This window comes from uncultured Fluviicola sp. (assembly GCF_902168135.1).
Classification (GTDB): Bacteria; Bacteroidota; Bacteroidia; order Flavobacteriales_D; family Crocinitomicaceae; genus Fluviicola.
The window spans coordinates 1-57,671 of record NZ_CABHOL010000028.1 but is presented as its reverse complement, the minus strand read 5'-3'; the positions used below and the strand labels follow the sequence as shown (position 1 = coordinate 57,671).

Sequence of the window (57,671 nt, the reverse complement as noted above, 5' to 3'; positions counted from 1 at the left end):
GTGAGTTATGGTTCTTACGGAGGAAAGGTAGTTGCAATAGATAATTTTGTCGGAACAAACGGAAAATACCGCGTCCTGGTTGCTCCCGATAAAAATGATCATCCCTGGCCAAAAGAATTGCGCATGGGAGTTGCAGTAAAAACGATGACTTTACTCGACAATGTTCCTATTTGGTATGAATTATGGCGAAAAATCAACGGATTCCCTCCGAATTACTACCTGCCTGCGGGTTCTGAAACCAAATCAAAAAAATGATGAAAGCACTCCTTTTATTAGCAGTCCTCAGTATGATTCCTCTATTGGGAAATACGCAGGATACCATCCGCCAGTTGACGCTTGATCAGTACCTGCAGCACATCCGGGAAAACCATCCGGTAGCTCTCGTAGCTTCCAACCAGGTTGATATGGCCGAACTTTTCGTTCGTCAGTCAAAAGGAAGTTTCGATCCTGTTTTGCTCGGAGGTATGGATCAGAAGTATTACAACGGCACCACTTATTACAGTACGCTTTCCACAGGAATTAAAATCCCTACCCGTGTGGGAATCGATTTCAAAGCGATGGGAGACTGGAACAGGGGTACTTATCTGAATCCGCAAAACCGGGTTCCCGAAAACGGCCTCACATACGTCGGATTTGAAGCACAGCTCGGGCGCGGCATGTTTACTGACGAACGCAGAACACAAATCAGGAGAGCACAGGTAGCCTTAAATCAAAGCTACACCGAACAGCAGTTAACTCTCAACGATTTGCTTTACGAAGCCGGACAAGCCTTTATTCAATGGCAGGAACAGGAAGCACAATACGAATTGGCACTGGAAGGATTGAGCTTTACAGAAACACGCTTCGATCAATTGATGATCAATGTTACGCTCGGCGATCGCCCCTATGTTGATACGGTAGAAGCTTCGGCTCAGCTTTTTCTCCGAAAAATGGAAGTGGAACAGCGGAGATTACAGCAGCAAAACGCACGCATTGCCGTAGAGAACTACCTTTGGGAGCAAGGCCGCATTCCCCTTCAACTGGACAGCACACTTGTGCCGGAAAAGCTCAGCGTGAAAGAACCCGGTGCATCACTGGCAGACTCATCGGCAACACACCCGGCGGTGCGTTATTATGATTGGAAATTATCCGACCTGGATTTCGAACGCCGTTTAAAAGCAGAACAATTGAAACCGCAATTCAGTGTGAATTACAATCTGCTGACACCCGCACCTGATATTATTTCAAGCAATTACAGCTGGACCAACTACAAATGGGGAGCGACTTTCTACATGCCGATCCTTTTGCGGAAGGAACGGAACAGTTTGTCCATTACCAAAACAAAGATTGAGAACACACGGATGGAACAGCAGTTAAAACAACGTGAATTGCGTACCAAACAACTCCAGGTCCGCAACGAATGGAATACCGCCGTTACACAGGCCCGGATGGCAGAAACGATCGCTAACCGCTACCGGCAGCTTGCAGATGCGGAGCGAACCCTTTTCCTCAATGGAGAAAGCTCTCTTTTCCTGGTGAATGCACGTGAAATTTCTTACCTGAGCGCACAGGGAAAATGGATTGAAACATTGTCTAAGACCAATAAATCCCGCTTATCGGAATTGTATGTTTCAGGTAAACTGGGTCTTTAAAAACATCACTTCAAGATTATTTAACTTCTGATTTTCCGGAAGCATTCTTTGGTTTAAGATACCAATAAAGACCCGATCTCACGGTAACACCTCCCCAACCAACCGAATAACCTTCGTAACCGGCTAAATTTGACTGAACTAAAAAATTCAGATCCAGATGAAAGTACATCATAGGTGTAAGTTTAAATTCCTGGTTGATGGAAACATGAGGCCCCAGCATAAACCGTACAGTCGGATAAACCGTTGAATTCATTTCATGCACAAACTCATCCGTAGAACGATGGTACCACGTTCTTTTGTATCTGAATGTTAAGAGAGAACCCAATGCAAATCCGGGCGCAATTATTAAACGGTATCTTTCATGATGAATAATGGGAATGTGCCATTTTAACCCGGCATTAAACACCTGTGACTTATACCGGGTGAAAGCATATGTTGAATCGGATGAATACCCTCCGGAATAACCATCCCTGGAATCCGAGGTGTAATTGTAATCTGTAAACTGCAGATAAACCTCTATACGCCTGTTCGCATTTCCTTTCTTTTTTATAATGGTACTCTGTCCCAATTCGTAAGAAATTCCTTTGCGGCGGTTCTCTCCTGCAAATGCAACTCCCATCCCGCCATATATCCCAAGCTGAACACGCGGGGTTTGCTGGCTTTTGAGAATAAAAGGGATACATACTATTATAGCCATCAGAGTTTTCATAAATTGATTTTAAGTGAAATTATTCTTTGTAAATAGCGAACAGCATTAAAAAACATAAGCAACGCCGGTTGTCAAATTTCCTCCGGAATAAATTTCTCCGTTAAAGAATTCGAATTCGAAACCGGTAAAAGCATTCAACCCCAGGTTAAGTACCCAATGTTCGGCAAATTTATATTCAATAGATATCGCTGCGTGTGCTCCAAAAAATGCAACTTCATAAATTCCTTTCTTTTTCCAGCCTTCTATAGTAGTAATTCCATTTTCAGTTATAGCTCTTTTTTCCATAAATGAATAAAAAGCACTGAATCTCGGGCCGACACCAACATACATAGATACACGTTCCCTATTCACAATCCTGAATTCTGGCCGGAAAAGGACATTTACTCCTTTTATTCTATTATCAATTATGCTATAGCCTTTCTCAATCGTTCGGGCCTTCCTTTTAAAAACATCATAACTATGCCCTACAGCATAAACCAAACGCAGCACGCCATTCCTGGTAGAATGTTTCACATTCAGTCCGGCCTCCAGACCAAACTTTGTTTTTATTTCTCCGGAACCAAGCGTAAAATCTCTTATCCCCGGATTCAAAAAAGCTCCGAATTGAGGACTCGAATCATATTGCGCCAAGCCGATAAAAGGGATAAAAAGCAAGGTTGTAATAAGTGTTTTCATTGTGTAGTTTTTAGCAAAACTACTTGTAACACCTCTATTGAGAAAACGGCAAAATCACACTCATTTTAAACCAGTTGCGAAAATCCGTACTGACAACAGAAATAGAAGGTAAATGATGAAGAAAAACAACAGGCTACTTAAAGACACGTAATAAATAGCTGGCAACCAATCCCGGGCTATGACTTAAGAAGACTATACAACAAGCGTTGCGCCTTCGCTGACCGCATGTCGCCAAAGCTTTAGCGGCGGCACAAGCTACTGCGTAAGCGTTAGTGTGAAAGTATATCAGATATATTGCATGCATGGGTTGCAGATACCCCACCTTTTGTGAAACATAGGCAACATGAAATCAACTGGATTCCTGTCTTAACTACAAATCAAAAATATGTTTTTCGGCGTGGTAAGAAGAACGCACCAACGGTCCGCTTTCCACGAAACGGAATCCCATTTTCAAACCCAACTCGCGGTATTTATCGAAGCGTTCCGGAGTTACGAATTCAACAATCGGTAAATGTTTGGGAGTTGGCTGCAGGTATTGTCCTAAAGTCAGGATATCCACCCCAACAGCTCTGAGGTCTTCCATGGTTTCGATCACTTCCTCGTCCGTTTCCCCCAAACCGAGCATTACTCCGGATTTGGTTCGCATCCCTCCTTTTTTCAGGCGGAACAATACTTCCAAACTGCGGTCGTATTTTGCCTGGATACGCACCTGTTTAGTCAGGCGGCGCACCGTTTCCAGGTTGTGTGAAACGATTTCCGGAGCTACATCAATAATTTGCTGTAAATTTTCCCATTTCCCCGCAAAATCAGGAATGAGTGTTTCCATGGTTGTTCCCGGACTTTGGTGGCGTACAGCTTTTACCGTCTGTACCCAAATCCCGGCACCACCGTCTTTCAAATCATCCCGATCCACAGAAGTAATGACTGCATGTTTGATCTGCATGGTTTTGATGGAGTGAGCCACTTTACCCGGTTCAAATTCATCTACCGCATCCGGCCGTCCGGTCTGAACCGCGCAGAAACCGCACGAGCGTGTACAGATATTTCCCAGGATCATGAACGTTGCTGTTCCTTCTCCCCAACACTCCCCCATATTCGGGCAAGAACCACTTTCACAAATGGTGTGCAGTTTATGTTCGTCTACCAAAGCTCGTACCTTCTTGTAATTCTCACCGATCGGCAATTTTACGCGCAGCCAATTCGGTTTTTTAATACGAACGTTGTTTTCTGTTGTTGTTATTTCTTCTGACATAGTCGTGCCTTTCCCCTATTCAAAAATTCAGCACCTTTGGCACTGAGAAAATTGGTTCTACAAAAGTACGAAGAAGCAAGCAAACGAAGTAGAAAAGATTCAAAAAGTTCGACTCGTTAAGAGTTCAATAGAACACATAAGAACAGATCAATTCGTTTTTGAGAAATCTGTATTCACCAGAATGATTAAAACCTCATCTTTCATTTGATATTTCTTCAAATACTTCCGAAGTTCTTTCAGCATCACTTTTGAGTAATAATTGGACCATATATTCCAGTAAACCACTATCGTGTATTTTTTCTGGCTTGCTTTTTCCAAAATTTCTTGTCTGTCGGACTCATTGATATTCCACAGATCCAAATTATCATTGAATTGTAACTCAAAATTAGTTGGTAAATGGTTAAATTTTTTATACGGTTTATCAGATAAAATATTCAGTCTTTTAAATTCGCCATAACATTGAACATAAGCATTGACGAGAACTCCAAGTGAATCATAAATTCTTAATTGGATAGTTGATTGCTCAGTACCATGCTCCAATTGCCATAAATTTACAGCGTGTTTTTTACTTGATAACGAATCAATCAATTCATCTTTTATAAAAAGGTTATAATCGTAAAAAGATATTTTGTTCCTTATGAGATAGTTATTGACTTCTAAGCTTGATTTGTCAACCGTACTTTTAGTTCCCATATAATGAACAAAACCACAAGAAGAGATTAAGACCATGGTAAAAATGCTTGCTATTAGTTTCATCAGGTTATCCAAAGTATTGTGATCATGAATGAAACAAGATACAAAAAGACCTCCAATCAGCTTCCTGGTTCAATTATTAAAATGCACATCAAATATTCAATTACATTTAATAAGACTAACTTTGTGATAGAATTAAATAAAATGCCAACAGCAACAGTAAAATATTTGGGAGGATTGCGTACGGAATGTACGCACCTTCAATCCGGGACAGTGATCCACACCGATGCACCGACAGACAATCATGGAAAAGGAGAAAAATTCTCCCCGACAGATCTGGTTGCAACAGCTTACGCTTCCTGCATGCTAAGTATCATTGGCATTTACTGCAATGAGCACGGATACCATTACGAACATGGTTCTGCAGAGGTTACCAAGATTATGGAGTCAAATCCAAGAAGAATCGGGAAACTGGTCATTGAGATCGACCTGAGAAACAACGGTTGGGACGAAACAACTATTGAAAAGGTAAAACGCGCTGCCCTGGCTTGTCCGGTTGCAAAATCAGTTAGTGAAGATATCGAACTTGAAATTACATTCCATGTATAATAAGAAAAACGACCGCGAAGAAAGAGGCGGAGGATTTAACCGCGACAAAAAGAATTTCGAACGTAAACCCAAGGAAGATCCATCGGATATTATTTATGGGATCCGCGTTGTTATTGAAGCGATCAAAAATGAAGTAGAAATCAACAAGATCCTGATCCAAAAAGGAATTGACAAAGATTTGTTCGAGGAATTGAGAACGGTATTAACCGGGAAAGAGTACCAACTGCAATTCGTTCCGGTTGAAAAACTCAACAAATTAACGGCAAACAATCACCAGGGAGTTATTGCTTTTACCTCTCCGGTTGAATACAAGAATATCGAAGATTTGTGCGACCAATGGCTTTCCGAAGGAAAAGAGCCGTGCATTTTGGTGTTAGACCGTATTACGGACGTTCGAAACTTCGGTGGAATTGCTCGTACAGCGGCATGCATGGGAGTTGATGCTATTTTGATCCCGTCCAAAGGAAGTGCACTCGTTTCTGCAGATGCCATCAAAACTTCTGCCGGAGCATTACATACTATCCCGGTGTGTAAAACCGACCTGTTGAAAAACAGCCTGTTTTATTTACAGCAAAGCGGTTTCCAGATTGTTTCCTGTACGGAGAAATCCAAAGTTTCTGTTGAGAATTATTCGTTCTTCGGTCCGACAGCAATTATCCTGGGATCGGAAGAAGATGGAATTTCACATGATTTGCTGAAAATGTCGGATGCACGTTTGTCCATTCCAATGGCCGGAGATATTTCTTCGTTGAACGTGGGAGTTGCTACCGGGATGATCCTTTACGAACGATTGAAACAGGTGAAAGCAGCCAAATAATTTTTAGTTTAGCCCTAATTTAAAACAACCTAAATGAATACAATCGAAAACCTAAAAGTTGAGAAAACAGTCTTTAAGAACCAACGAGACGAAAACGGAATTGTTACTAAAGTAGCGGAAACCAAGATGGTGGGCAGACCACCTGAAGTTGTGAGTCAGGGAGTGCGTTTCGGATATTTTCTGATTGATGTGGTATTCTTTTACATCATTACATTTATCGTCGGGATGCTTATCGGGATTATCGTGGTAGCTACCGGAAATGTAGAAGCCTTGAGGCCCGATTCAACTCTTATAGGAGTGCTTAATTACATTGGTTATCCGATTTTCTTCCTCTATTATGCTATTAGCGAAGGACTGGGAGGAGCTACTTTGGGAAAATTGATTTGTGGCTATACGGTTATCGATGAACACGCGAATAAAGTGAGTTTTTCGAAAGCATTGCTAAGGACTGTTTGCAGATATATTCCATTTGAATCCTTTTCCTGTTTTGGGGAAAGAGGCTGGCACGATACCTTATCCAAGACTTACGTGGTGAAACGATCTGAAAAAGCAGAACTGCAAAAATTGCTTGGATCTTTTTCCGAGAAGCAGGAAGATTTGCTGGATTGATATAAAAGAAGTTATACACGAGACTGAAGACTAGAGACTACAAAAGTCTTTCGTCTTCGGTCTTTCGTCTTTTATCATCTCTACAAATTCGTTCCCCCCGAAACTTCGATGCGTTGTCCGTTAATCCAACGAGACTCGTCCGTACAAAGGAATGCTACCACATCACCGATATCATCCGGCAAACCTGCTCTTCCAAGTGCCGTTGCATCAGCTACCATTTTGTTGTAATCGGCATTATCACGCACTGCACCACCGCCAAAGTCCGTTTCAATTGCTCCCGGCGCCACACAGTTTACCCGAATTTGACGCGATCCCAATTCTTTTGCCAGGTACCTGGACAATTGCTCTACAGCAGCTTTTAATGATCCGTAAACCGAATATCCGGGTGCTGTAAAACGAGCCAGACCGCTTGAGATATTTACGATCCCACCACCGTCATTTAAGAATGGAACGATTAATTGAGTCAGTAAAAATGGTGCTTTGAAGTGAATATTTGTCAATGAATCAATAACTGATACTTCTGTTGCTCCCAATGGTGTTGGCAAACCAATTCCGGCGTTGTTTACCAAAAAGTCTATTTTCTCCGCATTGAATTTGCTCTTGATGGTATTTTTCAATTCGGCGACAAACGCTTCGAATGTTTCGGATTTGCTAACATCCAGCGGCAAAGCGACTGCTTCTGCTCCTTTTGACTGAACTTCTGAAACAACCTTGTCTGCTTCGGTTTTGTTTGTGTGATAAGTAATAACAACATTGATCCCTTTTTCTGCCAATTTGTTTGCCATACTCCTTCCAAGTCCGCGGCTTCCTCCGGTAATGAGTGCTAATTTATTTGTTTTCATGTGTTTTAATTTGATGAAACAAAGGTATCGTTCGAATCAGGTGGTTTGTTTGCATGAAGCAATCCAAGAGTTGCAAAAAACAAATAATTATCAATTATGAATGGTTCAATTAACAAGAAGAACTGCAAACCTCCTTGAAATTGATAATTCCTGCATTGATGATTAATTCCGGAAGGAATTCGGGGTGATCTGCGTGTGTTTCCGGAAGAAATTAGAGAAATGCGCCACTTCTTCAAATCCCAAACAATAACCGATCTCGGAAACTGTCCAATTTGTCTGCTTCAATAAGATTTTTGCTTCCTGGGTAATGCGGTGGCCAATTACTTCGGTTGTTGTTTTTCCGGTGTTTTCTTTCAACACCTTATTGAGGTGATTCACATGAACCGAAAGTCGATCAGCAAAATCTTTGGCAGTTCTCAAGCCAATCCGCTGCTGGTTCGATTCGATAGGAAACTGTCTTTCCAATAGCTCCACAAATAAAGATGTCACCCTTTCCGAAGCCGTATGTTTCGGGTACAAAACTGAAGCCGGCTGCAATTTTTGCCCTAAATGGATCAATTCCATCACATAAGTCCGGATCAGATCGTACTTAAATGCATAATCTGAAGACTGTTCTGCCTTCATTTTTGAAAAAACGGTTCTGATGTACTGGTATTCGCTTTCGGACAATTCAAAAACAGGTACGCTTCCCGGACTGAAAATCGGCAGTTCATCCAACGCAAACCCGGTATTTGCTCTTGTAATGAAATCCGTACTGAAAACACAAAAAACCGCGTTATGGCCTTCGTCTTCGGAAGTATAATTATATGGAACTTTCGGAGTAGCAAAAAGGAGTGCATGTTTTTCAATTTCAATGACTTTATCGGCATATTCCGCCGTACTTCTTCCCGAAATCAAGCTGATCTTGTAATACAAGCGCCGGTTATAGGGCATTTTCCCTTTCTTACCATTGTTCTGCGCAAGTAGTTCACTGGTGTCAAACACATTGAACTGACCCAACTCCTTACTAATCCCTTCCGGAACTAAAGATGAACCATTGAGATTACAGATCGACTGGTAAAATTCTTCCAAACTTAGGAACTCCATGTGAGATGAATTGCAAAATTCAAATATACGGAGATTAATTATCAATGATGAATTTCAAAATTATCAAGGGATTTCAATTAGCTACAACAGGGGTTAACCTTCTTGATAATTTTTCCATTGATAATTCATTTTCCCAGCATCATCTGTCGGATATCTCTCACCGGAGCGCTTCCGTAACTCAGGAATTTTTCATGAAAGGTTTTCAGATCAAATGCCTTTCCTTGTTTTTTCTTCAATTCCTCTCTTAAACTGCAAATTTCAGTGAAACCGGTATAATAGCTGCATAGCTGCACCTGGCTTAAAGTTGCCCGTCTCCACTTCCCTTCGGCTTCTGCTTGCTGCTGATAAGCCTCATTGACCAGTAAATTCATAGCTTGTTCTTTGGTGAAGTGAAGGTTGTGAACAGAATAATCCAAAATGGTATTACAAGTCGTTCTTAAATTCCATTTGTAGTACATCAACCACATTTCCGGGCTATTGTTGCCGTATCCGTTTTCCAGCATCATTAACTCGGTATAAACCGCCCAACCTTCCACCATTGCTCCGTTCCCAAAAATCGATTTGATGATACTCGGTGAATTATTGCTATAAATCAATTGGGTATAATGCCCCGGAACAGCTTCGTGAATATTCAGGATTTGCAATACGTAATCGTTGTATTCGCGCAGGTAACTTTCCGATTGTTCAGTCGGCCAGCCGTTCATACTTCCTACGTTATAATAGGTATTCCCGTTCTTATCATAAGGTCCGGGAGCAGAAATAGAAGCTCCGGCAACTCCCGCCATATAATCCGGTTCCCGGCGAACTACCAGTGGTTTTTTCGGGTCCAGGTAGATTAATTTCTTGTCCTGCACAAATTTCTCCAGCTGCGGGATTTGTTTCTCGATGTCCTTTTGAAAATTTTCCGGCGTGGTGTGCTGCAAAGAAAGCTGATCAATCAACTGCTTCACCAACACATATTCGTCTTTTGGCATTGGCTTCTGCCCCATGTGCTTGCTCCAAATCTGACGCGAAATCTTCACCATTTTTTGATGCAGTTCTTTTTTGTGTGCCAAAGCACTTTGGTAGATTTCTTTTGCCGATTTATCCGACTGTATATCGAACTCGAATTTCTTAGCATACAATTCACTTCCTAAGCGGAAGCTTCTCGGATTCGGGTTAGGCATTTTTTCCAGCCAGTCGGCAAATCCATTGATAGCCTTTATAGCCGATTCACTCCTTTTCAGCAATTCTGCTTTTTCACCGGCTGTCAACTTGCTTTTTTCTAACGCTGCAGGCAGATCGTCAGTAAATACAGACAATCCTCCGCGGTTTTGCTCGATTGCCAATTGGGTATGCTCCTTCGTTGGATGCTTGATATTCTTTTTTGCGGCCTCATAATAAGCCGGAACATTTTTCAACCGAATGGAAAAGTTTTTCAAACGCTCATCCAGCGGAGCGTAATTATTTCCCAGCATTTCTGCAAAACCACCGCACACATTGTAATTCGACGGATTCCACTCCCCCGATCTCAGTTGTTCACGTTCCCAGTTGCTTCCTTCCAAATAGTTGCGCATTAACTTCAGGTCAATTTGGTTTGCCTCCGAAAGTTTATCCGATTGGAATTGACTCAGCTGCTCCAATTCCTTTTGCACAAATTGATGCTCTTTTTCTTCCCGCGCTTTATCCGGAATGACCAAAACAGAATCATACTTATGGAAACCCGTACTGCTTGCCCATCCGGGATTCATTTCCCACAACCGCAATACAAATGCTTTTTTGTACTTATCAAAATCAGCATCTGTTTGTACTTTTTCTTCCTGGCAGGCTGCCAAAACACAAAGAACTCCAAAGAAAAACCATTTTTTCATCCCAAAAATTTTTATATAAGAATACGGATTATTAAAACTTCTTCCGCCATATTTTATCGGAAGCATCCAGGTATTCGGAAATTGCAGCCGAACCGTACCATGGAATTAAATCGTAGGTCAGTAACCCTGAATTCACTGCCGGATCCGTTTTCAACAAGGCCTCAGCTTCTTCTTTAGTAGTAACATTGAAAATAAACAAGCCGCGGTAGGTGAGTGAATTCTTGCCGAAAGGACCTGCAACAATCAATTTTCCTTCTTCCACCAGACGCCCTATATTTCCCATGTGTCCGGTGAAACAACTATCAATGTACTTTTTATCTGTTGTTGCATTTGGCCCCGTCTTCAATGCAACAAACATATAGCTCTTCATTCCGTAATCGTCGCCTTTTAGTTTTTCAGCCAATGCTTTATCATAATTCGGATTATCTGTTGTATTCTTTTCTTTGGTAACAAGAACAGCAGGATTTGTCTTTTTCATTGTAAAGCTGAATCCTTTATCATTCTCTCCCAAAACCCGGACAAAAATCTCGGTGGAAGAAACCATTTTATAGCAGAGTTTTTTAGGAAAATCGTGTTCTTTATTCTCAAAAATGAATACAGAGTCCGAAGAAGTTAACTTGAATTCCACCGGTTTCCCTTCGTTCTGGCCAATAACAGTCGGTATGTAGAAAATACCGTCTTTTCTCTGAACCAAATCCAGGTATTCGCTGACTTTCGTTTCACCGTTCTTCACCTGGTAAGAATATCCCTTCAAAAGAGTTGCAGAAAGCCGGTCCCAATGCTCATAAGATCTTCCATCCTCCGAAAGCCAGGTTCCAACAAGGAAGTCCGGGAATTTGTTTTGTGCGGAAAGTGAACCCGAGACAACGAGTATCAATCCCAATAATCTGTTTTTCATAAGTACAAATCTGTTTTTCAAAAATAAGGAATTAAACGAGGAATCATTTGTCTGTTTTTTCCAGCAGAGGAGCAAATAGGTTTTAGTCGATGTCCGTCTTCGACAGACTCTTTTCTTTCTCACGCAGATCTCGCCGATTCCGCAGATTTTTTTTTTAGGGACAAAGACTTAGCGAGCTCGTTCAGACGATATCCAAAATAAAGAAAAACTACAGTTGACTAATTCACCGGATGATCTCTAATTTTTGATTTTATATTTGATTCATTTAATAATTATAAGATGTCTGCGATTCGAAACATTCGTTTTTCACTTCCCTGCAAAGAAAATATCAACGACATGGCTTCTTGTGGGCGTAACAAACACTGTAAGACTTGTGAGCGGATCATTATTGATTTTAGGAATAAATCCGCCGAAGAACTTGAACAGCTCAAAAAGAAAAACCAATCCATTTGCGGAATTTTCTCCGAGAAGCAAGTAATGAAAGGATACGAACGTTATTTCCAACTGGCCGCAGCAACCGCTTTGACTATCGGATTAAGTAGTTCATTTCAAAATCTATATGCACAGGAAGAAGAAGATCCGTTTAAACTTCCTGCTACAAAATCAAGTGGAGCGGTTTGTCCAACAGTACCCAAGCAAATGGACATCGTCGGAGTCATCATTGATGATTCTCCGGAATATCCCGGAGGATGGGCTGCTCTAAAGGATTTTCTGAAAGAGAACATCGTTTATCCTGCCGATAGTATTGAAGGCAAAGTATATGTTTCGTTCACAGTTGACACGGCTGGACATGTGACTGATGTAAGGATCAAAAAATCGTTAAGTCCGTTAGCAGATGCGGAAGTAATCCGTGTAGTAAAACTATTGGTATTCAAACCCGCGCTCCTGGAAGGAAAACCCATTCGTTCAAAATTCTCTCTTCCGGTTACTTTTAACCGCGAAAAGAAGAAATGACTTAAACCTCCGCCATTCCTTTACTCGCCATGCGATAAGTATGTGATGTGAAAATGTGTCTGCGGGCAAAACGCTCCGGTGTTGCACTTTGATTCAGTTTCTTGTAAACATTGTTTGGAACTCCGAAATACTCGAATACCTGTCCATTCAGGAAAGTCACTTTTAAGGTCAAGCCTTTGTAGTGATAATCAGCAATCATTGAAGTATTGATTGTTTCCGTGTATTCCTCCAGGTTTTGCTCCAAAGTTTCCGGGGCAATACTCACTAAGAAATGATAGGCATCAATGATCTCCAAACTTCTTTTCTCAGCTTCTGCTTTTTTCGGATCTTCTTCCTGGAATTTATCAGGATGCCACTCTTTTACCAATTTGCGGTAAGTTGTTTTCAATTGAGCCAGGCTCATTTCCTCTTCAATATTGAAGAGTTTTTTGTATGCTGCTATTCTTTTCATTTTTTTTAGACTTTAGGATTTCAGGATGTTAAGACTTTAAGACTGAAATCTTTTATTGGAACGAGATTAATATCCCTGCAGGTCCAGTTGGTCGGTTTCTTCAAACGGAATCTGTTTTCCCATTTTCTTTTGAATGATCTTAAAATGATGTTCGTCTGCCGGAGACACAAAAGTCAGGGCTTCACCGGTTGCTTCTGCCCTCCCCGTGCGGCCGATACGGTGCACAAAATCTTTGGGAGAACGCGGTAATTCGTAGTTAATAACGAAAGGTAAAAATTCAATGTCAATTCCGCGGGCAATCAAATCCGTGGCAACCATTACTTTTAAATGTCCGGCTTTGAAATTGCGCATCACACGCGTTCTTGCATCCTGGCTTTTCTTACTGTGAATAGCCTGGGCATCGATATTGTTTTTGCGTAATTTCTCAACGACCTGGTCTGCTTTGAAAGTAGAACTGGTGAAAATTAACACCTGTTTCATATTTCGCGAACGGATCAAATAACGTAATAATGGTCCTTTTCGATCATCAGAAACCCGAAAAGCAGTTTGCCGGATCAGGTCAATAGAATCTTCTTCCTGCTCTATCTTTAGTACAATCGGATCGTGTAAAACCAGCTGCGTGATCTCAGACACCTTATCATTTAAGGTCGCCGAAAACAATAAATTCTGACGTTTCTTCGGGATCCAGCCCAAAATGCGTTTCATTTCTTCCTGGAAATCAAGGTTCAGCAATTTATCAGCTTCATCCAGTACCAGGGATTTCAATGTACTTAACCGGATTGCATTGGATTCCGCAAGTTCGATCAATCGACCGGGAGTTGCAATTAAAACAGAAACACCCATCATCGCTTTCATTTGCGGATTGATGGAAACCCCGCCATAAACAGCTTTTACCTTTTGCGGTTCGGGAAATGCACGTGCAAATTCCTTGAACACTTCTTCTACCTGGATTGCCAATTCGCGGGTCGGGACTAAAATAAGTGACTGAATATGCCGATTCTTTGCTTTTTCTGATTTGGAAAGCTGGGTTAAAATCGGAAGTGCATAACTCGCAGTTTTACCGGAACCGGTTGGCGCAATTCCTAAAACATCCTTTCCTGTGAGAATTGCCGGGATGGCGATTTCCTGGATCGGAGTCGGCTTTTCGTAATTCGTTTCGCTTAAAGCTTTTATTAAAAATGGCGATAAGCCGAAAGAAGAAAATGACATCCTGATTTTATTTGAGGGTACAACGCTTGCGCTAACCTTGCTGCGCCTAAGCGGCTTTGCGAAGGTTAAGAGCTTCAGCGGAGGCGCAAAGATAGGAAAATTAGATGTTAAGATGCCAAGACATCAGGATATTAAGATTTTAAGACCTCCTGAATCGAGAAGAGTTGCTTTCTCACCAACCTTATCTGCTTAGTTTGCCACAATCGGCAAAAGATTCACCACTTCAGGAATCTCTGCCAATTCCCTGATTCTTGGAACATTTCGTTCTTTCTTGTATCTGTGTTCCGGATCAAAATGAATTGCTGTCCAACCGGCATTGAGCGCCCCAATGATATCTGCTTTAAAATCGTCTCCGATCATGATCGCATGTTCGGTTTTACAATTCGTGAGGCGCAGCGCTTCCTGGAAAATTTCCCGGTGTGGTTTTGTTACACCAATTTCTTCGGAGCAGAGCACCGTATTGAAAAATTGGCTGATTCCGCTTTTCTCCAGTTTAATGTGCTGTACTTCTTTGAAACCATTGGTAATAATGTGTAGAGAATAGTCTTGTGCTTTCAAGGTTTCCAGCATTTCAACTGCTCCCGGGAAAAGAGCTGTTTGCTTCGGGGAAAGATCGATGTAGCCTTCACTCATTTGCTTTGCCAGTTGCTCGTCATGAATCCCGTGATATTCCAGTGCTTTTTTGAAACGATTATCCCGGAGTTCTTCTTTGCTCAGTTTTCCGTTTCCGTATTGGTTCCACAAATCTGCATTGATCCGAATATACGTATGGTGAAAATGCATGAAATGCTCGATGGTATCACCCAGTTTCAAATCATCATACAAGTATTGCAGTGCAAAACGCGAATTGGTTTCAAAATCCCACAAGGTACGATCAAGGTCAAAGAATATCTGACGTATTTTCATTTAAAGAATGATTCAATAATGTATGCAATTCCCGTAGTTATCGCCCCGTTTATACAAATCCCGATCAGGATCAGCGGGAATGTCCGTTTTTCTTTACCGTAGAATTTTGCGGTTACAATCGATCCAACCGGAACGGATAAAAACAAGGGTGCATAGAATGCAATTCCGTAAATCCCCAGGCTGCGTTTCAATTTTACGATCAACTTATTGAAGCGGGTAAATTTCTTTTTTGCTTTCAGTGGAATCCCGGTCCTGATCGATTCCTGTAACGCCGCTTTCCGTTTTTTGTGCGCACGGATTAGAAAGAACTCGCTCGAAAAATAAAAAATAAATGCAGCCAAAAAAGCTCCTGCAATACAAGAAAGGTAGGTTTCAAAATAGCTTAAATGCATTCTTGGACCAGCAAAAGGAGCAAACATGAATTTAATCATCGATAAACCAAAGAGTGATATGTAAAAGTGCCAGTGCATTGTTTATCTCCTTAACATTTTACTCCATAAGCCAGATCTCCGGCATCACCCAATCCCGGAACGATGTAAGATTGTGCGGTTAATTCCTTATCAATTGCACCGACCCAAATACTGATAGTATCAGGAAGGTGTTTCTTTACAAACTCAATAGCCTCAGGTGCTGCAATTGCAGCCACAATGTGCACTTTTGAAGGTTTCCCCTGCTTCAACAATGCTTTATACACCATCACCATCGAACTACCTGTTGCCAGCATCGGATCGGAAATGATCAATGTTTTTCCGTCGATGGAAGGGGCAGCCAAATATTCAACGTGAATATCAAAATCTTCAGCGGTGGTGTGTTTTCTATAAGCAGAAACAAATGCGCTTTCTGCCCGGTCAAAATAATTCAGCAGTCCCTGGTGCATGGGTAATCCGGCTCGTAAGATTGTTGCCAGAACCGGCTGCTGCTTCAGGGTCTCCACTTCTGCTTCTCCCAGCGGCGTTGTTACCAGTTCTGTTTGGTAATCCAAATGTTTGCTTAACTCATAAGCCAATACTTCGGCAACGCGTTCTAAATTACGTCTAAAACGCATGGGATCAGTTTGAACCGTGCAATCTCTCAGCTCTCCCAAAAAAGTATTGAAGATGGATGTTGACTGACCTAAATTGTAAACCATAGTATTGAAAATTGGAGGTAAATTATGTGCTATATCTTCAGGCATGTTGCCTATCCGCAAAATAAAGGAATAAAAGCAAACAATGGAAATAAAAATGTGTTTTGTTAGTGAATTTTAGCAGTTAAAAATAAGTCATATCCCAATCCTTAGATGTAATTTTGTAACATGGCCAAACAAAGCAAAATTGATTTTCGAATTTTCAGACGCTTATTGAAGTTTGCAAAACCCTACAGGGGACTTTTAGTTTTGGCTTTCATCTGCACTGTTTCCTTATCTCTCCTTGGACCTTTGCGCCCAATGATTATCGGGAATATGGTGCAGAAATACGTGGTTGACAGTAAAAACCCCGACCAATTTTTAAAATGGACATTAATTGTTGGAGGGATTTTACTTGTTGAAGCTTTACTTCAATTCCTGACTGCTTATTTTTCGAACCTGATGGCCCAATCCATAATTCGTGATATTCGCATCAAAGTATTCAATCATTTGTCCACTTTCCGTATGCAGTTCTTCGACCGTTCCCCGGTTGGCGGTTTGGTCACTCGTGTCGTTTCGGATATTGAAGCAATTTCAGAGGTTTTTTCCTCGGGATTGATTGATATTTTAGGTGATTTGTTAATGCTTGTGGTTGTTTTGGCTCTTATGTTTACCAGCAACTGGCAGCTTTCTTTAATTGTCCTTATTCCAATTCCGATCCTGATTTTCGCAACACGTGTATTTGCAAAAGCCATGCGCAGAAGTTTCCAGCAGGAAGGTACAGCTGTGCACCGCCTGAACGCTTTCGTACAGGAACGCCTGACCGGGATGAATATCGTGCAGATTTTCGGAAGGGAAAAAATGGAGTATACAGCTTTCCAGGAAGTGAATAAAACGCATCGTCAGGCACACGTGAATGCAGTTTGGGCATTTTCCATTTTCTTCCCGGTAGTGGAATTCCTGAGTTCACTTTCTATGGCCTTGTTAATTGTTTGGTGTGCTTTTTCAATGACAGGCGAAACCATCGGGGACAAAGAATTGTTCGGAACGGTATTCAGCTTTACACTTTGGATCGAGATGTTGTTCCGGCCAATCCGTATGCTGGCAGATAAGTTCAATATCCTGCAGCGTGGTATTGTCCGCGCTGACAAAGTATTTGAGTTATTGGACACCAACGAACACGTGCAGGAATCCGGAACAGTAACCAAACTGGATTTTGAACAGCCCCTGAAATTCGAGCATGTTTATTTTGCTTACAAGGACGAAGATTGGGTGTTAAAGGATATCAACCTGACCATTCAGCCGAAAGAAACGATTGCCTTTGTCGGAGCAACCGGAGCCGGAAAAACTTCGATCGTTAACCTGTTGAGCCGTTTTTACGAATACCAGAAAGGGAGCATTCACATCGGTGAAGTGGAACTACGCGAAATCCATATGGATACTTTGCGAAAAAATATAGCGATTGTACTCCAGGATGTCTTCCTGTTTTCCGATACGATCCACAACAATATCACTTTAGGGAATGAAGCTATTACACGTGAAGAGGTGATTGCCGCAGCAAAAGCCGTCGGAGCTGACAGCTTCATTGAAAAATTACCGGATGGATACGATTACCAGGTTGGTGAGCGAGGCGGAGTGCTTTCCGTGGGACAGCGACAACTCCTGGCTTTCATTCGCGCCTATGTGTACAATCCGCATATTTTGATCCTGGATGAAGCAACTTCCAGCGTCGACAATGAATCCGAACTATTGATCCAGCGTGCTACCGAACAGCTTACCAAAGGACGCACCTCCATAGTTATCGCACACCGATTATCTACGATACAAGCAGCAGACAAGATCATTGTCCTGGACAAAGGTGAAATCCAGGAAATGGGGTCTCACGAAGAATTATTACGCAAAGATGGTATGTACAAAAAACTACATTCCATGCAATTTACAAAGAAATGACAAACGAATTAGGCCTTAAGATCGGCGGTGTTCCTGAACATTTTAATTTACCCTGGAGATTAGCTATTGAAGAAGGAAGGTTCCAGGAAATCGGTTTAAACCTCCACTGGTCTGACATGACAGGCGGAACCGGGCAGATGGTCCGCGGACTCGAAACGGGTTCCATTGACGTTGCGGTACTTCTCACGGAAGGAATCACCAAGTCTATCCTTCAGGGACTGGATGCAAAAATCCTGGAAGTATATGTTGTCTCCCCGTTAAGCTGGGGAATACACGTACCTGCAAAGGGAGCTATCAAAAAACCGGAAGATGTTGAAGAACAAACTTTCGCTATTTCGCGTTTTGGATCCGGATCACATTTAATGGCTTACGTTATGGCCGATCAGTACAACTGGAAACTTGAAGGATTAAAATTCAACGTAATCGGTGATGTATACGGTGGTTTATGGGCTTTGGAACATAACGAAGCACAAGCTTTCCTCTGGGAAAAATACACGACCTCTCCTTTCGTGGAACAGGGAAAATGCGATTATGTCGGAGACGTGGTAACTCCATGGCCGTGTTTCGTCATTGCCGCACGAACGGAAATTGCAGAGAAATACCCGGAGATCTTAAAGAAAATGTGCGCGATCGTTAATCAAAAAGCATCGGAAGTAAAAGAAAATCCGAAATCCGCAGAAATGATTTCATGGCGCTACAACCTGCGTTTGGATCAGGTGAAACTTTGGTTGTCCGAAACAGATTGGAACTACCAGGGAGCCGAATATCCGCTTGCATTTGAAAAGACTACCCATTATTTGAAAAAACTAAACCTGGTTTCGGAAGAAGAAGCGGAACACTGGGAGGAAAAACTATTCGTTTAAAAGGCCATTTCGACTCCCATTGACGCTTCGGTCAAGATTTTTAAACGCTCAATGACCTTTTAGCCATTCGATAATAAGATAAATCCGGAAAGGGGGATTTAGCGTAACCGAAGTCACCATCCATTCGACTGTCGTTTGGCTCTTTTCTGGCGTTTTGCATTTCGTTTCACGCTTTTCTTAGCTGCTTTGGATTGTTTGTCCCAAAATGCTTTTTTGGATTTCTTGGCTTCTTTTTTCGCTGCCTTGGCTTCTTTCTTTCTACGCTTGGCAATGGTTTTCTCTGCTTTGGCAACTGATCCGTCCTGAGCGTATGATGAAGTAACTGATCCAGCACCAAAAATAAACAGTCCACACAATACAAAGAGTTGTAAAAACGTTCTTAACTTCATAATTTTGTCATTCCAATAAGGTAAAGTGAAAATACGAATCTTTTTATTGATTTTGGTCTTGGCCGGCGTTTCTTGTAAAAAAAACAGGACACACCCTATTCCAAGCATTGCGTTTGATTTCCAAATCGACCTTACTCTGCCTTCCTACCAGGAACTGAACAGTGTTGGTGGATGGGCTTATGTTTCCGGTGGAATAAAAGGAATTGTTGTTTACAGGCAGTCCACAGATATTTTCGTTGCATGGGAGCGTATGTCCCCTGAAGATCCTGACAATGTTTGTGCCACTCCTTTAACAATCGACACCACCAATTTTCTGCAGCTGAATGATGCTTGTTCCGGTGCCAAGTTCTCCATGTACGACGGATCTCCTATATCCGGTTCCGATTGGGGATTGCGCAAGTACCAGACTGAATGGAATGGAAGTAATATATTGAGAATCTACAATTGATTTTTCCGGAATAACTTAAAGGTCAATATCTTCTTCGTATTCTAATAAAAAACTCCACCAATAAAAACATGTAAAGTTTTGTTGTCCAGATTTTTACATGGAAATCTGTTCGCAAATTAGCGAACAATCGAATTCTAAAATTTCGTAAATTTCAGACGTGGAAAACTTATCCTAAAGCAATCTGTTACTTCTTCGCTTCCGTCTTCCAGATCTCTACGTAAGAATTCGAGTTACGCGGATTTATTCCGTGCAGGAACTTATCTACAAATCCCGGTTCAATTTGAGCTTCCAGGTGCATTTTGGGATAGAATACCTTAAAAGTGTCGATACGCTGCTCCAAATTCTTTTGGCCGAAGAAGAAAATGTAGTCCTGCGGTTCAACCGTATAAAAGCTTGCCGGATTTATGGTATCCGTACTCCATCGTTCCAAAATGGTATACTGCCACTTTCCGGAATAGAAATAAGGCATCATTTCGGGATTGGTCTCCCCGGTTGCCTCAATTAATATATGCTCATCACCACGCGCTTTTCCATAAAGCGCATACATGGTATTCACACGGGATTTTTTCGACGGCATAACCGTTACAATGCAGAAAAGCGGGATATTCAGAATCCAAAAGCCAATCCAGGAAACTTTCCAGAAACCATTCCAGAACTTACGTTCTCTAAGTTGTTCAATCCCCAGGAAAACCAAAATGATTACCAATGGAAAAATGGTCAGAATAAAACGCTCTTGTCTATTCGGAAAAATGGTATGGAACAACAGGAAAACAAAAGTCGGGATAAATAATAAAAGGTATTTTCTTACAGCTTTGAAATAAGCAATCAGTGCCAAAATCCCAAGTGGGAAAAGCAAGAATCCGAAAAGCACATAAAAGTACATGAAGTAGTTTGCATTCTTCATATAACGCGTTCCTTCATTCATGTTATAAACCACGTATCCTTTGAATTCCGCAAACGGATATCCCCATATAAAATAATCGACAACTCCCTGCGTAAGAACGAACATAACGAGCGAACCTGCCGTCATCAGAAACAGCTTTCTCCATTCGAACTTTAGTATGTAGTAAATTCCCAAACCAACTGCATAAATTGCAATCTGGTAACGGAAAGAGACCGCCACACCGATTAACAACCCTGCATAAAACAAGGCCCACTTACTTTTTTCATTTAAAGTCAGCCAAACCGCCCACATCAGGAAAGGAATACTTACCACTTCCACCAGGTTTCTTACCGACAGGAAAGGCATTGCCCAAAGCAGAGCCAAGACCCAGCCGACATAACTTGCTGTTTTTTTATTGGATAATTTTTCCGTGATCAAATATCCAAACCGGATAACCAACAACGAAAACAGGGCATGCACAATGCGGTTTATGAGCATCAATGTTTTCGGATCTGCGATTCCGATAGTTTTCAGTATCTTAAAAAACAGGAAGTTCAGCCCAACATAAGTAAAGCTATGACCCTCGGGAGATGCACCGGGTTCTTTATTCCAGGGAAGCCATGCATTGTAGTCAAAACCGTCAGCCCAGGAACCGGCAGCTTCTATCACCAGAAAATGATCGTCATGCATGCTGTAACCCTCTGCAAAAATTGCAGCTATTAATCGAACGATCAGTCCGACAAACAAAATAGTTCTAAGTGATGTCCAATCTATGGTTTTAATTCTTTCCGAAAGTTGCATGAAACAAAATTAGTGAATCTGGCAAATTATGCAATTAAGTTACGGTTACTTCTTCGTGTATGCGCGTTCAAGAGGATTAATCCCCTTGACGCGCGGGAGGAGGATAAAAAAAAGGAATCCCTTTCGAGATTCCTTTCCAATATAATTTACATTTCGACTACATTCAATGTAAGCTTTTCTTAGTATCTGTAAGCATCCGATTTGAACGGACCTTCTACCGTTACTCCGATATAATCCGCCTGATCTTGCGTCAATGTTTCCAATTCAACACCAATTTTAGCCAAATGCAAACGAGCTACTTTTTCATCCAAATGTTTTGGTAACACGTATACATCGTTCTCATAGTTTGCAGAGTTTTCCCACAATTCCAATTGAGCCAATGTTTGGTTCGTGAATGAATTAGACATTACAAATGAAGGGTGACCTGTAGCACAACCCAAATTCACCAAACGTCCCTCTGCAAGGATAATGATATCGTTTCCTTTAACATTGTAAATATCAACCTGCGGCTTTACTGTAGATTTTGTAGAACCGTAGTTTGTATTCAACCATGCCATATCGATTTCGTTATCGAAGTGACCGATGTTACAAACGATCGTTTTATCTTTCATTTTCTCGAAATGACGACCCATTACGATGTCTTTATTTCCTGTAGTTGTCACAACGATATCTACATTGTGAACTACGCTATCCAATTTTTTCACCTCAAATCCGTCCATTGCAGCCTGCAAAGCACAGATCGGATCGATTTCAGTAACGATAACACGAGCTCCCGCACCACGTAAAGAAGCAGCAGAACCTTTACCAACGTCCCCGTAACCACAAACTACAGCAACTTTACCTGCCATCATAACATCTGTTGCACGACGAATTGAATCAACCAATGATTCTTTACATCCGTATTTGTTGTCGAACTTTGATTTTGTTACCGAATCATTTACGTTGATTGCAGGCATAACCAATGTTCCATTTTTCTTACGCTCATACAAACGGTGAACACCTGTTGTAGTCTCTTCAGACAATCCGCGGATATCTGCAGTCAATTCAGGGAAACGATCGAAAACCATATTTGTAAGGTCACCTCCGTCATCCAAAATCATATTCAACGGCTTTCCACCTTCGAATGCGAATAATGTTTGCTCGATACACCAGTCAAATTCCTCTTCATTCATACCTTTCCATGCAAAAACAGGAATTCCTGCAGCAGCAATTGCAGCAGCAGCGTGATCTTGTGTTGAGAAGATGTTACAAGAAGACCAGGTAACTTCCGCTCCCAATTCGACCAAAGTTTCAATTAAAACAGCTGTTTGAATTGTCATGTGAAGACATCCTGCGATACGTGCACCTTTCAACGGTTTTTTTGCACCATATTCAGCGCGTAAAGACATTAATCCCGGCATTTCAGCTTCTGCTAAAACGATCTCTTTACGACCCCACTCAGCAAGTGAAATGTCTTTTACTTTGTAAGCTAATTTTTCAGTTGTATTGCTCATAAATGATTGTTTGCTCTTATTTTAAGTATGCAAAGATAAGGTATAGGTTTGTGAATTAAAAATTATCAATTACACAATTATAAATTATCAAGTCATAGACAAACCTGATAATTTATAATTGATCGTTTTTTTATTCTATTTCGGGGTTCCTATCAAGTATAAGATTCCAACCGGACTGGATTTCTGCTTTCCTGTCTTCCACTCAAAATGCTCATGGCCCTCCACGCGGGAAATTAATTCGTTCATTTCAGGAATGGTGTATGTTCTTAACGCAGAAAGAACTCCGTCGAGCATTACGAAAAGCGGCACAAGCGGAATGATATAAGTAAAAACTATACGACCGAGAGAAAAAGGTTTTATAAACGGTGTCATTAATAGTACATTGATCGGTGAAAACAACATGGCAAGTACGCTTTTTACATTTCGTTCCTGGGATTCGAACAGAGCTATCGGACTTTTACTGTCTACTGCATTTTGCAAGATCTGAACCGCATCTTCTTCCCGGAAATGATGCAGGGATAAAAATTGCGTTCGCACTCCTTTTAAGTGAGAAGGAACTTTACGTGCATCAACAGACTCTTTTTCATACCCGAAATTTGCTGATTGTTTGCGAACATATTCAAAAGCTTTCAGGTTCGGATAATAATCTGTGAGAATGATTTTCAAATCCGGATGTTCTTCCTTTAACCGATTTGACAAACGATACAAACCGCCTCCGCCGCCGGATGCTAAATCCACAATCGTATTGTTGCCATCTTTTTTTACTAATTCGGATAGAAGCGGCGTAATATTCTTGTAAATGTCAAATTGATTGGAGATAAACTGAAGAAAATCCGTCAGGTAGTTTCTTAAAAAACCAGGAAACCAGGATTGATCTTCAAATTCGAATAGTTGTTTTCGTTTCATAACAAAGATATTTTTTGTAACTTTAGGTCAAAAGTACTAAAACTATTTGAATTAGGTCAAGATTACTAAAATAAATGAAGACGAGAGATAAAATATTACACACAGCCTTGAACTTATTCAATCAGTATGGGGTTCCAAATGTTACGCTTCGCAGGATTGCAGCGGAAATGTTCATCAGTCAGGGAAACCTGAATTATCATTTCAAGCATCGGGAAGACATCATTGAAGCGCTTTTTTTCCAGCTGATGGAAGTCTTTAACACGGAAAAAGGGAAGCTCGATACGGAAGAGATCAACTTCCAGTTTGTCCTGGATTCCACACGCGCCGGAATGGAGGCACTCTTCAGGTATCGCTTTCTGATGATCGATTTTAACCAGGTCATGCGTGAAAACCCGAAGATCCACGAGCATTTCAAAGAATTGGAAGAAGTACGAAGAACCACTTATTTGTATTCGTTTGATTTAGCCATTAAAGCCGGAATCATGCGGGCACCGGCTTTTGAAACAGAATATCATGGGTTAAATGAACGCATCCGGGTTTTCAGCGATTTCTGGATTGCATCCGCGGAAGTGTATAATGAACCTGTAGAAACGACTGTAGACAAGTATCACAATTTATTGGTAGAAATGTTCTTTCCGTATTTCACCAAAGAAGCACAAAGGGAATTCTTGTTAAAAAGACTATAAATCAAAAATCCTCCCGGCTATGGCCAGGAGGATTCTCCAACAATAAAAACAGAGTCTAAGGAAACTCTTGTTTAACAATACACTACAAATTCGCCAAAGCTTCTTTAACGAGTTCGGAAACACGCTTGCCGTCGGCTTTTCCAGCCAACTGCCCGTTTACCGGCCCCATCACTTTCCCCATGTCCTGGGGTCCGCTTGCACCAATTTCAGCAATTTTAGCTGCAATTACCTGGCGCACTTCATCGTCGGACATCATTTTTGGTAAATAATCTTCCAACACTTTAGCCTGAAACAATTCTTCTTCTGCCAAATCGTTTCTTCCCTGGTCCACATAAATCTGGTAAGTTTCCATGCGCTGCTTGTGAAGTTTCAAAACAATCTTGTTCGCCACTTCTTCTGTCAATTCGCCGGAACCTCCCGAGGTTGCTTCCAGTAATAGTTTACTTTTAATATCACGCAAAACTGCCAGGCGTTCTTTTTCCTTGGCAAGCATTGCATTCTTTATATCCTGATTTATTTTTTCTGTAAAGTCCATTTTATGAGATTTAAGACTGAAGACAAAAGACTACAGACAAATCTGTCTTTTAGTCTTGCGTCTTTAGTCTATAAGTCTAATTAATCTACGTTATCGTGTAAGAATGAGTTATTGGTCTTAATTCCGTCATCTGAAAGACCGAAACGGCTCACGTTGGACTCTTCGCTTTTCACGACCTGGTCCAAATGAATGTTTCTTCTAACAAATGCAGGCTCATCTTCCAATTCTTTCAACCCTTCCGCTTTCTTCAACTTGTTGTTGTAGTTCTTGATGCGTTCCATACGCTCCAAATTGCGACGTTGCAATTCTTCTGCGCTTACAGGAGCTTTCTGTACTACATTTTCCAATTCTACTTTGGCTTCTGCTTCATCTTCCAGGAAGTAACGTTTCGGCTCTTCTTTCTCTTCAACAGAAGGAGTTGACATCGGTGTAACCATTGGTTTTGCCTCTGATTTCACTTCCCAATCAAACTCGATAGTACCGGAATTAGTTGTTTTGGTCTCTTCTGCTTTCGGTTCTGACTTCAAAAAAGGCTCTTCTTCCTTTTTCTCAGGTACAACCTGGTGCGTCGGAGATGTCAAAGGAGTTTTGATCTCGTTTTTCGGTTCGTCTTCCAAAACAGAAACTGTTTTTTCCGGAGCTTTTTCAAAGCCCGTGAACGGAGTAGAATTAAACCCGGTTGCAACCAAAGTAACGCTCAATTTATTTCCTAAGCTAGGATCGTAACCATGCCCCCAAATAACGTCTGCAGTAGATCCTGCTTCATCCTGAATGTAATCCGTGATCTCACCGATCTCATCCATCGTTACTTCGATATCACCGTAAGTGATGTTCAACAAGATGTATTTCGCTCCTTCAATGTTATTATCATTCAACAACGGAGAGTTCAAAGCTTCCTGAACAGCAGTGATAGCACGGCCTTCACCTTCAGCAACAGATGATCCCATGATCGCAACACCCGAATCACGCATAACCGTATTCACGTCGTTGAAATCCACGTTGATAGCACCTGTTGTTGTGATCACATCCGCAATTCCTTTTGCAGCAGTTGCCAATACATTATCAGCCATAGCAAATGCCTGGGCCAATGACATATTTCCACCTACTTCACGCAAACGCTCGTTGTTGATTACTAATAAAGTATCTACACACTGACGCATTACGTCCAATCCTTCTTCAGCCTGCTGACGGCGGCGGCGTCCTTCAAAAGCGAAAGGAACCGTTACGATACCGACAGTCAATATATTTAATTCTTTAGCAACCTGCGCAATTACCGGCGCAGCACCTGTTCCGGTTCCACCACCCATTCCGGCAGTAACGAAAACCATTTTGGTACCGCTTGAAAGCAATGTGCGAATATCATCAATATTCTCAACCGCAGCATTTCTGCCAATTTCAGGAATTGCCCCCGCACCCCGTCCTTCAGTAAGGCTAGGCCCCAACTGAATTTTATAAGGCACCGGAGAAATATCCAAAGCCTGACGGTCTGTATTACAAACGATGAAATCAACACCTTTGATTTCCTGATCGAACATGTGGTTTACAGCATTACTTCCACCACCACCAACACCAATCACCTTGATAATTGAAGTTGTTCCTTTTGGCAAATCGAATTCCATATGCTTCTTTTTATTGTTGTTGTTATTGTTGTCTTTTCCTAACCGGAACTAAAAAATCCGTTCCGGCTAATTTAATATTACTCCTCTTCCGCGAAGAAATTTTTACTCTTTGTTAACAAAGTATCGAAGAAACTTCCTCTTGTTTTCGTAGAATGCGTTTTTACCTGTCCGGTTACGGCTTCTACTTGTTTCTGAGGCGTATCATTCTCAAAACCTTTCATTACCAGCCCAATACCTGTTGCGTACATCGGAGAAGTAATCGCTTCGATGGTATTTGTTGACGCCAAATGCTCTGTCGGAAGACCGATACGTGTTGTCATTCCTGTCATGTATTCGAACAACTGCGTGATGTGTTTCAACTGAGATCCACCGCCTGTTACAACAATACCTGCAATCATTTTCTTCTCGTACCCGGAATTCACGATTTCGTAATGAACGTGTTCAATGATCTCTTCCATACGTGCCTGTATGATGCTTGCCAGGTTACGCAGTGTAATCTCTTTCGGATCTCTACCGCGCAATCCCGGAATACAAACAACTTCCGTTTCCAGGCTTTCGGATGCCAGAGCAGAACCGAATTTTACTTTCAACGCTTCCGCATGTCGGCGCAAAATCGTGCAACCCTCCTTGATATCATCCGTAATCACGTTTCCGCCGAAAGGAATTACCGCTGTATGACGGATCACACCTTCGTGGAAAATTGCCACGTCGGTTGTACCACCACCGATATCCACCAAAACAACCCCGGCTTCTTTTTCTTCATCATTTAAAACAGCATCTGCAGAAGCAATTGGTTCCAGGATGATATCTTTCACCTGAAGCCCCGCTTTATCCACACAAACTTTAATATTCTTTGCAGCATTGATCTGACCTGTAATAATGTGGAAATTCGCTTCCAGGCGAACCCCCATCATCCCGATCGGATCAATAATTCCCTGCTCATTGTCGACAATGTATTCCTGTGGCAGCACGTGGATAATTTCTTCTCCCGGAGGCATTACCAGCTTATACATGTCATCGATCAAAGCGTTGATATCCTTCTGAGAAATCTCCGTGTCCGGATTATTTCGCGTATAAATTCCGCGGTGCTGTAAGCTTTTGATGTGCTGTCCGGCAATTCCCACATTCACTACACGAATGATCAGGTCTGCATCTACACGGTTTTGAGCTTCTTCTACAGCAGACTTGATGGACTGAACTGTTTTCTCAATATTGGACACGATCCCTCTGGCAACGCCCAAAGACTCGCTTTTACCCATGGAAATAATCTCAATTTTCCCATGATCATTTTTCGTACCAACCAAACATGCAATTTTAGTTGTTCCAATATCCAATCCAACTACAATCTTTTTTCCCGCTGACATAAACTCTTCTTTTTCTTTCAACTTATTTCTCCGGTTATTAACAAGAGGTCAAATCAAACCGAACTATCACTAGCTAAATAGTTTATCCAATTAATTAGTGCTTTTATCGGGTAAAAACCAATACATATCGATGCTTTAGTCCTGACCCATAATACGGTATATACAAACTTAAATTTTATTTTGCCGTGTTTTTCGTGAATTTAGAATACTTATTAAACAAGTATTGTTAATAAAGGCACGCCTGTTTTTAGGCCTAAAACACGCCTGTATCCCAGTAAAATCAGGACCTTTCAACTACACTATTAATTATCAGCGTCTTCACATTCCGGAAACAAAAAATTTATTTAACTTTAAAGACTACGCACGAAACCAATTATTACCATGTCAAAACGACTTTTGATCGTACTATTACTACTGTTGGTTTTCCAACCCTTGAACGCCCAAAAAACGGACATTCAAAGACTTGAGGATTTAAAACTGAAAATCAAGCAGGCAACTTATTACGACAGCTCAACTGTTTTCTCTCTCGGAAAACAATGCATCCAACTGGCCAAAAAACTTAACAAGGAAAATGAAATCGGCTACGTTTACCAATACTACGGGAGCTTTAAGTATTACGCCAACAATATAAGCGAGGCAAAAAAATACTATGCCAAAAGCCTTACTGTTGGAGAAAAGACAAAAGACTATCAGTTGATCAATTCTACAAAAATCAGGCTCAACTTTCTCATTATGGACCAGGATGTACTGAAAGCTGAAGATGGTTTTAAGAAACTACTAATCGATGCCCAAAGAGGTCATTACATCGAAAATCAGCTGGAAATCTATAACGGTTTGGGGATCGTGTATGAAGCCAGGCTCATGTATGACAAGGCCACGGAAAACTACCTGAAAGGACTCCGAATGTCAGAAAAATACGACAAAAAAATTCCTACAGGTTACCTGCTGAATAACCTGGCCCTGATCAAACTTAAATCCAAAAAGTATGTTGAAGCTAAAAAAGACCTGGAACGCGCACTTGTCATATCTACTGAAACCGAGCAACCAAGACTTCGTTTAATCGTATTGAACAACCTCGGATTGGTAACGCATGAAATAAAGGATTTCAAGGGTTCGGTAATTCATTACAAACAAACGGTTGTTGAAGCAAAAAAGATTGGCTTCCCTTCAGGAATAATTGCAGCTTACATCAATCTCTCCTCTTCTTACCTGGACAATAAACAGCTTACAGAGGCTTCAAACAGCAGTGATTCGGCACTTGCAATTGTTCAGACCTACCGGGACCCACTTTTCATTATCAACTCTTTTCTGGTAAGGGGAATGGTTTCCGTAGAACAAAAAGACTTTGCAACCGTGGAGCGCTGCATTGACTCCGTACAATTTTATCTGCTCAAGGATGATGATCCTAATTTCCGCAAAGAGCTCATTTCATTGCAATCCAAACTGGCAGCTGCTCAGAGAAACTACAAGCTGGCTTATGAACTGGAACAGAAGTTTAGCGCTTTATCCGATAGTATCCGCGAAGTATCGAACGAGAATGAACAGATGCGCCTGCAAACAATTTATGGCAAAGAAAGACTTGAGAACGAACTTACTGACTCCAAACAACGCAACAAGATACTTCGCACTCAGAGCGATCTGAAATCTGCGAATTACCGCTTCACTTTCCTGGTAATCCTGTCCCTGTTCTTACTTATTTTGGCCGCAATCTATATTTACCACGTTCGAAAATCCCGAAAAATAAAATCCCTCTTCTCGCAGAAACTCATTGAACAAATTGACGAAGAGCGTTCAAGGATCTCAAAAGACCTTCATGACGATATCGGGCAAAGTCTGGCTGTGGTAAAATCAAAACTGAACCTGTTTACCACGGGCAAAATTACAAACCTGGACGGTGTGGATGCAGAAATCGGTGATATACTGGAACAAACACGACTACTAAGCCACCAGCTCCACCCTACTGCATTGGAGAAAATCGGACTGGAAAGCGCTCTAAACTCCATCATTGAAAAAACGCAATCCGGAACTGATATGGTCTGTAATTTTGATTTCGACCTTGACGGAAGAGAAGTTGATTTGGAAACAAGCTCGCAGATTTACCGCATTATCCAGGAATGCATTTCGAACACCATTAAACATGCCCGTGCAAGTGCGCTGAAAGTAAGTGTTGAACGAAAAACCGACGAACTTATTATTCAATACAGAGATAACGGAATCGGCATCACCGACTCACAAAACAAACTAGGACTGGGCCTTTTAACCATACAGGAAAGAACAGCTATTATCGGTGGTCGATTGGAACTAAAAACAGGTACCAACAAGGGAATTTCTCTAACAATAACTATTTAAATGAAGGTAATTCTGGCAGACGATCACCCCATTTTCAGAAGCGGCTTAAAATTCCTGCTGGAATCTTCCTTTGACCATGTAGAGATCCAGGCTTATGAAAATGGAGCACAAGTAATGGAAAACATACCTTTATTCAATCCTGACATTGTCTTATTAGATATTGACATGCCGGTGCAAAACGGATTGGAAACCTGTTCGCTCATTCAACAAAAATATCCTGATTTAGCCGTTATCATCCTTTCCATTCACAAAACCACTGACATCATCAAACTGGCTTTTTACAACGGTGCAAGAGGCTATTTGATTAAGGATAATACTTCGGAAGAAATCGTGGAATGCATCAACTGGGTACTGGCTGGAAAAACATACCTGCCGCTTGTTTTAAGAAATCAACACGACAAACGTGAAGCGGATCCGCGCATGGAGTTAATAACGGATGAGATCAATTCCCTTACACCAACCGAATTAAAAGTATTAAAACTGGTAAGTAAAAAACACTCCAGTAAAGAGATCGCAAACCTGCTTTTTGTTTCAACGAAATCGGTCGAAAATTACCGCTCCCGGATCTGTAAAAAATTGAACCTGGATGCCCGCAACAACAGCCTGATTCTTTGGTGCATGGAAAATAAGTTCCTGCTGGATTCCGACCAACTGAAATGAAGTTAAAATAAGTTCAAAGAGTTCAAGTTGTTTAAGTAGATTTTTGAACATTTGAACATTTGAACATTTGAACATTTGAACATTTGAACATTTATGCTATTCTTCCACAAACAACAAGAGACCCTGTTCTTACAGAATCTCTTAGTTTCGGGGCATAGCTGTGCAACCTCATTTTAAGCAGTAGTAGTAGTGGTCTAATCATTCAATATTCCTGTATATCTGCAAAGACGCATATTCATTGTCCAGGTACGCAACTTGCTCCCACTGGGAATATCAATCGTCGTGCAAACGTGAATATAACCAGTAGGAGCGTTATTGTTGCTCGCAAGGGTTTAGTTGGTATCTCTCCATTTTCACCTCCTAATCTAAGAGGCGTCCACTACCAAAAAACCGGGCTGCAGATGATTTAACGTAACATCCCGTTGTGCCACAGAACTAAAATACACAACGTTGAAAAAAAGTAGTAGTAGATTATTACGTGTCATCTATGCTTAAAAATATCCTTCGTTAAGTTTACCGTAACAAATCTAAATTTATGAAAGCATATATTTAAGAGGGCTGCCCCCTCAAAATAAAGTTACTAAATTTTAGTGCTAAAGAATTACAACACTACTGACTTGATATTGTTTAAAAACAAACAACTTAAAGGGTGTCGCGCAGATAAGTGCATACCACTTGATTGCGGTATTTGAGGTTGATCGTTTTGTATTTATTCCATCCCACATAAGGAAGGCCATTCGCATAAAAAACAACCAATTTTTTTAATTTTTCGGCCACATCACGTTCGGAAGGAGCAGGCCCTAATACAATTCGCTGAGCTCCCACTCTCGGGATCAGAATAAAGTCTCCCCAGCGATCGCGGTGAACCTGGCTGATTTGGGCAGTTAAAAAGGGATTTTCATGAATCACTTTTGCGATGTGGAAGATTTCATCGAGACTTCGGTCGTTCTTTAATTTAGGATCCGCTTCGATGTCGCTTACAAGCAGCGTATCGGACTTATCTTTGATATTCCCGGTAAAAACCAGGATACGAGCAGTAAAATTTGGTGTCGGGTCCATGGTAGCACCTTTTGAGTCTACATAGAAACTTTCTCCGAACTGGTTAAAAATGCGGGCATAAGGTTGCCTTACTTTTAATTTGATCCCCCAATTTCCTCCCAATTGCTTAAATACATTCACCTCTTCCACCTCGTGCATTTTCCGGATATGTTCCTCAATTGCTTTCGTATTCAGGTTCTTCATCAATTGGTTCGGATAGAAAAGATTCAGACGTTTCAAACGCACCAGTAACTCACTTTCCGTTAAAAAAGCATTTTCATCAACCACAGAAATGGAAATATTGGGATTCTGTACAACCGACTCTTCCTGGTTTTTACGCGCAAGGAAAAGCACCGCTATCACGGCAATGGCAAATAAAGCCCAGGCTGCTATTTTCAGTTTCCCTTTCAAGTTACTTCCTTTCTAAACTATTTTTCACTTCCGGAACGATGCGGTCAATATCTCCTGCACCGATCGTCAATACAACTGCGTTCTCAATCGCTTTTACGTATTCCAAAACCTGATCCGGGGTTTTTAAACTGGCTTTTGCACCAATCTTTCGGACCAACTCATCACTGGTAACTCCTGGAATTGGCTCTTCTCTCGCCGGATAGATCGGCATGATAATCGCTTCATCCAATCTGCTCAGCTCCCGAACAAATCCTTCTTCGAAATCACGCGTACGGGAAAATAAGTGCGGCTGAAAAATCCCCACCACTTTCTTATCCGGGTAGAGCAAACGAACGGAAGAAACAAGTGCTGCAATTTCGGTCGGATGGTGTGCATAATCGTCAATATAAACCAACTTCTCCGTTCTCACCTGGTATTCAAAACGTCTTTTAACCCCCTTGAAACTTTGCAGTCCGGAACGGATCTCTGACTCCGAAAGCCCCAACTCCTTACACATTACGGCAACTGCCAGCGCATTCTCCGCATTGTGAATTCCGGGAAGCCCCAAAACCACCTCTTTCCAGGTTTCATTGCCGAAATGTACATTCATTAAAAAACAACCGTTCTCATAATGCAGCTCTGTTCCGTAAACCTGTGCATCCGGTTGGTTGATTGCGTAGGAAATCCCTTTAAATCCGGTTTGCTTCAACGGAAGTCCGTATTTATAGATTACCAGCTGGTTTTCCTTGTGCTTATCCGCGTATTCCTGGAAACCTTCAATAAACGATTCGGTTGTTCCGTAAATATCCAAATGGTCCGGGTCCATTGCTGTAATGATACTGGCAAATGGCTTCAGCCGCAGAAATGAGCGGTCAAACTCATCTGCTTCGATCACGGAATATTCCGCAGACGCATTCACCAATACATTGGAATTAAAATTGGAAGAAATTCCCCCCAAAAAAGCAGAGCATTTCAAATGCGACTGGCTCAATACATAAGCCAGCATCGTTGAAGTAGTGGTTTTTCCATGAGTACCGGCAACTCCAAGACCTTTGCTTGTTTGGGTGATAAGCCCCAACACTTCGCTCCGTTTCAGGACTTTGTGATTTTGCTGTACATAAACCAACTCTCCCATATTCTTCGGGATTGCCGGCGTATAAACAACCAATGTAGAATCCGTATTTTGGTATTCCGAAGGAATATTTCCACCCAAATCCTCAAAATGAATTGCAATCCCCTCGGATTCCAACTCATTCGTTAAAGGCGATGGTGTTTTATCGTAACCGGCCACATCAAAACCTTTCGCTTTGAAATAACGCGCCAATGCCGACATCCCGATTCCGCCGATGCCAATGAAATAAAAGCGTTTTATGCCGTCCAATGTCATTTTATCCTTTTTTACAAAAATATGTACGGACGCGATGCGTCGCGTCCCTACGCTAAATTCTCTATCACATCCACAATATCTGCTGTTGCATTTGGCTTTGCCATGCGCTTAATTGCCACCCGCAATTCATTCATTTTATCATCATCATTCAGAACTTTAATTGCTTCTGAAATCAATTGTTCTTTTGCCACATCGTCTTTGATCAGAATAGCCGCCTGGTTTTTCACCAAAGCCATTGCATTCTTTGTCTGATGGTCTTCGGAAACATTCGGTGACGGAACCAGGATTGTCGGTTTTCCAACAATGCATAATTCCGAAATCGACAATGCTCCTGCGCGCGAAACGATAACATCCGCAACTCCATACGCCGCGTCCATGCGCGAAATGAAATCCGTTAAGAAGATCGGAGCTTTCTTTCGAATCTCTATTTCCTTTTTCATCGCTTCAAAATAGTACTTTCCGCACTGCCACAGGACTTGTACATTTGCTTCTGCCAATTCAGCCAAGCCATGAAGAACTCCTTCATTTAAAGTACGTGCTCCCAAACTTCCTCCCATTACGAGAATCGTGCGCTTAGCAGGATCCAAAGCCGGAAATTGGCTGAATGCCTCTTCTTTACTGATCGAGGTCCTGTTCAGCTCTTCACGCACCGGGTTTCCGGTTAAGCGTATTGCTGCCGGTGGAAAAACACTTTCCAGGCCTTCGTATGCCGTGCAAACCGCTTTCACCTTTTTAGCCAACAAACGATTCGTTTTCCCGGGATAGGAATTCTGTTCCTGGATCAAAGTCGGAATACCTAAACGCTGCGCCATTTTCAAAGTCGGGCCGCTGGCATAACCGCCCACTCCGATCACAACCTCCGGCTTAAAATCCTTCAGGATGTTCTTTGCCAGTGAGAGGCTCTTCAACAATTTAAAAGGAAGCGCCAGATTTTTCAACGTCAGTTTTCGCTGCAAACCAACGATCGGCAGGCCAACAATTTTATACCCGGCCGCAGGAACTTTTTCCATTTCCATTTTCCCCTCCGCACCCACGAAAAGGATTTCCACATTCGGATTGCGTTTCTTAATCTCATTGGCAATGGCTAAGGCAGGAAAGATGTGTCCACCTGTTCCACCACCCGAGATTACTATTTTCTTCAATTCTTTCATGCAAAAACAGGTTCAGATTCTACACTATTTTTATCTTCTTGTTTCTGAGCAACTCCCTGCACAATTCCAATCCCCACACAAGCCATAATCATTGCAGATCCTCCCATTGCCAGGAAAGGCATATTCTGACCTGTAACCGGGAAAATCCCGGTGCAAACCATCATATTTACAGCTGCCTGGGAAAGCAGCAAAATTCCGATTCCCAAACAGACATAAGTCTCAAAGAGCTGTTCCGATCGGAGTGCAATCCGCATAATGCGATACAACAAAATGAGGTAGAACAGGATCAATACTATAGCGAAGAACGATCCGAATTCTTCCACAAAAGATGCATAGAAGAAATCCGCATAGGCCTCCGGGATAAACTCCTTCACCTTGCCTTTTCCGATTCCCTGACCGAAGAAACCACCCAAATAAATAGCTTGTTCAGCATTATTCGCCTGCAGGTTTCCCGGAGAATCGATATCCGCATTTTCCTGGTAACGGTTCTCCCAGCGATTGACCCAGGTTTCATAGCGCGGTAAAATATTCAGATCAGGCAAGGCCTTATGCAGACCAATTGCCATTACAAACAAAAGTATCCCGGCAAAAACGACCGAAAAGAGCTTGGAAAAAGGCACCCGTCCAAGGAAGAGCAGTATAAAGCTTATCATAAACAGGATGGCAGCCGTTGAAAAGTTATCCTTAACAATCAACCCACAAATAATAACTATCGGTGCCATTACCGGTAAAAAGCCCTTTTTCCAATCATTCATTTCATTCTTTTTCTTGACCAGCATCCGCGAAACATAGATCAGCAGAGCAAGCTTGGCAAAATCCGAAGACTGGAAGGTTAATCCCACAAACGGGATTTTCACCCATCGACCGGCCTCGTTTACTTTTGTTCCGAAGAAAAGCGTAAAGATCAACAAGGCAATTGATCCGTAATAAATAATCCTGGACATTTTGGAAATGTACATCGGATCGCGTTTATGCACCCAATACATTGCCAGGACAGCCAACAAGATGTATATAAAATGTTTGAACAAGTATTTAAATGGTGTTCCGCCCTCAATCTTCACCAGGATAGGAACAAAACTGTACACAGAAACCAATGAAAACCCAAGTAAAATGAGCGTAATCACCCAAATCACCAAATCTCCTTTAAAATGCTTTCTTAGAAACTGTACCATTTTACTTATTGATGTAGCTTAACAAAGTTTTCAAAAACCTCCATTTTTGTCTTCCACTCATTTCCCTGAACGGTAAAGAGCAAAATATGTCGCGGCTGCTTCGTTCTTTTCAAAAACTCCAGGGCATCTTCCAGCGATTCTGTTCCCGTAACCAAAGGCATTTGGGAAATGATATCGGAAGGAATGGAAAGCTGCGGATTATCGAATTGCGCGCACCATTGAACAGAACGCAGCGTTTCAGGATCCACTTGTGCCATTTCCCGGATATTGATTTCATTCGCCAACCAGAAAACAGGAAACGGAAAAGTCGAAAGGGTTGCAGAAAGTTCAACAATAGATGGTTTGTACCACGTAAACACATCCATTCCCCACAATTTGCCCAAGGGTCTCAGGGACATTCTCTCCGCTGCATCCAGCGACTCTTTCCGAGCCTGGAGCAGTTGAGACTGCTGATCAACCTTTTTAATTTCCATGACGCAATGATTTAAAGTGAACGAACTGCCTCTTTAAATTGATTTCCTCTGTCTTCGTAATTTTCGAACAGGTCAAAACTTGCACAAGCCGGTGACAACAAAACTGTTTCGTCCTTTTTAGCCAGACGGTATCCGTAAGCAACCGCTTCCATAGCAGAACCTGCTTCCACAATTGTTTCCACATGACCTGAAAAAGTGTCGATAATCTTTTGGTTGTCTTTTCCAAGGCAAATAATTGCTTTTACTTTTTCCTTTACCAGGTCGAGCAACTCGGAATAGTCGTTTCCTTTATCAACACCTCCAACGATCCAAACCGTCGGCTGCTCCATGCTTTCCAATGCAAACCACGTTGAGTTTACATTCGTTGCTTTGGAATCATTGATAAATTCAATACCGCACACCTTGGCAACAAATTCCAGACGGTGTTCCACATTTACGAAGTCGGACAGACTTTCGCGCACAATCTCCTTGCGAATATCAAGGATTCTACCCGCCAGCCCGGAAGCCAGGGAGTTTTGGGCATTGTGCTTACCCTTCAATGCTAGTTCATGAATAGACATAGTGAATTGATTGTTAAAGTTTATGATGAGTTGTTTGTTTGCTATATATCCTCCTTCTTCAAATTCCTGCGTCAATGAGAAAGGAAGTTTTTTTGCCGGAATGGAGCGCTTCTCCATTTCAGTTGTTATTGTTTGATCGTCTGCATTGTAGATGAAATAATCAGCTGCAGTTTGGTTGTTAAGGATCCGGAACTTCGAATTCACGTACAATTGCATATTGTATTCGTAGCGGTCCAAGTGGTCAGGAGTAATGTTTGTCAGAATGGCAATTTCCGCTTTGAAATCCTCCATATCATCCAATTGGAACGAACTCAATTCCAACACATAAATCTCATTGTCCTCTAAAGCCACCTGTTTCGCGAAGCTGTAACCGACATTTCCTGCCAATCCCACTTTCAAACCTGCTTTTTTCAACATGTGATGAATAAGCATGGTTGTTGTCGTTTTCCCGTTACTTCCGGTAATACACACTTTTTTTACCGTTGTGAAATAACCTGCAAATTCGATCTCGGAAATCACCTTAATTCCCTTTTCACGAATGGCCTTCATCACCAGTGCCTTCTCCGGAATACCCGGAGATTTGATTACCAGGTCAGCTTCCAAAATGCGCTCCATGGAATGCGCACCCTGCTCCCACTCCAATTGATGTTCGTTCAATTCAGCCTGGAAAGAATCCTTGATCGTCCCGAAATCGGAAACAAACGTTTTTGCCCCTTTCACTTTTGCAAGGATCGCAGCACCGACACCGCTTTCGCCGGCACCCAAAACAACCACTATTTTGTTCTGAATGTTCATTAACGTAGTTTCAGAGTTACAATGGATACAACAGCAAGCAGGATCGCAACGATCCAGAAACGAGAAACAATTTTCGCTTCATGCAGTCCTTTTTTCTGGTAGTGGTGATGCAGCGGCGCCATCAGGAAGATTCGTTTTCCTTCACCCAATCTGCGCTTGGTATATTTGAAATACCCAACCTGCATGATCACGGATAAATTCTCGATCAGGAAGATTCCGCACAATACCGGGATCAGCAATTCCTTACGGATGGAAATAGCGAATACCGCGATGATTCCTCCCAAAGCCAAACTTCCGGTGTCACCCATAAAAACCTGGGCCGGGTAACTGTTGTACCACAAGAATCCGATACAAGCACCCACGAACGCCGCGATAAATATCACGAGCTCTTCTGCATACGGAACATACATCACATTCAGATAATCCGCAAAATGAACGTTGGAAGTAACGTAGGCCAAAACCGCCAATGCAATTCCGGCAATCGCGCTCGTTCCCGTGGCCAGACCATCAAGTCCGTCCGTCATGTTAGCACCGTTGGAAACTGCAATCACCACAATGATCACAAACGGAATGAACAAAGCCCATCCGTAGGATTTATCGATATCCCCGATCAGCCAGTTGTAGTTGAACTCATTGTTCTTCACAAAAGGAATCGTGGTTGTCATATCACGAGTTACAATCCATTTGGAAGGAATCGTATCCGAAACTACATCTTTCGAATGCTGGTGCGTTACGAATGACTCCCCTGCCTGTAACTGGTAGTTTGCAGCTACGCGTTTGTGTACCTGTACATCCGGGTGGAAATACAAGATCGACCCAACAATGATACCTACTCCAATCTGACCAACTACTTTGAATTTTCCTTTCAAGCCTTCTTTGTTCTTCTTGAACACTTTGATGTAGTCATCTACAAATCCGATAACGCCCAGCCAAACAGTTGCCAAAAGCATCGTGAAAACATACACGTTGTGCAGCTTTGCGAAAAGCAATGTCGGAATCAGGATAGCAGAAAGAATGATAATCCCACCCATGGTTGGTGTACCTGCTTTTTCCAACTGACCTGCCAAACCTAAATCGCGCACTGTTTCACCGATCTGCTGGCGGCGCAGCAAGTTGATCAAACGTTTCCCGAAAATAATGGACACGATCAATGAAGTGATCAATGCCATTGCAGCTCTGAATGAGATATACTGGAATAATCCTGCTCCCGGGAAATCCAATTGTTCTAAATAATTAAACAAGTAAGTAAGCATGTTTCTAATTATTAATTTTTTTATTTATCTGCGCTACCGCTTGATCAGATCAAAAGCTGCGCTTTCTCTTCTATTTACTGAGTTTATTGAAGTAATTCTTTACCACCTCGAAATCATCGAAAGGGTGTTTTACCCCATTGATATCTTGATATTTTTCATGTCCTTTTCCTGCAATCAGGATAATGTCTTTTGCCTGCGCCAGGGAAACTGCTGTTTTAATCGCCTGGTCGCGATCCAAAATGGAAAGCACTTTCATTGTTTGGTGTGCTCCCACTCCCGCTTCCATCTGTCTTAAGATCTCAGCCGGATCTTCTGTACGCGGATTATCCGAAGTCAATATGACTTTGTCGCTCATTTCACAAGCGATCCTTGCCATCTCCGGTCTTTTCAACGCATCCCGGTCGCCCCCACAGCCAACAACTGTGATCACCTGCTCATTCCTGGTGCGGATATTTTCGATTGTCTTCAACACATTTTCCAAAGCATCCGGCGTGTGTGCATAGTCCACAACAGCTGTAATGTCCGTTGCACTTTTTGTGAACTGGAACCGACCGTCAACTGCTTCTAAACTGCTCAAGACCGTCAATACTTCCGTCGAGTCTGAACCCAGCAGCTGGCTGACCCCATAAACCGTTGCAATGTTGTACGCATTGAAATCACCGATCAGACGCGTCCACAATTCAATTCCATTTACCGTAAGCAGCAAGCCGCTAAAGCTGTTTTCCAATACTTTTACTTTGAAATCGGCATGCGTTTTTAAGGCGAAAGTGGAAACTTTGGCTTTGGTATTCTGTACCATCACCATTCCGTTTTTATCATCGGCATTCACCAGTGCGAAAGCATCTTTATTCATTCCATCAAAGAAGGCTTTCTTCGCTGTGATGTATTCTTTAAACGTTCCATGATAGTCCAAATGATCGTGCGTGATGTTCGTAAACGCTCCGCCCTTAAAAACCAATCCTGCAATACGATTCTGAGAAACTGCATGAGAACTCACTTCCATGAAACAATGCGAACATCCTTGCGCAACCATGTCTGCCAATAAAGCATTCAAAGCAATCTGGTCCGGAGTAGTATGCGTAGAAGGAATCACTTCTTTTCCTATCAAATTCACCACCGTTGAAAGCAGTCCCACTTTGTATCCCAATCCGGTATACAAATCGTGTAAAAGTGTTGTAGTGGTGGTTTTTCCGTTAGTCCCGGTAATTCCCACCAACTGTAAAGAATGAGAGGGATAATCGTAAAACGCATGCGCCAACTCCCCCAGAGCCAAAGCTGTATTCGGAACGATCAACAGGGTTACGTCTTTCGGAACGTCAACAACGCGCTCCGAAACAACGACCGTACACCCTTTCTCAATAACCTGAGGAATGAAATCATGTGCATCCACCTGCGTACCTTTTACAGCTACGAAAAGCGTCCCCGCAGCTGCCTTTCGGGAGTCAGAAATAAGCGCAGAGATTTGCGCTTCAGCAGGTCCTACCCACTGAGTCACTTTCGTTGCTTTTGCTAATTCATTGACTGTTTTCATTCCAATATTAATTCCATTAACCCTCCGGCTACCGCTGGCGATCCCGCAGGGATTGTTTGTTTTACTACTTTTCCGCTTCCGCGTATATACACATGCATTCCCAGGCGCTCAATCAGGTAAACCGCATCTTTAGCCGTTAATCCCGTAACACTTGGAACTGTTGTTGAAGAAATTTTTCGGGGAACAATCGAAATGTGTGATTCCGAAACACGCACCCGCGACCATTCGCTGTAAGCATCCATTTGATAAGGCAAATGCAAGCGCTTTAAAACCACTAACAGGTCATTGATATTTCCATCCTTAATAAGCGGAGCATCTTTGATACGTTCCTTCTCTTCATTAATTGCTTTGTGGTAATTCAAAGAATTGGAGTACACCTTATTCGCAATAGCAGAGAATACTGTTCCCGAAACCGTTGCTCCATAAATATCTTTAGAAGGCGCAGCAACAACTACGATACACGAGTAAAGCGGTTCATCTGCCGGAAAATATCCCACGAAAGAAGCCTGGTAAGTTTTGTTTCCCTCTTCTCCGTAACGACCATCGGCATTTTGCACCACAGCCGTTCCCGTTTTCCCGGCAATATCAAATAAGGCCGACTTCAAAGCACTTCCCGTTCCTCGTTTCACAACTCCCTTCAAACATTCCTGCATCAAACGCAATGTTTTATCCGAACAAATCTTCGGACGAAGAACGATCGGCTTATAGGATTTCACAATGCGCTGACCACGTCGAATATGCTCTACAAATTGCGGACGAACCAATGTTCCGTTATTCGCAACTGCATTGTAGAAAGCCAGTGTTTGCAAAGGCGTTTGCTGCACTTCATAGCCGATCGACATCCACGGAAGCGAAATTCCCGACCATTGCTTAGTTCCCGGCGAATATAAGGTTGGCTTGGGCTCACCCTGCAAATCAATTCCCAATGAATCTCCTATCCCGAAGGTTCGTAAACGATCGATGAACACTTGCGGCTCTCTGCGGTAAGCATTGTTAATCACTCGCGCAATCACATTGGAAGACAATTCAAAAGCCCTGCGAATGGTAATACGTCCGTATCCGTAAGGATTAGAATCCGTTAGTTTCAAATCATAGAACTGGTATTCACCAACCGCATTTACCGTATCATCGAGTGTGATCTTCTGATCTTCCAAAGCAGCCATTAATGAAGCCAGCTTAAATGTTGAACCAGGAACCTCTTTGGTACCTATTGCGTGGTTGTACAACTCGTAATATTCTCCATCGGAAGCCATTTGAAGGTTTGAAACCGCACGAACAAAACCGGTCTTCACATCCATTACGATCACGCAACCACTTTTTGCTCCCTGGTTTTTCAACTGGCGGTACAATTCCGAATGTGCTACTTCCTGGATTTCCATATCAATAGAAGTAATAAGGTCAGCTCCTTCAATAGGCTCACGGATCATTTTCCCGGTTTTTTTCCAGCCGGAAGAAATGCGCTGTTCAACTTCTTCACCCGGTTCACCTGCCAGAATCTCATTGAAAGCACCTTCAATACCAACACGCAACTCTTTCGAATTCCCGTTGTTCTGATAATAGCCCAATGTTCTTTTCAGGATCTCGCCATGCGGACGCTTTCTCAAAATCGTTTCATCCGTGTCGATCAATCCACCTTTATTCCTTCCCAAATTGAAAATCGGAAGTTCTTCCAGGCGGTGTCTTTGCTCGTTCGTGGCCTTCAGCTTGATGGTAATATACCTTCTTCCCCTGGCCCTTCCCTTACGGATGTAATTTTCAAAATCACGCGCAGAAGTTTCAGGAAAAACCTTACTCAACCCCTCACACAAAGCACCGATCTCCTTGTCAAAAATCTCCTGATCCACAACAGTAGGATCCATGTGTATGTCAAAGAACGACACCGACGTAATCAGCGGTGTATAATTTCTATCAAGCACCTCCCCCCGCCGCGGATATTTTTTCACCGCTCTTGTTGGGATTTTCTCTTTTGTTGCCGTAAACAATGAAGCACTGCCTTCAGACTGTATCATGATTGTTTTCACAACCACAACAATCAAGGCAATGAAAAAACCTATGTAAACCAGGTAAGCCCGCCACATCAAGTCTTTTTTATCACTCATTGTCTTTTCGCTTTAATCGTATCACTTTCACCGGATTGACCGTCTCTTTCAATCCCCGCTTCTCCAATGCCTGAACCAGGCGGTAACGAGAAGTCGATTCTTCCAAACACGCCTTGTTCTCAATATATTCAGCAGTCTGCGCATCCACGTCAGCCTGCAAATCCGTAATATCCTTCTGCAACTGTTTTCCGTAATAGCCTTTTGCCACCATCAACATCAACAGGAACAAAATGAAGAAGATGAACGTCAGGTTATTCAACACAAAATCCCGGGTTAAAATTTCCCCGTTCAAAACCTGAATCAACAAATTCTGACGCTTTGGTTTCGCACTTCCAACCGGCTTCGCTTTTGTATCCGCCTTTTTATCTGTATAGGTATTCGTTTTCGCATTCGTTTTTTCGCTGGCAGCAGCAGTCTTCTTTGAGCTCTTCTTACCCGGCTTTTCATTTACAGGTATATCCGTCGAATACTTTTCTCTGGGAGCCTTACCACGTACAGCATCCATCGGATTTACACCCTCCCGTTCTCTGTACTCATTTTCCATCCGTCACTCTTTTAGCTATTCTCAACTTCGCACTACGCGCACGTGTATTCCGCTGAATCTCTTCTTCACTCGGAAGAATCGGTTTTCGATTCACCTCTTCAAAAGGCTTCAGCACCTTCCCGAAAAAATCCTTTTCAATCGAACCGTCCAGGTTCCCGCGTTTCATCAGGTTTTTCACCAAACGGTCTTCTAAGGAATGATAAGACATCACCACCAAACGAGCTTCCGGCTTTAACACCTCAGCTGTCTGAAGCAGAAACTTCTCCAGCACGTCCATTTCCTGGTTCACCTCTATACGAAGCGCCTGGAACACCTGCGCAAAGAATTTATGATCCTTAAACTTCGGAGCAACGGGCATTAAAGCCTCCATCAACTCACCGGTGGTCTTTATTTTCGATTTATTCCGTGCTTTCACCAATTCGACAGCTGTCTTGAAAGGATGATCCAATTCGCCGTATTTTCTAAAAATTGCAGCCAACTGTTCCTCATCGTAAGTCTGGACAATTTTCGCAGCTGTAAAATCACCGGCCTGGTTCATACGCATATCCAACGCTTCATTGGAACGAATGGAAAAACCGCGCTTCGCATCATCAAACTGATGAGAGGAAACCCCCAAATCAGCAAGAATTCCATCAACAGCCGGAATACCCAAAACTCGTAAGTGATTTTTTAGAAAAGCAAAATTGGCTGCTACAAAATGAAAATTCGGAGCTTCCCATGCATTTGCACGCGCATCCGGATCCTGATCAAAAACAATCAGCCTGCCTTTTGAAGAAAGTTTTTCGAAAATTGCACGGGAGTGACCACCACCACCAAAGGTAACATCAACGTAAATCCCGTCCGGATTGATATTCAATCCATCCAGACACTCCTGCAACATGACAGGCACGTGGTATGTCGCATCATTATTCGTCATCATTCCCCAAATCACCCATTACTTCATCTGCCAAATCAGCAAAATCAGCCATGTTCCCATCGATCAACTCGAAGTATTTGGACTTGTCCCAGATCTCAATTCGGTCGTTGTATGCAATCAGCATCACATCTTTGTCCAAACCAACCCGCTCCATGTGCATTACCGGAATCAAAACACGACCGGCATTATCCAGCGCGATTTGTTTTGCCCCCTGATGGAACAAACGGTAGAACATACGGTTCTGTGGCTTAAACAAATTCAGCTTTGACAGTTTTACCGACAACTTTTCCCATTCGTTCATGGGATAGAGAGTCAAACATTCCTCAAAGCCTTTATTCAACATAAATTGTTCCTGAGCCTCCGGAGAGAGTTGTTTGCGCAAACCGGCAGGGAAAAGAAATCTTCCTTTTCCGTCCAGCTTCACCTCAAATTCTCCGACAAGTCCAGCCATAGCTATTAATAATGGGTAAAATTAGGGAGAATCACCCACTTTTTACCACCAAATTACACTTTGTTGATAACTTCTAACGCAATCAACCTACACAAGGTTACAACAAATTATTAAAAACTCCTGTTTTTACTGAATATTTATGCTTTTTTGAGTTAGTGGTAAAAAGTGGTAACAACTGTTTGATTGTGGAAAAAAAGAATGGTTTGTCAGTCATTTTCTGTCATTTACAAAAGGAGATGAAAAAAGCACAGAAGGAGATGAAAAAAACAGTCCAATCCGATTATTGACAAAACTCAATAATGAGAGGGTGGTTATTTAATAAGGCAAAACTTATAATATTTAAATACATCAAAAGCAATATTTCTTATATTTATCGCTTGAATCACATTCATTAATTTGAGAGGACCAGGCAAATTGCCAGTTTAAAGCTTTTTGTATTAAAAAGTGACAAAAAATTAAAGATGCTTCCTATACAGAAAACAAATTAAATGCTTGAATTCTACTATAAATATCATCGAAACAAATTCAAGCATAAAGCCACTAAACTTGCTGAAGAAATTGAAAAAATCCTTCAAATTGAAAGCATTGTAATTCAAAATGCCAAAAAGAATGAAATTTCCGAAGTATATAAAGCTGGGTTAAGTGATTCGCTTTTTCAGAGACTTAATCATATCTACTTCACTCTTCGAAAGAATAAAGCTAAAAACCATCCCGTTTTATGGAAATATCTACCTGAGTTAAAAAAAGAACCCGATGGTGAGTTGTTATTTGCAGATTTCTTCAGCGGAGCAGGAGGACTAAGTCAAGGACTTATAAATGCTGGCTTCAAACCAGCTTTCGTCAATGATAATTATTTGGATGCTTTAGAAACCTATTACTTCAATCACAATCTCTCGCTGGATCGTTTTTTTCATGGTGATATAGCTGAAATCGTTACAAACATTGACCTATTCTACCCGCTTCTTGAAAAAATAAAACTGATCGCGGGAGGACCTCCATGTCAGGGATTCTCCACCGCAAATAGACAAAATTTCAAGATTGATCAAGCAAGTCAAGAGAAACGATTTATCGATGATGAGCGCAATGTATTATACAAACACTTTGTTCAGATCTTAGGAATTGTAAAACCTGAATTTTTCATCATGGAGAATGTACGCGGAATGCGTAAAGTAGAAAATCAAGTTGAAGAAGATATACGCCTAGAAACTAACCAAGAATACTTTTTTACACCATTGATTCTCGATGCTAAAAACTTTGGCGTTCCCCAAAGCAGAATCCGCTACATCCTTATTGGAGGCAAAGATGTATTCAGTATTGAACAGATAAAAACACGTTTGCTAACAGGCAACTATAACGGACAAGGGTACAAACTCGGAGATGCACTTTTTGGATTACCCGAGATTGGTACGAATCCGAATAAATTGAATATTGATTATGAAAGTGATGATAATGGTTATACAGTTAATGGCATTACCGTTGAACAAAATTATTTTTTAAAGGATATCAATAAAGGAAAGAGCAGTAAATATCTTTGGAATCACAAATCTCGTTACAATAACGACAACGATTTGGAGATATTCCGCCGTCTTCCTGAAGGAGCAAATTCTTTACATGAGTGTATTCAAGATATTCTTGTTTACAAAAATCGTGAACACATTTTCAAAGATAAATATTACAAACTGAAACGAGACGAAGTTTCAAAGACGATAACTTCTCACATGAAGTTTGATTGTCATATGTATATACATCCCGAGCAACCAAGAGGATTGAGTCCCAGAGAAGCAGCACGTATACAAACGTTTCCGGATGACTATGTTTTCAGAGGAAATCTGAACAGTTGGTACAAACAAATCGGCAATGCAGTTCCAGTAAAACTTGCTGAAACCATTGCCCTTGAAATAAAAGATTTTATTGAATGAGATACGTAGAATTATTTTCGGGAATTGGCGGATTTAGACGCGCAGCAGATCTTCTTGAAAGAGATACCGGTATCGATATGAATTGCATTGCCTTTTCAGAAATTGACTCACATGCACTGAAAACATATGAGAGTAACTATGATCTAAATGGAGAACTCAGAATGAACAATGTGATGGACTTCACCTCTAGTGAGGAAAATTTGCAAACGCTCCCAGAGTTTGATTTGTTGCTCGGAGGTTTTCCTTGTCAGTCCTTTAGTTTATTAGGAAAACAACTTGGTCTTGAAGATGAACGAGGGAAAATTTTGTTTAGTGTTCATGAGTTATTAGCCAAAAAATCACCAGAATTTATTGTTCTTGAAAATGTTCGGAATATTTTGCAACATGACAAAGGAGCTACTCTTGAAAAAATTCTTGATTTTTTCAGAGAGCATGGATATAGATATGTAAACTATGTGTTGCTCGATTCACAAAATTTTGGATTACCACAACGGAGAGCAAGAGTTTTTTTTGTCTGTAGTAAAAGAGCTCTTGATCTCGAACTCACAGAAGGAGCAATTGCTGAAAATTTTAGATCGATTCAGGATCATTCCTTACACATATTTAATGATGTACTAGAAGTTTTGGATAAGAAAGTAGATAGTAAATATTACTTATCGGAAAAAATCAAACACACAATTCTAGCAGACGGATCAAAAAATTTCAGAAGTAAGTCTCAGATAGACTTAAACATTGCCAGAACCCTAACAGCAACTATGGTAAAAATGCATAGGGCATGTCAAGACAATTACTATTCTGATGATTTTATTCAACACAATCATTCTCATAAAGAAACAGATAAAGAAGTACTTTATACGACCCCAGTTAGAAAACTTACCCCCTGGGAAGCTTTGAAGTTACAAGGTTTCGGAAAGGATTTTTATCAGAATGCAATTGCTTCAGGCGTAAGTGAACATCAGTTATACAAACAGGCAGGAAATGCTTTAAGTGTGAATACAGGATATGCGCTACTTCACTATTTATTTGTTAATCAGCAGATTCAAAATCAATAGTTATGAAGAATCCAGATTGGAATAGAAATGAATTGATACTTGCGCTCAACCTTTATTTTAGTTTGAGTTTTGGACAGATGGATGGTAAGAATCCCGACATCAAGAAATTGAGTAATCTCCTTTCTTTATCGAATCTGAATTCTGGATTTTCAAGAAGTATAAGCAGCGTTTCTCTGAAGTTAGCAAATTTTAAACGAATAGATCCGATTTCTTCAAGTAAAGGAATGACTGGTGGTGGCAAACTGGAAAAAGATATTTGGAATGAATTTTCAGGAAAGAGAGATCAATTGAAGGATGTCGCAGATACAATTAAAAAAGATATTTTAGAATCGCGAAAAAGGATGTTCATACAATGGCTTGAGGGTGGTCTAAAACCAGATGGGACTTCTTATCAACGAAACACAATTCAGACATATGCTAATCAAGTTGATAACACTATCTTCAGTGAGTTTGCTATAAACAAGCAAGATCGCTCCCTTTACGAAGTAACAAACATTGAAGAACTAGAGGTCATCAGTATGGAATTACATATAGGTGAAGATAATAAGCGTCGAAAGGATCTTAGAAGTGCTTTTCAGAGCTACTTCAGATTTATCCTAAACACAACTGATCAAGAAATTGAAACTGATCAATTTCAGAAGGATGAAGAAGGCGAAAGCCGAACAGAAGGAGGTAGAAAAGTATATATATCTAGTAAACCGGAAAGAGATCCTGCGCTTAGAAAGAGGGCTATTAAACAACATGGTACAACATGTAAGGCATGTAATTTCAATTTCGGGGAAATATATGGAGATTGGGGAAATGGTTATATCGAAGTCCACCATTTGACACCTCTTGGCGATAACGAAACAGGAGAAAGAATGACCAATTCTTTGAATGACCTTATCGTACTCTGTGCCAATTGTCACAGGATGGTGCACCGCCGAAAAGGAATAACCCTTTCTCTGGAAGAACTGAAACAAAAAATTAATCGTGCAGCCTATGGAAGAGAGGAATTATGAACAGATAAGAAAACAAGATGCTGCTCCACCAGCTGGATCTATGATGGAGAGTCTTCGTGATCTTGGTTATTCTACAGAAGCCGCTGTGTCTGATATCATAGACAATGCAATCTTTGCAAAAGCAACCACAGTATGGATCAATTTTATCTGGGATGGCAACAAGTCACGTATTGTTTTTAAGGATGATGGAAATGGAATGTTTGAAGAAGAGCTTATTCAAGCGATGCGTCCAGGTAGTCAAAGTCCTGCATCCGCAAGAGATTTAAGTGATCTAGGACGTTTTGGTCTTGGATTAAAAACAGCTTCACTGTCTCAATGCAGAATGTTTACGGTTATATCTAAAAAAAAGTCAGAATCGCTTACCTTTTGGAGATGGGACTTAGATTATGTGACCTCTCCTAAAACAGAAGGGTGGACAATTCTGAATGTCGCGGAAAAAGGAGACATTGAACTGATCGAAGAAATGGATCAGGGAACTTTGGTATCTTGGGATTATTTAGACCGGATAATTGAGTTGAACAAAAAGAAATATACGGAAGATTATTTTTATTTAGTTGCTGAAAAAGTAAAAAGACATATTGAAATGGTCTTTCACCGGTATTTGGAAACTGGGAAACTCAAAATCATCTTTAACGATATTCCGGTTAAAGCTTGGGATCCATTCCTGCGGGGTGAAACGGCAACCCAACCATTTCCGGAAGAAATTATGGAAAATGGTTCTATAAAAATAAAGGCCTATATCCTTCCGCACCGATCAAAACTGGACGAATCCGTATGGATAGATAACGAACAACGAGAAGGTGGATGGGATGCTTTGCAGGGCTTTTACATTTATCGAAATGAACGCTTACTACTTGCTGCAGACTGGCTAGGAATTACACGTAAAAAATCTCATTACAAATTAGCCAGAATCATGATTGATTTACCAAACAATGTTGATCATGAATGGCAGATTGACATCAAAAAATCCAGAGCAAGACCTCCGCTAACTTTGCGTCCGCAACTGAAAGCTATCGCAATGAGTGTAGTTACTCAAGCTGAACAGATTTTTAGGCATAGGGGGAAGCAAATCCAGCGATCATTAACTGGAGATTTCTCATTTGTTTGGAAAGAAATAGTAAAAGATGGTCGATATTTTTTCAGAATCAATCTAGAGCATCCTGTTATTGAAAAACTCTTGAATGAACTTCCCGACAAGAAAAAAGAAATTCAGAAATTGCTCAAGATAATCGAAGAAACAGTTCCCGGTCCCGCTATAATTGCTAAAGAAAATGAATTTCCGGATAACATGCTCAAACCTTTCGAAAAAACAGCAGATATAGAAATCATTTCATTGATGAAAGAACTTGCTGTCGGATGGAAACAGCAAGGGATGAGCGACGAACTAATTAAGCGAAGATTACTTATGACAGAGCCATTCAGTGATTATCAGCAATTAATAGAAACATTGGATTATGAGTGATCAGAAAGTTTTGGAACAGGCGCAGAAAATCTGCCGGAATCTGCTGGATCTTGACCCACCTGAGACAGTCGAAAAAATAAATGATGTCATTAAAAAAGTCTGTCAGTTACTTTCATTAAGTAATGAGGATAAGGAATTACTATTTTCAAGATTGGTAGAAGTCACAGGAGTGTCTCAAGAAGCTCCTCGGATTCTGGATAATGACAAGATTGAACCGTGGGTTACTGAAAAATGGTCACAAAACGCATCATCAAGACGATTTTGGAGACGTTATCAGACTTATCTAGAAGATGATAAAAAAATAGCTCCTAAAGTGATTTCTCGTTTGGATGAACTAACAGACAATATTTTAGATAGATTAGCTGATCCTGATGCTCACGATGAATTTGACAAGCGAGGATTAGTTGTGGGGCATGTTCAATCCGGAAAGACATCTAATTATGTTGGACTAATTACGAAGGCGGCAGATGCCGGTTATAAATTGATAATAGTCCTTGCAGGTATTCATAGTTCGTTACGAAGCCAAACCCAATTGCGAATCGACGAAGGATTTCTGGGATATGATACTGAAACAAGTCGGAGTTTTATCCAGTCCAATAACCGTATTGGTGTGGGTCGATTAGACCCAACTGTTCCTGCTCACTCATTAACGAGCAGTGCATTAAACGGCGACTTTCGGAAAAATGTAGCTGAGACTATCAACTTGAATCTCAGAGGGACTGATCCTGTAATTGTAGTAGTTAAGAAAAACAACGCTGTGTTAAAGAACTTGATACAGTGGTTATCTGCTAAGGTCGGGGAAGATGTTTCCGGAACGGATCACAAAATCATCAATCACCTTCCAATGTTATTGATTGATGATGAGGCCGATAATGCATCTATCAATATTAGTAAAAGCAGCGTTTCTTCCATTAATGGATCAATCCGTGCATTATTGTGTTTGTTTCGAAAGAGTGCCTATGTGGGATATACGGCAACACCTTATGCTAATGTATTTATTCCACTTCCAAAAGATGAAAAGGAACCTGGAAAAGGACTGAAAATTATTGTCGGTAATAAAGATTATCCGGTCGGTGAAGATTTGTTTCCAAGGGATTTTATTGTCAATATCCCCCCTCCTTCCAACTATATCGGACCAGAGAAGTTTTTCGGAATTGTCAGTGAAGATCAACAATATGAAAGTGCATCTGATGAAGAAGATGAGATTGTTAAGAATTCACTACCAATTCATTTATACGAACCAATTCATGATAATCAGCCAAAAGATTATTACGATAGTGAAGTAAGTAGAGAAAGTATTCGTGGAACCAACTTCAATTATATTCCGGATGGGCATAAAAAAGACGATGCAAAACCACAAGAATTACCTGATTCTTTAAAAGAAGCCATTCAGTATTTTATCCTGTCTTGTGCTGCCCGACGCGCAAGAGGGCAAGTGAATGTACATAATTCAATGTTGGTGCACATTACACGTTTTATAGATTGGCAAAACCACATCGCTTTGAAAATCGAAGAGGAGCTTTTTCGCTATAAAAACAGAATTGAATTTAGGAATCGCGAATTCTTGGAGGAGTTGAAAACATTGTGGGAACGCGAATTTATTCCTAAAACGCAGGAAATAATATCACTCCCCGGCTTCGGCGATTCAGGAATGACATTGATAAATTGGACCGAACTGGAACAGGAATTGCTTCCAGCAGTAACAAAGATCAGAGTACGTGCTGTTCATGGATCAAAATTACTCGGAGGACTGGAACAAGAGAATATACAACCACTTGATTACTATGAAAATCAGAAAAAAGGACTTTCGGTAATTGCTGTTGGAGGAAACAAACTATCACGTGGACTTACATTAGAGGGCTTGACCGTAAGTTATTACTTACGGGCTTCCAAAATGTATGATACACTCATGCAAATGGGTCGTTGGTTTGGATATCGTCCAGGTTACCTGGATCTCTGTCGCTTGTTCACAACGGGAGACTTAGTAAGCAATTATAAACACATTACAGCTGCAACCGAAGAGATGCGGGCGGAATTTGATCGTATGTGGCTCTTAAAAAAGAAACCCCGTGATTATGGTTTGAAAGTCAGAGCGCATACAGGAGTCTTAACTATTACTGCATCCAATAAATTCCGCTATAAGAAGATGATGTCCTTTGGTTTCTCAGGAAATCTGGAAGAAACCTGGCAGTTCGATAAAACACGAAAGGACTTTTTCGAACAAAATCATTTGATCACTCAACAACTTATCAAAAAGCTCGGAACTCCAGATGGTGTTGCGAATGAAAGCAAACACCTCAAGAAGCAATCTCTGGTCTGGCGGGGTCAAAATAATTTCAGAAACGTGATCGAGTATCTTACGGCATATCAATCATCTCAGCCATCTTTCCACACAGGTTTGCTAAGGGAATATATAGAAAAACAGGCTCTAAATAATAAGCTTATTAACTGGACCATTGCTTTGATTAGGAATAGCAGTGCCAATGATGAGAACCAGGTTATATTCGGAGACCAGAAAATAGGCCTTTCCTTCCGGAAAGACGATTCTGAAAAAACATCGTCTTACTATGAGCTGACAAAGGCGCACATCATCGGTAACTTTCACGAATACATTGATCTCAATGACGACCAATTGAGCAAGGCCTTTGATGAAACCATTAAAGACAAGATTGAAAGCGGAAAAGAGACTTCCACCGAGCATCCTAGTCCTTTACGTATCCGAAAAAACAGGAACGAAGCTAACGCCTTATTATTGATTTACCCATTGAACCCAAAACCTCGCACAGAAGATTCTGCATATAGTGATGTTCCGATTATTGGTCTAGCGATCAGCTTTCCATACATGGAGAACGAAGAAAAGGTTCTTTATGCCGTAAATGAAGTTTTTCAGGAACAATTGTATGATTATCCAGAAGAGATGGATATGGATGATATCGATCCTGATGAAGATGACCTTGAGAAGAGTAATTCAAACAGGAAAAGTTCTCTAAGTGAAAAAACATTTAGGAGTCTCATTGAAAACAGTTATCAGAATGTTTTGAAAGAAACTGATTTTCATAGTGGTTTAGTTCCATACTATCCTGGAAATGATGAATTGAGTGAGGTACTTAAATCACATACAAATGTGATATTAACTACTGAAAAAGCATCTGGATTAACCTCCGTACCATTTTATGCAGAGAAGGAGATTCAGCAGTTCTACTTGAATGACCCTACTTCGGTTATAGTTAAAACTGAGCAGGATTTTACAGAAAATGAACATTATATCGTCGGTCTGAAACGTTCAAAATATGTTACATTTTGCTATCATGATCAACCTGCTGCTTTTCCAGATAGTTGCTGGGTAATACGCTCGGAATCTTCAAAGGCACGGTTTCTCTCAGCACTTTTCAATTCAACCTTATTTGGAGCTTGGGTACGAGTGAACGGTGAGCAGAAAAAAGACACTTATTTTATTAAAAATGAAGTGCTCTACAAGTTTCCACTTGTTTATCCAGAAGAAAATCAGTTGTGGTTGTATGATCATCTGTATGAATTAATGGTTGCAGCAGGCAGAAATGAGCAAGCTTTAGGTACTGGTACAATCAGATCTTATTTTGCTGCTATGCTGGATGCATTGATTTTCTGCACGTATTTTTCCGAATCCATGCAGCAGGAAAAACAATCATTATACGAATCCTTCGAATCTATTATTCCGAAAGACTTACCAATAAAAGAAAAAAGAGCTGCCTTGGCAGAAGAACTGTTTAAAGTACTTTACGACAGAGATCATTCTGTGCGTAAAACGATCTATTATCTGGATAGCCATGAAAAAGTAAAAAGTATAAAAGCCGTGTTTACCCAATAATCCTAAAATGAAAATTAGCCGAATCACTATTAATAACTACAGAGCTTTTTACAATGAGAAGGAAGAAGCGCATTCTAAATATTTCATCAACCTCAAGGGTGGAAAGAATCTCTTGATTTATGGTGAAAACGGAAGTGGAAAAAGTTCCTTTTACAAAGCGCTGAACGATCTGTTTAGGGCATCAGTTGAATCGGATTATCACTTTACTAAGAATGTCTTTTCTCAAGAACTAGAATTAGATGAAGAACCTTTTATTCAAGCCGATTTCAAAAAAGAAAACGAAGAAAAAACATTTTCTTTTTCTAGCGATATACATCGGACACGTGTAAACGATGAGCTTCTTCGTTCTGTTGCTCGTGGCAGAAGTTTTATGACTTACAGGGAATTATTACGCGTCCATTTTGTTCAAGATCCTCAAGTGAATCTATTTGATTTTTTGTTTGCAATGGACGGGCTTTTGGCTGACCTTCCTACCCCTGTCTATTCCAGACCAGAAACAAACCTAAAAATGAATGCTTTGTTAGAGGTTGTCCGGACAAGTCCTGACGAAATAAATCTCAAGGATTTTACCCAAAGCGCCAATCAAATATTAGCAGATCTGAATGAAACATTGAATCATTTACTCCATTATTTTGATCATTCAATGGAGGTGTCTTTTTCTCAACTTACGGAAGAATCATTAAAGAAAAGTAGGCCCGAAATAAAGGTAAACGTATCTTATTTCGGAATAGACTTGAATCAACAAAGAGAACAATATCATCATTTTCTAAATGAAGCCCGTTTATCTGCCTTAGCGGTATGTATATTTCTTGCAGCACACCTTTCCGTACCTTCCCCTGATTACAAGATTCTTTTTCTAGACGACATCTTTACAGGACTTGATAATTCTAACAGAATTCCCTTGCTAGACATCCTGACAAATCCAATTATTCAAGGAACAGTATCAAAAACCTTCATCGATCACCAGATTTTCTTAACTACTTATGATCGACAATGGTATGAACTGGCCAAAAACCATTTGGGAAACAATAGATGGCATTTTCAAGAAATGTATATTGACCGTCACTCAAAAGGCTTTGATCTCCCCGCATGGTTACCTGGAGAAGATGATATAGAAAAATCCAAGTATTACTTTAGGATGAAGCAATATGCTGCCTGTGCCAATTATCAGCGTAAAATTTGTGAAGGATTGATAAAACGTTTCTTACCTGACTACAAGAAGTATGATGCACTTTCAAGCGGCGACATTGTAGCTGTTTCAAAGTTAGATACGCTAATCTCAAGACTTGAATCATATCTTAATGAAAATGGCTTCACATTCGATCCTTTTGAAAAATTAAAAAGTTGCTTAAGAGTTGTCATGAACCCTTTATCGCATGATGATCTCGATAGTCCTGTTTATAGAAGAGAATTAGAACTGGTGTTTGAAATAATTGATGAATTGAAAAAACTGAATAATACAATTCTATTAGAAGCTGGAAGAAAGATATATTGGAAGAAAAAACACGCAAAGACAGGTGTTGAGCGTGAGTATATTAGTGAATTAACATCTCCAATACGATGTATAGAATACGATGGTGAAAAGAAAATATTGAAATTTAATATCCTTCCATTAACTGAAAAAGACACTAATAAAACAAAGACAAAAATTAGTTATGGAGGATCATTTGAAGAAGTTCACCAAACTTTTTGTCACTCACTTTCTATTGATTCATCATCAATTGATCCGTTCAAAGAATTCCATTGGAAGAATGGAAATAGTTACGAATCCTTAGAAAGATTAATAAACACAAAAACTGAATAAAATGTCTGCCACTAACACTGAAATAAATCGCTTTAGGACTGAGTTACTACAAGATATATCTGATCTGATAGAATCTGATAAAACAGGAGGTATTCGAGAGGAAAAATTCACAGAAGTAATTCTTGAATATATGGAAGAAGCTGGAGAAACAGAAGCTGCCATACCATGCCGTGAAATACGTGAAAACAGTATTGGAAATCGAGTACACAAAATAAATGGTTACGCTCTCAGCGAAGGATATGAAACCGTGGATCTCTTCATTACGATTTTCAAAGGAACAAGCGAATTAGGCAGATTGTATGCTGATGATATTAGAGCCGGTATTAATCTTTCTACCCGTTTTTTGCAGAATATACTAACTGGAAAAATGGAAGGAATCGAAGAAACGGCACCTGTCTTTGATTTTGTTCAAACAATGCATCAAATTAGCAAAGATATAGTGAGAGTGAATATTTACGTCCTGTCCGACATGCTTATTCCCACAGAAGTTCCAGACCCATCAGAAATGGGCGATCTACAGATCCACTATCACTTTCGAGACATTGAATATATCCACCGAATACATACATCAGGAACAGGTAAACAAGCCATTGAAATTAATTTTACTGAATCATTCGGAGAAGCGATTCCGTGTTTGCCAACACCAGAGAAGAATGAGGATTATGAATCTTATTTATGCGTTATTCCTGCTAGAATTCTTGCCTCCATTTATAAAGATCATGGGGCACGTCTTTTAGAACAGAACGTGCGAACTTTTCTACAATTCAGAGGAACAATCAATAAAGGTATTAGAGATACAATTCTGAGAGAACCCCATATGTTCATGGCTTATAACAATGGTATTTCAGCTACTGCCGAATCCATTGAAATTTCCGGGGACAGTAAGTCAATTGTTTCGATAAGAGATTTCCAGATTGTCAATGGGGGTCAGACAACAGCTTCCATTTTTCAGACTCAGCGAAAATATAAGGATGCCAACATAAATGCTGTTTGTGTACAGGTAAAATTGACAGTTATTCGCGATCTGGGGAAAAAGCCGGAAATCGTGTCATTAATCTCCAAATATGCTAATACTCAGAACAAAGTCTCCGAGGCAGACTTTTCATCGAATCATCCATTTCATATAGAACTGGAGTATTTATCTAGAAAAGTCTGGACTCCTGCAAGCTCAGGTAAAAGTCAAACCCGCTGGTATTATGAAAGAGCTAGAGGGCAATATAACGATGAATTATCTCAGATAGACCGCAAAGCTCAACAGAAAAAATGGCTTGCAAGAAACCCGAAACATCAGAAATTTGCCAAAGAAGATCTCGCAAAATTTGATATTACATGGGAAATGGGACCTTGGTGGGTAGTTCGCGGTCGTCAACGGAATTTTATAGAATTTATGAAATCTGCAGATGAAACTGATGTAAGTAATAACTATTATGAAGATCTAATTGCAAGAGCGATTTTATACAGAACTGCAGAACGATTGTACGGAACGGGGGCAAAAGCTATTGGGGATTTAAGATACATGGTCGTTCCTTATACACTTTCCCTATTGAGGCATCTGACGAACGGACATCTTCATCTTCAGAAAAT

The 57,671-nt window shown here is 41.0% G+C and carries 51 protein-coding genes (1 of these 51 running past the window's edge); 19 read left to right on the top strand and 32 right to left on the bottom strand.

What is annotated here, in order from left to right; genetic code table 11:
- Both QZT69_RS11705 and QZT69_RS11700 read left to right on the top strand, forming a co-directional pair.
- Nucleotides 1–255: the 3' portion of an HlyD family efflux transporter periplasmic adaptor subunit gene (locus QZT69_RS11705; protein ID WP_294674306.1), read on the top strand. The gene continues 1,062 nt to the left of window position 1, outside the view; the window shows 255 of its 1,317 coding nt (coding positions 1,063–1,317); its start codon lies off the left edge, out of view; it ends in the stop codon at nucleotides 253–255.
- A complete protein-coding gene (locus QZT69_RS11700) occupies nucleotides 252–1,631 on the top strand; it encodes a TolC family protein (RefSeq protein WP_294674304.1) in 1,380 nt (459 codons plus the stop codon). The genes QZT69_RS11705 and QZT69_RS11700 overlap by 4 nt, the downstream gene beginning before the upstream one ends.
- Nucleotides 1,632–1,647: 16 nt before the next feature.
- Here the strand turns inward: QZT69_RS11700 and QZT69_RS11695 are convergent, their stop codons facing one another.
- The 4 genes from QZT69_RS11695 to QZT69_RS11680 form a co-directional block, all read right to left on the bottom strand.
- On the bottom strand, nucleotides 1,648–2,340 hold the full coding sequence (locus tag QZT69_RS11695) for a hypothetical protein (RefSeq protein ID WP_294674302.1): 693 nt from the start codon (nucleotides 2,338–2,340) through the stop codon (nucleotides 1,648–1,650).
- A 45-nt stretch (nucleotides 2,341–2,385) separates the two neighbouring features.
- Nucleotides 2,386–3,015 (bottom strand): hypothetical protein, encoded by a 630-nt coding sequence (locus QZT69_RS11690; RefSeq protein ID WP_294674299.1) that lies wholly within the window; start codon nucleotides 3,013–3,015, stop codon nucleotides 2,386–2,388.
- Between the two features lie 370 nt (nucleotides 3,016–3,385).
- Nucleotides 3,386–4,267, bottom strand: a complete 882-nt coding sequence (gene lipA, locus QZT69_RS11685; protein ID WP_294674297.1) for a lipoyl synthase — start codon at nucleotides 4,265–4,267, stop codon at nucleotides 3,386–3,388.
- 147 nt (nucleotides 4,268–4,414) lie between these two features.
- Entirely contained in the window at nucleotides 4,415–5,023 is a 609-nt protein-coding gene (locus QZT69_RS11680; RefSeq protein WP_294674295.1) for a hypothetical protein, read from the bottom strand.
- A 24-nt stretch (nucleotides 5,024–5,047) separates the two neighbouring features.
- On the opposite strand from QZT69_RS11680, the gene QZT69_RS11675 reads away from it, so the two are divergent.
- Genes QZT69_RS11675 through QZT69_RS11665 form a run of 3 tightly spaced genes read left to right on the top strand, consistent with a single transcriptional unit; the run spans nucleotide 5,048 to nucleotide 6,995 of the window.
- Entirely contained in the window at nucleotides 5,048–5,569 is a 522-nt protein-coding gene (locus tag QZT69_RS11675; protein WP_294674292.1) for an OsmC family protein, read from the top strand.
- Entirely contained in the window at nucleotides 5,562–6,386 is an 825-nt protein-coding gene (gene rlmB, locus QZT69_RS11670; protein ID WP_294674290.1) for a 23S rRNA (guanosine(2251)-2'-O)-methyltransferase RlmB, read from the top strand. Before QZT69_RS11675 ends, rlmB begins: the two co-directional genes overlap by 8 nt.
- A 33-nt stretch (nucleotides 6,387–6,419) precedes the next feature.
- A complete protein-coding gene (locus QZT69_RS11665; RefSeq protein WP_294674289.1) occupies nucleotides 6,420–6,995 on the top strand; it encodes an RDD family protein in 576 nt (191 codons plus the stop codon).
- Between the two features lie 80 nt (nucleotides 6,996–7,075).
- On the opposite strand, the gene QZT69_RS11660 is transcribed toward QZT69_RS11665, so the two are convergent.
- The 4 genes from QZT69_RS11660 to QZT69_RS11645 form a co-directional block, all read right to left on the bottom strand.
- Entirely contained in the window at nucleotides 7,076–7,837 is a 762-nt protein-coding gene (locus tag QZT69_RS11660; protein ID WP_294674287.1) for an SDR family oxidoreductase, read from the bottom strand.
- 162 nt (nucleotides 7,838–7,999) lie between these two features.
- Nucleotides 8,000–8,923, bottom strand: coding sequence for an AraC family transcriptional regulator (locus QZT69_RS11655; protein WP_294674285.1), 924 nt, complete (start codon nucleotides 8,921–8,923; stop codon nucleotides 8,000–8,002).
- A 125-nt stretch (nucleotides 8,924–9,048) separates the two neighbouring features.
- Nucleotides 9,049–10,773, bottom strand: a complete 1,725-nt coding sequence (locus tag QZT69_RS11650) for a DUF885 domain-containing protein (protein WP_294674283.1) — start codon at nucleotides 10,771–10,773, stop codon at nucleotides 9,049–9,051.
- A gap of 31 nt (nucleotides 10,774–10,804) precedes the next feature.
- Nucleotides 10,805–11,671 carry a YciI family protein gene (locus QZT69_RS11645; protein WP_294674281.1) on the bottom strand — a complete coding sequence of 289 codons (867 nt, stop codon included), beginning with the start codon at nucleotides 11,669–11,671 and terminating at the stop codon, nucleotides 10,805–10,807.
- A 279-nt stretch (nucleotides 11,672–11,950) separates the two neighbouring features.
- Between QZT69_RS11645 and QZT69_RS11640 the strand changes: the two genes are divergently transcribed.
- Nucleotides 11,951–12,625 carry an energy transducer TonB gene (locus QZT69_RS11640; RefSeq protein WP_294674279.1) on the top strand — a complete coding sequence of 225 codons (675 nt, stop codon included), beginning with the start codon at nucleotides 11,951–11,953 and terminating at the stop codon, nucleotides 12,623–12,625.
- Between the two features lies 1 nt (nucleotide 12,626).
- On the opposite strand, the gene QZT69_RS11635 is transcribed toward QZT69_RS11640, so the two are convergent.
- The 5 genes from QZT69_RS11635 to upp all read right to left on the bottom strand — a co-directional run bounded on the left by QZT69_RS11635 (nucleotide 12,627) and on the right by upp (nucleotide 16,320).
- Entirely contained in the window at nucleotides 12,627–13,076 is a 450-nt protein-coding gene (locus QZT69_RS11635) for a KTSC domain-containing protein (protein ID WP_294674277.1), read from the bottom strand.
- Nucleotides 13,077–13,142: 66 nt separating this feature from the next.
- Nucleotides 13,143–14,285 carry a DEAD/DEAH box helicase gene (locus QZT69_RS11630; RefSeq protein WP_294674276.1) on the bottom strand — a complete coding sequence of 381 codons (1,143 nt, stop codon included), beginning with the start codon at nucleotides 14,283–14,285 and terminating at the stop codon, nucleotides 13,143–13,145.
- A 189-nt stretch (nucleotides 14,286–14,474) separates the two neighbouring features.
- The gene (locus QZT69_RS11625) at nucleotides 14,475–15,191 is read right to left on the bottom strand and encodes a YjjG family noncanonical pyrimidine nucleotidase (RefSeq protein WP_294674274.1); all 717 of its coding nucleotides are present in this window, start codon (nucleotides 15,189–15,191) and stop codon (nucleotides 14,475–14,477) included.
- Nucleotides 15,188–15,661 carry a hypothetical protein gene (locus tag QZT69_RS11620; protein WP_294674272.1) on the bottom strand — a complete coding sequence of 158 codons (474 nt, stop codon included), beginning with the start codon at nucleotides 15,659–15,661 and terminating at the stop codon, nucleotides 15,188–15,190. The genes QZT69_RS11625 and QZT69_RS11620 overlap by 4 nt, the downstream gene beginning before the upstream one ends.
- An 11-nt stretch (nucleotides 15,662–15,672) precedes the next feature.
- A complete protein-coding gene (gene upp, locus QZT69_RS11615; protein WP_294674270.1) occupies nucleotides 15,673–16,320 on the bottom strand; it encodes a uracil phosphoribosyltransferase in 648 nt (215 codons plus the stop codon).
- 165 nt (nucleotides 16,321–16,485) lie between these two features.
- On the opposite strand from upp, the gene QZT69_RS11610 reads away from it, so the two are divergent.
- Complete coding sequence (locus QZT69_RS11610) at nucleotides 16,486–18,246, top strand: ABC transporter ATP-binding protein (protein WP_294674268.1); 1,761 nt, start codon at nucleotides 16,486–16,488, stop codon at nucleotides 18,244–18,246.
- Nucleotides 18,243–19,109, top strand: coding sequence for a substrate-binding domain-containing protein (locus tag QZT69_RS11605; protein WP_294674266.1), 867 nt, complete (start codon nucleotides 18,243–18,245; stop codon nucleotides 19,107–19,109). The genes QZT69_RS11610 and QZT69_RS11605 overlap by 4 nt, the downstream gene beginning before the upstream one ends.
- A 113-nt stretch (nucleotides 19,110–19,222) precedes the next feature.
- Here QZT69_RS11605 and QZT69_RS11600 read toward each other — a convergent pair whose 3' ends face one another.
- Complete coding sequence (locus tag QZT69_RS11600) at nucleotides 19,223–19,498, bottom strand: hypothetical protein (protein WP_294674263.1); 276 nt, start codon at nucleotides 19,496–19,498, stop codon at nucleotides 19,223–19,225.
- A 25-nt stretch (nucleotides 19,499–19,523) separates the two neighbouring features.
- Between QZT69_RS11600 and QZT69_RS11595 the strand changes: the two genes are divergently transcribed.
- Nucleotides 19,524–19,946, top strand: a complete 423-nt coding sequence (locus tag QZT69_RS11595; RefSeq protein WP_294674261.1) for a hypothetical protein — start codon at nucleotides 19,524–19,526, stop codon at nucleotides 19,944–19,946.
- A 184-nt stretch (nucleotides 19,947–20,130) separates the two neighbouring features.
- On the opposite strand, the gene QZT69_RS11590 is transcribed toward QZT69_RS11595, so the two are convergent.
- From QZT69_RS11590 to QZT69_RS11580, 3 genes are all read right to left on the bottom strand, one after another.
- Nucleotides 20,131–21,630 carry a glycosyltransferase family 39 protein gene (locus QZT69_RS11590; protein ID WP_294674260.1) on the bottom strand — a complete coding sequence of 500 codons (1,500 nt, stop codon included), beginning with the start codon at nucleotides 21,628–21,630 and terminating at the stop codon, nucleotides 20,131–20,133.
- Between the two features lie 179 nt (nucleotides 21,631–21,809).
- Nucleotides 21,810–23,123 carry an adenosylhomocysteinase gene (ahcY, locus tag QZT69_RS11585; protein ID WP_294674259.1) on the bottom strand — a complete coding sequence of 438 codons (1,314 nt, stop codon included), beginning with the start codon at nucleotides 23,121–23,123 and terminating at the stop codon, nucleotides 21,810–21,812.
- Nucleotides 23,124–23,258: 135 nt separating this feature from the next.
- On the bottom strand, nucleotides 23,259–24,029 hold the full coding sequence (locus QZT69_RS11580; RefSeq protein WP_294674257.1) for a hypothetical protein: 771 nt from the start codon (nucleotides 24,027–24,029) through the stop codon (nucleotides 23,259–23,261).
- Between the two features lie 74 nt (nucleotides 24,030–24,103).
- Here QZT69_RS11580 and QZT69_RS11575 point away from each other — a divergent pair, with 74 nt between their 5' ends.
- A complete protein-coding gene (locus QZT69_RS11575) occupies nucleotides 24,104–24,715 on the top strand; it encodes a TetR/AcrR family transcriptional regulator (protein ID WP_294674255.1) in 612 nt (203 codons plus the stop codon).
- Between the two features lie 82 nt (nucleotides 24,716–24,797).
- Here the strand turns inward: QZT69_RS11575 and QZT69_RS11570 are convergent, their stop codons facing one another.
- The 3 genes from QZT69_RS11570 to ftsA form a co-directional block, all read right to left on the bottom strand.
- A complete protein-coding gene (locus tag QZT69_RS11570; protein WP_294674253.1) occupies nucleotides 24,798–25,250 on the bottom strand; it encodes a GatB/YqeY domain-containing protein in 453 nt (150 codons plus the stop codon).
- Between the two features lie 80 nt (nucleotides 25,251–25,330).
- The gene (gene ftsZ, locus QZT69_RS11565; RefSeq protein ID WP_294674251.1) at nucleotides 25,331–26,869 is read right to left on the bottom strand and encodes a cell division protein FtsZ; all 1,539 of its coding nucleotides are present in this window, start codon (nucleotides 26,867–26,869) and stop codon (nucleotides 25,331–25,333) included.
- Nucleotides 26,870–26,946: 77 nt separating this feature from the next.
- Nucleotides 26,947–28,233 (bottom strand): cell division protein FtsA, encoded by a 1,287-nt coding sequence (gene ftsA, locus QZT69_RS11560; protein ID WP_294674249.1) that lies wholly within the window; start codon nucleotides 28,231–28,233, stop codon nucleotides 26,947–26,949.
- A gap of 381 nt (nucleotides 28,234–28,614) precedes the next feature.
- Here ftsA and QZT69_RS11555 point away from each other — a divergent pair, with 381 nt between their 5' ends.
- Entirely contained in the window at nucleotides 28,615–30,582 is a 1,968-nt protein-coding gene (locus tag QZT69_RS11555) for a sensor histidine kinase (protein ID WP_294674246.1), read from the top strand.
- Nucleotides 30,583–31,242, top strand: a complete 660-nt coding sequence (locus tag QZT69_RS11550; RefSeq protein ID WP_294674244.1) for a response regulator transcription factor — start codon at nucleotides 30,583–30,585, stop codon at nucleotides 31,240–31,242.
- Nucleotides 31,243–31,884: 642 nt separating this feature from the next.
- Here QZT69_RS11550 and QZT69_RS11545 read toward each other — a convergent pair.
- The 12 genes from QZT69_RS11545 to mraZ all read right to left on the bottom strand — a co-directional run bounded on the left by QZT69_RS11545 (nucleotide 31,885) and on the right by mraZ (nucleotide 45,002).
- Complete coding sequence (locus QZT69_RS11545) at nucleotides 31,885–32,691, bottom strand: hypothetical protein (protein ID WP_294674242.1); 807 nt, start codon at nucleotides 32,689–32,691, stop codon at nucleotides 31,885–31,887.
- 1 nt (nucleotide 32,692) lies between these two features.
- Nucleotides 32,693–34,057 carry a UDP-N-acetylmuramate--L-alanine ligase gene (gene murC, locus QZT69_RS11540; protein ID WP_294674240.1) on the bottom strand — a complete coding sequence of 455 codons (1,365 nt, stop codon included), beginning with the start codon at nucleotides 34,055–34,057 and terminating at the stop codon, nucleotides 32,693–32,695.
- Nucleotides 34,058–34,104: 47 nt separating this feature from the next.
- Complete coding sequence (gene murG, locus QZT69_RS11535) at nucleotides 34,105–35,208, bottom strand: undecaprenyldiphospho-muramoylpentapeptide beta-N-acetylglucosaminyltransferase (protein WP_294674238.1); 1,104 nt, start codon at nucleotides 35,206–35,208, stop codon at nucleotides 34,105–34,107.
- Complete coding sequence (locus QZT69_RS11530) at nucleotides 35,205–36,380, bottom strand: FtsW/RodA/SpoVE family cell cycle protein (RefSeq protein ID WP_294674236.1); 1,176 nt, start codon at nucleotides 36,378–36,380, stop codon at nucleotides 35,205–35,207. The genes murG and QZT69_RS11530 overlap by 4 nt, the downstream gene beginning before the upstream one ends.
- 5 nt (nucleotides 36,381–36,385) lie before the next feature.
- Nucleotides 36,386–36,853, bottom strand: coding sequence for a hypothetical protein (locus QZT69_RS11525; protein WP_294674234.1), 468 nt, complete (start codon nucleotides 36,851–36,853; stop codon nucleotides 36,386–36,388).
- A gap of 11 nt (nucleotides 36,854–36,864) precedes the next feature.
- Nucleotides 36,865–38,208 (bottom strand): UDP-N-acetylmuramoyl-L-alanine--D-glutamate ligase, encoded by a 1,344-nt coding sequence (gene murD / locus QZT69_RS11520; RefSeq protein WP_294674231.1) that lies wholly within the window; start codon nucleotides 38,206–38,208, stop codon nucleotides 36,865–36,867.
- Entirely contained in the window at nucleotides 38,208–39,461 is a 1,254-nt protein-coding gene (gene mraY / locus QZT69_RS11515; RefSeq protein WP_294674229.1) for a phospho-N-acetylmuramoyl-pentapeptide-transferase, read from the bottom strand. The genes murD and mraY overlap by 1 nt, the downstream gene beginning before the upstream one ends.
- A 70-nt stretch (nucleotides 39,462–39,531) precedes the next feature.
- Nucleotides 39,532–40,992, bottom strand: a complete 1,461-nt coding sequence (locus QZT69_RS11510; protein WP_294674227.1) for a UDP-N-acetylmuramoyl-L-alanyl-D-glutamate--2,6-diaminopimelate ligase — start codon at nucleotides 40,990–40,992, stop codon at nucleotides 39,532–39,534.
- Nucleotides 40,989–43,091 carry a penicillin-binding protein gene (locus tag QZT69_RS11505; protein WP_294674225.1) on the bottom strand — a complete coding sequence of 701 codons (2,103 nt, stop codon included), beginning with the start codon at nucleotides 43,089–43,091 and terminating at the stop codon, nucleotides 40,989–40,991. Before QZT69_RS11505 ends, QZT69_RS11510 begins: the two co-directional genes overlap by 4 nt.
- Nucleotides 43,084–43,635 carry an FtsL-like putative cell division protein gene (locus QZT69_RS11500; RefSeq protein WP_294674223.1) on the bottom strand — a complete coding sequence of 184 codons (552 nt, stop codon included), beginning with the start codon at nucleotides 43,633–43,635 and terminating at the stop codon, nucleotides 43,084–43,086. Before QZT69_RS11500 ends, QZT69_RS11505 begins: the two co-directional genes overlap by 8 nt.
- Nucleotides 43,625–44,551, bottom strand: coding sequence for a 16S rRNA (cytosine(1402)-N(4))-methyltransferase RsmH (rsmH, locus tag QZT69_RS11495; protein ID WP_294674322.1), 927 nt, complete (start codon nucleotides 44,549–44,551; stop codon nucleotides 43,625–43,627). The genes QZT69_RS11500 and rsmH overlap by 11 nt, the downstream gene beginning before the upstream one ends.
- On the bottom strand, nucleotides 44,541–45,002 hold the full coding sequence (gene mraZ, locus QZT69_RS11490; RefSeq protein WP_294674221.1) for a division/cell wall cluster transcriptional repressor MraZ: 462 nt from the start codon (nucleotides 45,000–45,002) through the stop codon (nucleotides 44,541–44,543). Before mraZ ends, rsmH begins: the two co-directional genes overlap by 11 nt.
- A 488-nt stretch (nucleotides 45,003–45,490) precedes the next feature.
- On the opposite strand from mraZ, the gene QZT69_RS11485 reads away from it, so the two are divergent.
- From QZT69_RS11485 to QZT69_RS11455, 7 genes are all read left to right on the top strand, one after another.
- Nucleotides 45,491–46,921, top strand: coding sequence for a DNA cytosine methyltransferase (locus QZT69_RS11485; RefSeq protein WP_294674218.1), 1,431 nt, complete (start codon nucleotides 45,491–45,493; stop codon nucleotides 46,919–46,921).
- Complete coding sequence (locus QZT69_RS11480) at nucleotides 46,918–47,973, top strand: DNA cytosine methyltransferase (RefSeq protein WP_294674215.1); 1,056 nt, start codon at nucleotides 46,918–46,920, stop codon at nucleotides 47,971–47,973. Before QZT69_RS11485 ends, QZT69_RS11480 begins: the two co-directional genes overlap by 4 nt.
- Before the next feature lie 2 nt (nucleotides 47,974–47,975).
- Entirely contained in the window at nucleotides 47,976–48,974 is a 999-nt protein-coding gene (locus tag QZT69_RS11475; protein WP_294674213.1) for an HNH endonuclease, read from the top strand.
- Nucleotides 48,955–50,436: an ATP-binding protein gene (locus tag QZT69_RS11470; RefSeq protein ID WP_294674211.1), complete on the top strand. Its 1,482-nt coding sequence runs from the start codon at nucleotides 48,955–48,957 to the stop codon at nucleotides 50,434–50,436. Before QZT69_RS11475 ends, QZT69_RS11470 begins: the two co-directional genes overlap by 20 nt.
- Nucleotides 50,429–54,283, top strand: a complete 3,855-nt coding sequence (locus QZT69_RS11465; protein ID WP_294674209.1) for a Z1 domain-containing protein — start codon at nucleotides 50,429–50,431, stop codon at nucleotides 54,281–54,283. Before QZT69_RS11470 ends, QZT69_RS11465 begins: the two co-directional genes overlap by 8 nt.
- Nucleotides 54,284–54,290: 7 nt before the next feature.
- Nucleotides 54,291–56,087 carry an AAA family ATPase gene (locus QZT69_RS11460; protein ID WP_294674207.1) on the top strand — a complete coding sequence of 599 codons (1,797 nt, stop codon included), beginning with the start codon at nucleotides 54,291–54,293 and terminating at the stop codon, nucleotides 56,085–56,087.
- Between the two features lies 1 nt (nucleotide 56,088).
- Nucleotides 56,089–57,671 (top strand): AIPR family protein (locus tag QZT69_RS11455; RefSeq protein ID WP_294674205.1); only part of this gene is annotated, 1,583 nt, incomplete at its 3' end.

Excerpts from the sequence above, each read along its gene's own strand:
- QZT69_RS11575 (WP_294674255.1), top strand. The coding sequence starts at position 24,104 with ATGAAGACGAGAGATAAAATATTACACACAGCCTTGAACTTATTCAAT.
- QZT69_RS11525 (WP_294674234.1), bottom strand. The coding sequence starts at position 36,853 with ATGGAAATTAAAAAGGTTGATCAGCAGTCTCAACTGCTCCAGGCTCGG.
- QZT69_RS11470 (WP_294674211.1), top strand. The coding sequence starts at position 48,955 with ATGGAAGAGAGGAATTATGAACAGATAAGAAAACAAGATGCTGCTCCA.
- QZT69_RS11690 (WP_294674299.1), bottom strand. The coding sequence starts at position 3,015 with ATGAAAACACTTATTACAACCTTGCTTTTTATCCCTTTTATCGGCTTG.
- QZT69_RS11635 (WP_294674277.1), bottom strand. The coding sequence starts at position 13,076 with ATGAAAAGAATAGCAGCATACAAAAAACTCTTCAATATTGAAGAGGAA.
- rlmB (WP_294674290.1), top strand. The coding sequence starts at position 5,562 with ATGTATAATAAGAAAAACGACCGCGAAGAAAGAGGCGGAGGATTTAAC.
- QZT69_RS11650 (WP_294674283.1), bottom strand. The coding sequence starts at position 10,773 with ATGAAAAAATGGTTTTTCTTTGGAGTTCTTTGTGTTTTGGCAGCCTGC.
- QZT69_RS11700 (WP_294674304.1), top strand. The coding sequence starts at position 252 with ATGATGAAAGCACTCCTTTTATTAGCAGTCCTCAGTATGATTCCTCTA.
- QZT69_RS11645 (WP_294674281.1), bottom strand. The coding sequence starts at position 11,671 with ATGAAAAACAGATTATTGGGATTGATACTCGTTGTCTCGGGTTCACTT.
- QZT69_RS11580 (WP_294674257.1), bottom strand. The coding sequence starts at position 24,029 with ATGAAACGAAAACAACTATTCGAATTTGAAGATCAATCCTGGTTTCCT.
- lipA (WP_294674297.1), bottom strand. The coding sequence starts at position 4,267 with ATGTCAGAAGAAATAACAACAACAGAAAACAACGTTCGTATTAAAAAA.
- QZT69_RS11680 (WP_294674295.1), bottom strand. The coding sequence starts at position 5,023 with ATGAAACTAATAGCAAGCATTTTTACCATGGTCTTAATCTCTTCTTGT.
- ftsZ (WP_294674251.1), bottom strand. The coding sequence starts at position 26,869 with ATGGAATTCGATTTGCCAAAAGGAACAACTTCAATTATCAAGGTGATT.
- QZT69_RS11485 (WP_294674218.1), top strand. The coding sequence starts at position 45,491 with ATGCTTGAATTCTACTATAAATATCATCGAAACAAATTCAAGCATAAA.
- QZT69_RS11510 (WP_294674227.1), bottom strand. The coding sequence starts at position 40,992 with ATGAAAACAGTCAATGAATTAGCAAAAGCAACGAAAGTGACTCAGTGG.
- QZT69_RS11675 (WP_294674292.1), top strand. The coding sequence starts at position 5,048 with ATGAATGAAACAAGATACAAAAAGACCTCCAATCAGCTTCCTGGTTCA.
- QZT69_RS11550 (WP_294674244.1), top strand. The coding sequence starts at position 30,583 with ATGAAGGTAATTCTGGCAGACGATCACCCCATTTTCAGAAGCGGCTTA.
- mraY (WP_294674229.1), bottom strand. The coding sequence starts at position 39,461 with ATGCTTACTTACTTGTTTAATTATTTAGAACAATTGGATTTCCCGGGA.
- QZT69_RS11660 (WP_294674287.1), bottom strand. The coding sequence starts at position 7,837 with ATGAAAACAAATAAATTAGCACTCATTACCGGAGGAAGCCGCGGACTT.
- QZT69_RS11530 (WP_294674236.1), bottom strand. The coding sequence starts at position 36,380 with ATGGTACAGTTTCTAAGAAAGCATTTTAAAGGAGATTTGGTGATTTGG.
- QZT69_RS11505 (WP_294674225.1), bottom strand. The coding sequence starts at position 43,091 with ATGAGTGATAAAAAAGACTTGATGTGGCGGGCTTACCTGGTTTACATA.
- QZT69_RS11600 (WP_294674263.1), bottom strand. The coding sequence starts at position 19,498 with ATGAAGTTAAGAACGTTTTTACAACTCTTTGTATTGTGTGGACTGTTT.
- QZT69_RS11475 (WP_294674213.1), top strand. The coding sequence starts at position 47,976 with ATGAAGAATCCAGATTGGAATAGAAATGAATTGATACTTGCGCTCAAC.
- QZT69_RS11570 (WP_294674253.1), bottom strand. The coding sequence starts at position 25,250 with ATGGACTTTACAGAAAAAATAAATCAGGATATAAAGAATGCAATGCTT.
- QZT69_RS11465 (WP_294674209.1), top strand. The coding sequence starts at position 50,429 with ATGAGTGATCAGAAAGTTTTGGAACAGGCGCAGAAAATCTGCCGGAAT.
- upp (WP_294674270.1), bottom strand. The coding sequence starts at position 16,320 with ATGGTTTACAATTTAGGTCAGTCAACATCCATCTTCAATACTTTTTTG.
- QZT69_RS11500 (WP_294674223.1), bottom strand. The coding sequence starts at position 43,635 with ATGGAAAATGAGTACAGAGAACGGGAGGGTGTAAATCCGATGGATGCT.
- murD (WP_294674231.1), bottom strand. The coding sequence starts at position 38,208 with ATGAACATTCAGAACAAAATAGTGGTTGTTTTGGGTGCCGGCGAAAGC.
- QZT69_RS11605 (WP_294674266.1), top strand. The coding sequence starts at position 18,243 with ATGACAAACGAATTAGGCCTTAAGATCGGCGGTGTTCCTGAACATTTT.
- QZT69_RS11480 (WP_294674215.1), top strand. The coding sequence starts at position 46,918 with ATGAGATACGTAGAATTATTTTCGGGAATTGGCGGATTTAGACGCGCA.
- murC (WP_294674240.1), bottom strand. The coding sequence starts at position 34,057 with ATGACATTGGACGGCATAAAACGCTTTTATTTCATTGGCATCGGCGGA.
- QZT69_RS11555 (WP_294674246.1), top strand. The coding sequence starts at position 28,615 with ATGTCAAAACGACTTTTGATCGTACTATTACTACTGTTGGTTTTCCAA.
- QZT69_RS11460 (WP_294674207.1), top strand. The coding sequence starts at position 54,291 with ATGAAAATTAGCCGAATCACTATTAATAACTACAGAGCTTTTTACAAT.
- QZT69_RS11620 (WP_294674272.1), bottom strand. The coding sequence starts at position 15,661 with ATGCACTGGCACTTTTACATATCACTCTTTGGTTTATCGATGATTAAA.
- QZT69_RS11695 (WP_294674302.1), bottom strand. The coding sequence starts at position 2,340 with ATGAAAACTCTGATGGCTATAATAGTATGTATCCCTTTTATTCTCAAA.
- QZT69_RS11610 (WP_294674268.1), top strand. The coding sequence starts at position 16,486 with ATGGCCAAACAAAGCAAAATTGATTTTCGAATTTTCAGACGCTTATTG.
- ftsA (WP_294674249.1), bottom strand. The coding sequence starts at position 28,233 with ATGTCAGCGGGAAAAAAGATTGTAGTTGGATTGGATATTGGAACAACT.
- QZT69_RS11630 (WP_294674276.1), bottom strand. The coding sequence starts at position 14,285 with ATGTCATTTTCTTCTTTCGGCTTATCGCCATTTTTAATAAAAGCTTTA.
- ahcY (WP_294674259.1), bottom strand. The coding sequence starts at position 23,123 with ATGAGCAATACAACTGAAAAATTAGCTTACAAAGTAAAAGACATTTCA.
- QZT69_RS11655 (WP_294674285.1), bottom strand. The coding sequence starts at position 8,923 with ATGGAGTTCCTAAGTTTGGAAGAATTTTACCAGTCGATCTGTAATCTC.
- QZT69_RS11665 (WP_294674289.1), top strand. The coding sequence starts at position 6,420 with ATGAATACAATCGAAAACCTAAAAGTTGAGAAAACAGTCTTTAAGAAC.
- mraZ (WP_294674221.1), bottom strand. The coding sequence starts at position 45,002 with ATGGCTGGACTTGTCGGAGAATTTGAGGTGAAGCTGGACGGAAAAGGA.
- QZT69_RS11590 (WP_294674260.1), bottom strand. The coding sequence starts at position 21,630 with ATGCAACTTTCGGAAAGAATTAAAACCATAGATTGGACATCACTTAGA.
- murG (WP_294674238.1), bottom strand. The coding sequence starts at position 35,208 with ATGAAAGAATTGAAGAAAATAGTAATCTCGGGTGGTGGAACAGGTGGA.
- QZT69_RS11625 (WP_294674274.1), bottom strand. The coding sequence starts at position 15,191 with ATGAAAATACGTCAGATATTCTTTGACCTTGATCGTACCTTGTGGGAT.
- rsmH (WP_294674322.1), bottom strand. The coding sequence starts at position 44,551 with ATGACGAATAATGATGCGACATACCACGTGCCTGTCATGTTGCAGGAG.
- QZT69_RS11640 (WP_294674279.1), top strand. The coding sequence starts at position 11,951 with ATGTCTGCGATTCGAAACATTCGTTTTTCACTTCCCTGCAAAGAAAAT.